Genomic DNA, 57,671 nt, shown 5'->3' on the forward strand with positions numbered 1-57,671 from the left:
TAAGAGTGGTATGGGCAAGATGATAATGATCGTTGTAATTGGGGTTGTTGTCCTTCTTGGCGGAATAGGGTTTATGATGTTTAAAATGAAAGGGAATTCTGCGGCAAAGGTCGAGAAACCTCCAACGATGGAAATGCCGCTCGGAGATTTTGTTGTAAATCTTGCCGATACATCTCAGGTCAGGTATCTAAAAACTACTGTAATCCTTGAAGTAGAAGGAGCAAAGGCGAGTGGTGGTGGACATGGTGAATCAAGTGAACCTGATGCCCGCATCAGAGATGCCGCAATAGAAGTGCTCAGCAGTAAGACATTCGCGCAATTATCTCAGCCTGACGGCAAAGACAAGCTCAAAAAAGACATAATTAAAGCTGTTAATGAACGCCTCGAAGAAGGCAAGGCAGTGGAAGTGTATTTTAATGAATTCGCAATGCAGTAGAGCGCATTGCATTGGAGGTTAAGATATGGCAGACGAAGTGATTTCTCAAGCTGAAATTGAGGCTCTGATAAATGGAGCAGGTCAGGCAGCAGAAGCAGCATCAAGCAATGATGAACCTACAGCAGCAGCGGAGGCATCGGCTGAAAATGAAAATGCCGCATCTACTCCTGCTGAAGCGGAACCTGTGATAACTGTCAGTTCGGCCCCAGAGCCGGAAGTGCGTGCGGCAGCATTTACGCCGGTGGCCTCGGTATCGGGACCCGAACCGCGCAACGGCGTAGAGTTGATTATGGACGTGCGGTTGAATGTTGCTGTCGAACTGGGCAGATCCACACTCTCGGTTCGTGAAATTCTGGCATTGGGTCCAGGCAGAGTTGTTGAACTGGACAAGCACGCAGGTGAGCCTGTTGAAGTTGTCATCAACAACAAAACGGTTGCTCGTGGAGAAGTTGTTGTCATAGATGAGAACTTCGGTGTCAGGATAACCGAAATTGTCGGTACGAATGAAAGGCATGTCAATGCTAAGGCTGCATAAAATAGCTGGCATAGTAATTGCTGTAATAATGCTGCTTGCAGCAGGAATGCCTTCATTGGCTTCCGAGTCCGATATTCACAGATCGTCTCAGACGACGTCAGTGAATGCAAGTAGTGGTGAGCAGGACTTTCTTGCGTCGCTCGAAAAATCGGAACAGAAGCCTGCGGATGAAAAAGAAGCTCCGGTCTATGTGACGGCGTTGAGTTTCATCTTCAAGCTGGCATTGGTTCTTGCTCTTGCATATGGGACAGTGGTTGTCTTGAAGAAGTTTACCAACTTCAAGACTGCCGTAGGTGCGAATCAGGGTCGGATCAGAGTCATTGAGAACTCTGCTCTCGGAGCAAATAAGTCGCTTTATCTTGTAGCCGTAGGCACAAAGAGACTGCTTGTTGCATCGACTGCCAACCAGATCAGTCTGGTTGCGGAACTTGACCCCGAAGAGGTTGCCGATACTGAGGCGAATCTCCCCGGTGGTGACGAGCCTAAAGGTGGATTCAAGGATCAGCTTTCGATGTTTCTCGGCAACAAGACCGATACTACTGATAGCGCCAGGACTGTGGCTCAGATGCTCAGGGAATCGAACGTATTTTTGCAAGACAAAGTTAGGGAAGTAGGACGCTTCCGAAGGGCTTTTAGGGATGTTTGAGTCTCACCGAATTGGAAATTGGAGATTGGCTTTTTGGTTTGTTGTGGTAGGTATATTGCTGACAGGCCTGCCATGCTTTGCTCAAAGTGGAACTCCGGTGCCGAAGATAGACATTGGAGTGGGAAGTGCAAAGAGTCCCGAAGAGGTCTCAAGCAGTCTGCAGATTCTCTTTATATTGACAATTTTGTCCCTCGCACCCGCGCTGCTTATCATGCTGACATCATTTACGCGGATCATAATCGTGCTATCATTCACACGCAGCGCAATCGGTTCATCTCAGGTTCCACCAAACACTGTCCTTGTTGGTCTCGCTTTGTTTCTGACATTCTTTACGATGGCTCCCGTGTGGCAGCAGGTAAACTCAACTGCGCTCCAGCCATATATGAATCACAAGATAACATTCGATCAGGCTACGGGTAAAGCCACAGGTCCAATCAAGGATTTTATGTTGAAGCAGACCCGTCCAAAAGACATTGCGCTGTTTATTAACCTTTCCAAGTCACCAAGACCGCATACCAAAGACGATCTGCAGATGCATGTCCTGATACCGGCATTTCTTATCAGTGAACTCAAGACTGCATTCACAATAGGTTTTGTGATTTTTATCCCGTTCCTGGTGATCGACATGGTCGTATCAGTTACGTTGATGTCGATGGGTATGATGATGCTGCCGCCTGTAATGATATCTCTGCCGTTTAAGATATTGCTGTTTGTGCTGGTGGATGGATGGCACCTGATTGTTCGCTCACTGGCGCTGAGTTTTCACTGATGTGAGTATACTCAAAAAGAATAGTTATACCAATAGCCCGGAACAGCTTCCGGGCTATTTGCTTGTCTGATACAAAACTCCTGGCCTGAAAATTGCTATAACCACGCCTGGTGCAATAAGCAACGCACGACTCTTAACTCATAATGGAGTAAGCAAATGACTGATGCAGGAGTTCTCGATCTTGCGCAGCGCGCGGTTATGATAGCTCTTATGGTATGTGCCCCGGCCTTGGGGCTCGGAATGGTTGTCGGTCTGGTGGTGAGCGTGTTTCAGGCAGCCACTCAAATTCAAGAGATGACACTTACATTTGTGCCGAAGATATTGGCTGTCATGACAGCGCTTGTAATTTTCGGTCCATGGATGCTCAGGAGTATGGTGACTTTTACCACAAAGCTGTTTGTAAGCCTGCCCAATTTGGTGCATTGATGTGTGTGGGTCTGGCAACTTTTTGACTCGATTATGGATATCCTCGGATTCGGTATAGCTCAGATATTGACATTTCTGCTTGTGCTTGCGCGAGTGGGCGGCATATTCACTTCGGCGCCGATATTCGGAAACACGAATGTTGCGCCTATGGTGCGTATCAGCGTCGCGCTGGCTCTCACGTTCGTATTCCTTCCGATGGCACAGCCCTGGAGTGGCTCGTTTGATCTGTTGCCTTTCTTTTTTGCAATTATAAAGGAAGCCATGATCGGTGTGTTGATGGGCTTTCTGGCCTCGTTAATGTTTGCAGCGATCCAAATGGCCGGAGCTTATATCGACCTCTCTATGGGTTTGGGTTACGCCCAGGTGTTTGACCCGATGACAAAAAATCAAAACGCAGTGATAGGCCAGCTTCAAAACCTTGCAGCTACACTCGTATTCCTTGCAGTAAACGGACACCATGTGATGATCAGAGGCCTGGCTGACAGTTTTGCTATCCTGCCTTTGGGTCAGATGGGAATATCACCCGAGACAGGCGCAGGCATGCTGGAGATATTCGGGACAATATTTATTGCTGCTTTGAGAATAGCTGCCCCTGTGGTTGGGGCAATCTTCCTCACTGACGTAGCGCTGGGTATTCTTGCCCGAACTGTTCCACAGCTCAATGTTTTTATCGTGGGATTCCCGGCAAAGCTCACTGTCGGTCTTGTTGTTACAATAGCTGTTCTGCCGGTTGCGGTGGGTGTCATGGTCGGTTTGTTTAGTGGAATGCATAACGACATCATTGCTCTACTCAGGCATCTGAGGGTTTAGCGCATGGCACTTGAGGACAGAACCGAGTCGGCAACCCCGCGCAGACGCAAAGAAGCTCGTGAGGAAGGGCGAGTTACGCGCAGCGTAGAGCTAAATTCCGCTCTGGTCCTGCTTACATCACTCATAATTTTACGGACAACTGGTCCCATGGTCGTTGGTCGACTTCGCGGTCTGGCGATAGAGTCTTTCACTAATTTTCCAACGCATGACCTTGTGATCGGCGATGTTAGTTCCAAGGTGGTACGGTTATTGCTGGGGGTAGGTCCGGCGATTGCTCCACTCATATTGGGGGTGGCTGTCATCGGATTTGTGGCGAATGTCCTGCAAGTCGGACTATCACTCTCTGGCAAAGCGCTGCAGTTCAAGCCTGACAGGCTGAACCCCCTTTCCGGTTTGACGCGTATGTTTTCGATGCAGGCTGGAGTGGAGTTGGCAAAGTCTGTAGCCAAAATCGCAATCATAGGATACATTGTCTACTCGTTCATTCGAGATAAGTATACCGAGATATCGAGTTTAGCTGGTGCGTCGTACTTTACTACTTGCTCAGCAATTGGTCAACTGGTATGGCAGGTGCTGCTTCGAGCTGCAATTGCGCTTTTTATAATAGCCGCGCTCGACTATATGTATCAGCGCTATCAGTTTGAAAAAAGCATAAAGATGACCAAGCAGGAAGTCAAGGAAGACATGAAGCGATCTGAAGGCGACCCGCTGATAAAGAGCAAGATCCGCCAGAAACAGCGCCAGATGTCTCAGAGAAGAATGATGCGCGAGGTGCCTAAGGCGGATGTGGTTGTTACCAACCCAACGCACTTTGCAGTTGCGCTGAAATACGATTCAGAGAAGAGCAGCGCGCCGATTGTAGTCGCGAAAGGACAAGACCTTATTGCCAGGCGTATAAAGGAAATCGCTCAAGAGAGCAATGTTCCGATTGTGGAGAATGTCCAGTTAGCCAGGGCGCTGTATGCATCGGTGGAGATCGGCGATGAGATTCCGACCGCACTTTACCAGGCGGTAGCTGAAGTTCTGGCATATGTATACAAACTCAGCATAAAGCTGAGAAGATAGTTATAAAGTCAAAAAGTCTGAAAGCTGAGGCACTTTGGACTGAACTATTAGGGTGAATAATGGCTGTAGCAGTTCCACAACAACAGGATAAGTCTGCATCACCACTTGGTGCGCTGACACGTCACAGCGATGTCGCAATCGCGGCTGTGGCAGTTATGATCGTCGGAATGATGATCCTGCCGCTGCCGCACTGGCTCTTGGACCTGCTGCTTTGTGCAAACATTGCACTTGCACTGTCTATACTGCTGGTCTCGATGTATACCTCCGAGCCGCTTCAGTTCAGCTCATTTCCATCACTGCTTCTGATGACGACCCTATTCAGATTGTCGCTGAATGTATCTGCAACCAAACTGATTCTTTTGCATGCCGATGCCGGGGCTGTCATATCGGCATTTGGTTCAGTCGTGGTCGGAGGCAATTATGTAGTCGGTATAGTCGTTTTCATAATTCTGGTCATAATCCAGTTCGTGGTCATTACAAACGGTGCAGGCCGCGTAGCTGAAGTTGCAGCCAGGTTTACGTTGGATGCTATGCCAGGCAAACAGATGGCCATTGATGCAGACCTTAACGCCGGTATAATTGATGAGAAAGAGGCACAACAGCGGCGCAAAAATGTTGGACGTGAAGCCGACTTCTATGGGGCCATGGATGGTGCCACCAAGTTCGTGCGCGGTGACGCAATCGCAGCCATCATCATGATTATTGTCAACATACTGGGTGGGTTTGTCGTTGGTATAGCTCAGCGTGGGATGGACATCATGCAGGCTCTGCAGACTTATACGCTACTTACTATTGGTGAGGGTCTGGTAACTCAAATTCCTGCGCTGCTTATCTCTACTGCAACAGGCTTGATGGTGACCAAGAACGGCTCTGAAAAGAGCTTGGGCTTTGAACTTATGAGCCAGATTTTTTCCAGACCGAAGGCTATTGCGATCACTGCATGCGTTTTTGGCGTGCTTGTTGTTGTGCCGGGAATGCCAAAAATCCCACTGCTGTTTGCTGCCGCACTTGTCGGATTGGTAGCATATTTCCTGTCTCAAAATGATAAGAAGTCTGCTGCCGAAGCCGCTAAAGCCAAGGCTTTGAAAGCTGCGACTCCTGCACCTACCACACCAGAGTCTATGACTGATCTGATAGGTGTCGATCCTCTGGCACTGGAGGTCGGTTATGGATTGATACCGCTTGCCGATCCCAAGCAGGGTGGTGAACTGCTGGATCGCATCACGATGATTCGTAAACAGTCGGTCATTGATATGGGCGTTTTGGTTCCGGCCATACGGGTGCGCGATAATGTCCAACTTGGTGCCAATGAATATGTGTTGAAATTACGCGGCACTGAAATCGCACGTGGAGAGGTATTCCTCAATCAATATCTTGCAATGAACCCCGGTGGAGCCACTGAAAAGCTCAACGGGATTGAGACAGTGGAGCCGGCATTCAGTCTTCCGGCTACCTGGATATCGGAATCGCAGAAGATGTTTGCTGAGGTGGCGGGATATACTGTTGTCGACCCGACGACTGTGTTGGTCACTCATCTTACGGAACTTGTCCGCAAACACGCGGCTCAACTGCTTACCAGGCAGGAGACTCAGCAGCTTCTTGATGCTGCTAAGGAAGAAGCACCGACTGTGGTCAGCGAGCTTATTCCCGATGTTATGGGCATCGGTGACATTCAAAAAGTATTGCAGAACCTGCTTGCCGAGAGAGTGTCGATACGTGATATTGTCGCTGTGCTCGAAGCTCTGGCTGATTTTGCAGGGGCTACTAAAGATACGGATATTCTGACGGAATACACACGCCAGCGTCTTGCGCTTGCAATATGCAGGCAGCATCAGGGTCCTGACGGCAAGATCACCGTATTCGGGCTGCACCCGAGTGTGGAGCAGATAATCACTGACAATATTCGCCAGACAGAACTTGGAGCGCGGTTGATTCTCGATCCGGGGCTGGTACAGGAATTGCTATCAGCAATACGTGTTCAGGTAGAGAACCTGACTGAGCGGGGATTTGCTCCCATAGTGCTGTGCTCACCAAGGACAAGGATGCACGTGCATGGACTGGTCGAGCAGTCATTCTCCAATCTTACGGTTCTCTCATACGCGGAAATTGCGCCTGAGATCAATGTTGACTCTATAGGAATGGTGAAGCTTAAAAATGCGAATTAAGACTTTTGAAGCTCCGACTATGCAGGAAGCACTTGTGCTGGCCAAGATGGAACTGGGCGACGACGCTGTTGTGCTCAACTCCAAGCATGTGAAAGCCGGTGGTTTGCTTGGTCTGGGCGGCCATGGAAAAGTGGAGCTTATGGCAGCCATTGAAGATACAACTGAGAGCAGAGAGCAGAGAGCAGAGAGCAAAGAGTGGAATGCTGAAAATGGAATGTCTAAAGCGGTCCCACAGACGATTCCAACTGCGGCGCCTTTGGCTGCAAAGCTCTATGGCTCAACAGCAGTTGCAACTGATGGCGGATCGGATATCAGCCAGCTTCGCAGTGAACTGAAAGAACTCAGTGCAGTTGTGGAAAGGCTTTTGGCTGGGCAGACTATCCAAAGCCCATCGACAGGCTGTAATGATTCTCTGTTGGTCAGATGCGGAGTGGATGAGGAAATTGCGCGGGGAGTGCTTTCCGATCTGCTTCCTATAGAAGACCCGACACAGCTTGCATCTATGCTTGCAGCCAAAATGCAGGGGTTTGCGACACCGATCGAGCTTGATAAACGCCAGGTGATCGCGGTAGTCGGCCCAACTGGTGTGGGGAAAACCACCACACTGGCGAAACTTGCCGCAAAGTTCTCACTGGAGCAGGGCAAGAAAGTCGCGCTGGTTACGGCGGATACATACAGGATCGGCGCTGTGGAGCAGCTCAGGACGTATGCCCGGATTATGGGTGTGCCGCTCGAAATAGCTCTCTCACCGGAAGAAGTGGCTGCAGGCATTGCCAAGCACCAGGACAAAGATGTCGTGCTGATCGATACTGTAGGACGCAGCCAACGCAGTGACGAGCATATTCAAGAGCTTAAGGCATTTGTGGATGCAGCATCGCCGACTGAGACACATCTGGTGATAGCAGCATCGCTGGCTCCTGAGATACAGCGGGAAGCGATAGAGAAGTTCAAGGTCCTTTCGCCGACCAGACTCATAATCACTAAGTTGGATGAATCGCCCGGCAGAGGATGTGTGGTCAATTTGCCTCTGCGGACTGGGCTTGGTGTTTCATGCCTCACGGCGGGGCAGAATGTCCCACAGGACATAGATTTTGCCGATGCGGGCAAGATGGCCCGAGTAGTTTTGGAGGTTGTTTGATGCTTGATCAGGCTGAGGCTTTAAGGGAGCTTGTTCGAGACAGGGTTATGTGCTGTGGGTCAAGTTTGCGACCCCCGAAGCTCTACACAATCGCCGTGACAAGCGGCAAGGGTGGGGTAGGCAAGACCAGTGTTGCTGTAAATCTTGCGCTGCTGCTAGCCCGTTCAGGACGGCGAGTGCGGCTGGTTGATGCCGACTTCGGTTTGTCCAATGCGGAAGTGCTGCTGGGTATAGCGCCCAAATATACACTCAACGATGTCCTTCGAGGCAAAGTGGACGCGTCCGATGCATGGTGTGATGGGCCTGAGGGTCTAAAACTGCTTTCGTCAGGTTCAGGTCTTGAGGATATGGCAAATCTGGATGGCCAAGCTGGTGTCAGTCTTATCGATCTGGTTCTGCGGACGGCAGCCGATGGTGAGATTGTCATAATCGATACTTCACCCGGGATCAGCGACTCGGTTTCTTCCATCCTGGCTTTTGCCGATGAGGTGATGGTAATAACCACGCCGGAGCCGACATCTATCACTGATTCGTATGCCGCAATGAAAGTGCTGGTCTCAAGGCTTCCGGATTCTCAGATCACGCTTGTTGCCAACTGCTGTTCATCTCCTGCGCAGGCCGGCGCGGTAGCGGACGGATTGAAGACTGTTTGCGAGCGTTTTCTCGGCAGGAGTTTCCAGAGATATGAATATTTGCCCAGCGATGGCACGGTTGGGTGGGCAATACGCACGCAAAAACCTCTAGTCTTGTCATCGCCTCAGTGTGCGGTCGGACCGTGGCTGCGGAAGATGGCGATCAAGCTGGATGACAGGATTCACAGACACGAATTTATATCATCTCCTATAGAAATGGAACTGGTAGGAGCGTAGTATGATCCAGTCCGTGTGGAAATTGATAAGTCTGCTGATAGGGCTGGTTGTTTTTCTGAGTGTCGGCATGGTGTTATGGATGGCCGGTGAGGACTTGCTATGGATAGTGATGAAGTCCATAGGTGCATTCTTTGTCTGCTGGATAATTTTGGGCCAGTTGGGCGGCATGCTGGTGGCTGTGTTAAAAAACTCTGCTCAGGAAGAGAAGAGCGAGTCAAAAGAAGTAATCAGAGAGGTTGATTGACCATGGTTCAACGAGAGAGACTGTGGCGCGAGTACAAACAAAATGGAAGTGAGCAGGCAAGGGACGGCCTCATCACCGAGTATGCCTACCTGGCGAAATATGCAGTCGACCGTCTCAATCTGTCTCCCTCAGGCGCGCTCAGCTATGAAGACCTGATCGGTCATGCAGTGGTTGGGCTCATAGATGCCATAGAAAAGTTTGACCCGGACCGGAATGTCAAATTTGAGACCTATGCGCTGACCCGGATTAGGGGTGAAGTGATTGATGTTATCAGGAGTCTGGATTGGACCCCCCGGTCCGTGCGCAAGAACGAGACGATACTGCGTGACGCATATGCACGTCTCGAAATGCAGTTACAGCGTCCACCAACCGATACTGAAGTCGCTCAGCATCTCGAGATTGAAGTTGTCGAGCTTGAGAAGATGCTTGCTGATGTCGGGCAATCCGCTCTGCTTTCGCTCGATGAGATGATTGCCAGCGGCGGCGACATCCTTGCCCGAGGCGATGACGAATATGACGACCCGGCATCATGTGCTGAGCGTGCTGAGCAAAAAAGGTTACTCATCAGGTCGGTCGATGAGCTTCCAGAACGTGAAAAGCAGGTTGTCGCTCTCTATTACTACAAAAATTTGACCCAAAAAGAAATTGCGGCAGTCCTTGGAGTTACCGAATCGCGCGTATGTCAGATACATACCAAAGCTGTTCTCAGGCTCTCTGGTAAGCTCTCAAGAACATCAGCATGCTTTGCAATGGCAGCTTAGTCAAGGCTGGATCAAAAGAGGGGTTTGATGGTGCCGGATGGAAGTCCAATCGGCACCATCTATATTTAGCTAGAAGCTCAATAGGTTCTGGTTTGCACTGAATCCGCCTCCACTCATACTGGCTTTTATCGAACCTTTGGATACCAGTTGACTGTCAACTTCCAACTCAGCGCTCATAGATGCAGGCCCAAGACTGGCCTTACTCTCAGCCTTGCTGGTGTAGCTTTCTTTATATGTTCCATTTTCAAAGTCCCACTGACTTGTTTGTTTTATGATGTCTACTTTGCTCTCCAGTTTGGCTCCCATTCCGAACACTTTGATGCCGACTTCAGCCTTGGCTGAGATTCCTGTTGATGTTTCGAGCTTACTGTTTATCATATCGACCTTTAGTGTCCCGGTTGGTCCAAAGGCCCAAGCTGTAAACTCGATTGTGCCAGGGGTGATTTTGAGCCCAAGGAATTCACCTGCGACCTCGAATTCCAAATGTTCACCAATCCAGCTTACCCAGTCTTCCTTTGGTTTGTCGAAATCACGCAGATAGCCGGGTTTCTTCTCTTTGGCTTCCATTTCCGCTTGCCGAATCGCAGCTTGCAGTGCTGCTTCTTCTTCCTCAGTCGGTCCAAGATAGGTGAATGTCCCACCTATTGCGGCGCTGCCGGTTGTCCGGATAGCATAGGTCATAAAGAAGTCCTTGACCCTGTAATATTCCCGTTCCATAACTTTCGGCTCATGCATATTCTTCACGTAGAGCATGCTTGCTTTCCAGTAATTATCCATGGCCGGCTTCATCTTCTGGGCATAACAGGGCATATATAGATTGACCCACTGCTTGTAGTAATTAAGGCCGATCTCATTGACTTTCTTCTTGTGGCGAAGCATCTCTCTGCGACAGGGTATGTCTTTGTCACCGTGTGGGTGCGAGGGTTGGTTGTGTTCTTCTTGAAGCTTGTCCCATATTTGCTGATGGTATTTGGCTTCTTCCTCTATTTTCTTGTTGTAGACTTGAAGAATATCTGCCTCTTTTGCAGAATAGTCCTGCATCAGGCGGAAGATATACTGTTCATGCGAGTTTGAGACTTTTACGTAGTTAGCGTAGTTCATCTGTGCATAAGGCGCACCGCTGTCAAAACCGGGGAGAGTATCCATCTTAACCGGCTGATTGCTTAGTTTTACTCCCTGCTGGCTTGCAGCACTTTTTAGTGCCGCCTCAGCTTTACTAATGTCGGCTTTGCTCAGGCCGGGAACATTTTTCATATATTCCAGAGCCTGGCGCGCACTTTCCATTGAGTCTGCCATTTCTTTCTTTGCGCCTTTGAGAGCTTTCGCTTCCCTTTGCTGCTCACTCTCGACTCCAGTTATGCCATATTTATCTTTAACCCTGGTCTTTTCATATTCTACATATCGCTCATTAACTGCCTGAACCCAGGCTCCCACAATCGGCAGGTTTTCAGTATAGGTTTGATTTGTGCTGGTATTGATCTGAGGAAGCCGAGGCATAACCATACGTTCGCTGTCTATCAATTTGCCATACTTATCTCTGATCTGCCGGGCTACATCAGGAAATGCGTCTTCAATTAAATCTGCTGTGGTGAAGGGCACGCACTCAGCCAGGACATTGGTCTTGGTCTCCATTTGTGCGGTGGAATCTTCGGTTTCAACCGTATGCTCCTCGACAACCTCGTCCTTGGGTTTGGCAGCTTTTCTTACCACACCCACAAACTCAGCAGCTTTCTTCATACACTCCACCATCTTTGTGGTGTTTTTCTTTTTGTACCAGTAGTATGCCAAAGTATGGTATGCACTTCGATTGTCCGGTTCCAGCCTTACAATGCGGTCGAGCAGCGTTTTTGCCCGGTCATCCTTATCCGTATCAAGGCAGGCATTTGCCAGGTTAAGCATAGCAAGTGTGCTTTCTGGCGAAAGGTGCAGAGTGTATTCCAGCGCCGTTACTGCATCTGTGTATTTACTGTATGTGTGGAGAGCAGAGCCGAAGAGATTGGTTGTACGCGAATTGTCCGGAGCATATTTCACGAGATAAGCAGATGCCGTGGTTATGGCGTCGACTGAGTTCAAGCCTGCCAGTTGTATGGTCAACTGGCTTACGAAATCATCGATGGTCTCAGCTTGTTTGGATGGTATAGTCTTTAGTGATTCCAGGCGGAACTTCATCTGAGAAATTGTCTGTCTGTTCTCGATCTCAAGCTTTGGTTCGAGGAACTCGATATATTTGTCCGCAAGCGCGAGTATATCTTGTCTTGTGACCTGTCTCTCCGTTTTTGGCTTTATAGTTGTGGATTTCTTGCCTGCAGCCACTGAGGACAAAGCAGCAGTACAAAATAAAAACGTGAATACAAACGCAGCAAACCTTCTCATCAATATAGCTACCTCCCAAAACGTGTTTCAGAGGTATGTTCTACATCTATTGATGAGATTACTTCTTTGATCAAAATATATAACGGGGATTGAGCTACGGTGTTGACTCTGTGATATCGCTGCTGGACCGCGTGCGTATGGCTGCCGATAACGTAGCTGGATTGCTCTCGTCTATAAAGCAGATGCCTGTTACACAGATATACTTGCCTGCATATTGGTCCATGCTCGTTCCATAGACACGAATGCCCTGGTTACCATCTGCATCTGTTCGAGACGAGCCATCATTGATTGTTACCCAGAGTCCATCCGGACCGATGACACGGACCTGGCCAAATGTCCTTACGAGCAGGCCGACATTATTGAGTCCAGTGCAATCGGCACACCCCCTCATGTATCCAATATCACCACCACCGACTGCTTTGTTATTTAATGCCAGCGGCTTGGGTGGATCAGGGGTACCTGTGTGATGACTCCAGTAACAGTCGCCAATAGTGAGGTTAAAATCATTTAGATCGCGTTTGCCGCACAACGTCACCGTTTTGCCTAAAGTGGGGAAAGTGCCATCATATGGGTTGACTCTTACTGCCGCGGTTCGGTTGCTGTTTTGAACATAGAAACAATCGCCAAACACCGCTGATACCACACCGTCTACCTTACAGTAGATATCAGTCGGCGATTCACGCAATTCGGTGATGTTGTTGAGCGACTCGACATCGGGGACAAGCGTCCACTGATACTGCTGCGACGGCAGAGAATAGCTCTTGATTTGAGGTGTGTCGTCGATTACGTCAAGAGTGAGAGTGGAACTCGGACTGGCAAGAGCACCAGGGTGAATAATCATATAAGTTCCCATGCCTATCTGCACATTGTCCAGTTTCCAGGTTTTGGTTAAATATTGCCATCCATTGCCGAGTGCTTCGAATGTTGTGGGCGAGGGCATAGTAAAAGTTCCTTCACCTGGCGAAATAGCATCAATCAGAGGGGCGATGGTATGAGCCTTCATCACGTGTGCTTCTTGGCATACAGGACAAAATTCTACACCCATTGTCCTCATGCCGCAGTTCATCATAGGTCTGTAGATACCAAGCGAATATGTGAATGCTCCCTCGAACAGGCCAACACTCTTGCTATATATGTCAGCTAATGGCGTTGGGACGGGCGTGTTCGGATCGATCCACGCCTTCCATTTTATTGAAGATGGGTTCGTAATTGTCGTCACATTAGGATTGGAAGGCTCCGGGCCTATGTAAGATGTAGGGTTGCCTTCATACTCTTCTTCAAGGTTTGCGAATGTGTGCCCGAGTTCGTGTATTATGATGTCGGTCATCGCTGCATTATTTGATGTTACGGCTGCATTGTGTCCCGAACCGCCATATAACGAATCGTTTACAATGACAATCGCTACATCGTATTTCGGAATGGAGCCGGACAGGACAGATGTTACTGTGTTGAAATTAACAGTCAGGCATTCCTGGATGCCATTAGTGCCGTAGGTCGCATCAAAAACAGTATTGACATATTGATTCAGCCATGGCTTGTCAGCACCACTCTGGCTCGATATCATAGGAATTACGTAGATATTGATGGAGTTGGCATACGTGTTCCAAGGGGGTGTAGTCAATATCTTGTTGGCTACGGCTATTGCATCGGTTGAAAATTGAGTCTGATCGTTTATTGTATATCCATCGCCCGTGATTGCGATCACAATTCGCATGCTGTCGGAGCCTGTATCCCAATACTTGCCAAATGACGCATAAATTGCATTGTTGCTACAGATGATGAGCGCAAGAACGGCGAATGACACATTGAACTTTTTTCGCCATGAATTGATCTTCTGAATGCAGTTAGCAGCTTTGCTCACAACTTCTCTCCCTTGATGTGTGATCGCAAGATGACGCTATGTTTACATGCCAGAGTTATACCATGCTCATTACTTTAAGTCAATGGCTATTTGGCTGGGTTTAGGAAGTGTCTACATAGATGTGCAAAGGTGTCCATACCTATTGTGGTAGTGTGTTGAGGTATCTATTTATGTGTCTAGCATTATCACATCGACTGCATCACCGCGCTTTAGTGTATCAACTTCTGAGTGGATGGTCATTATCGAATTTGCAAAATCGCACATTTGCTTATTGTTGGAAGGGAGCGGGCGTGTTTCATAGCGTCCCCTTTTATATGTTGTGATGGATCGAATGTAATGTGTATGGCCGGGGTTTAGGCGAAGTGGCTTTCCAAGTGTTGCGCTGACAGTTTTTCTGTCAATCTCGATGCGACCAAGCGATTTCAAGAGTGCAGGTCTAATTAGTGCTTCAAACGATTCCAGTATGTTTGCGCTGGAGATTACAAAAACAGGACGTCCTTCTACCATTCCAAATGCCGTGGCCAGTCCAGGCGAAATGTGAACGCCTGTAAACCGAACATCGCCCAGGTTTGCAGTGGCGTTTACAGCAATTTCGTGTTTATCCTTCTCGCTGAGCGATACGATTATTATTTCTGAGTCCAGACTCTCTGATATAGCCTTTTCAATGCCGATTCTCCCGTCTTTGACGTGAATCAGTCGTCCCAATTCGCAGCCTGCTTCCATAATCATACCGACGATCTCGTAGCGAGCCTTGTTTCTTATCTTGCCCGGCTCCAAATTTTCGATAATCTCTACAACATCTGCGCCTGTGGTTATGATTGCGACTCGCGGTTTTCGCCTGACGCATATACCAGGCCTTCCAATATGTGCCAATAGCGACATTTCATTTGGTCCGACGACAGTTCCTTTTGGAATCAGAATTGCGTTTTGTTGATCGGGCGATGTGGTTGATTGGATGTTGCAATCGGGTTTGACTTCAGCCAGTATTAACACCTCAGGTCCGCCATCCGGTCTGTATGCCTGCTCTAATGGCACAACCGTGTCAGCGCCCATGGGCATGCAGTCGCCATGATGCACGACAATAGCTGTGCCCGACTTCAATTCTTTTCTCTGAGACGCTGATTCTGTTAAGATACCAAGGCTGCATGGGTGCTTCTTGCTTGCGCCTACAGTATCAGATGAGTTTACTGCGTATCCATCGATCAAAACGATATCGCGCATATTCGGGCTCGCATCATCAATTATTGACTCTGCCATCGTTCTGCCGAATGTATTTATAATACCAGCTTGCTCGGTCCCTGTTTCGTTGATTGATTCGAGCACACAACTGCGAGCGCACTCAAGCTCGAATACGTTGCCGTGCGTTATCTCTGATCCGATCACTCTATTGCCTCAGATGCGGCTTTGTTTCCTGCGCTAGTCTTGTCCAATGCTTTCCTCTACATCGACCACGGCGTCTTCGTCAAGGTCAAGAACCAGTTCCTCGATTGCTTCCTTAACGTCACCTTCCGTGACCCGTTCCCCAGACTCAGGAGACCAGTCGATCGTTACAATAAATTTCTGCCCAATTATCTCTTCCACAAGTGATCCTCCTTATCCACTTGTTTAGGATTAGCGATGCAAGTTGTACCGCATACTGATAATTCTCCAATGTGTATGCAATTAACCTTCACGAATTTTGTTTTTTAACAAAACTATCAGTTAACTCGCCTCTCTGATTCGATTTCCAGCACCTTTCCAAATGCTTTCCGATCGGCGCCAGTCATTGGGCGGACTTTGGCGTATTTAATGGTATCATTCTTCTTAATTGAAGTAATTACATCCATTCCCCGTATCACTCTACCGAATACTGCATAATCATAATCGAGATGCGGCATAGGCTCGATGAGTATATAAAAGACGCTGACGGCGCTGTTAACAGGCTTTTTTCGAGCCATTCCAACTGCTCCTTTGGTATTGGTCAGCCCGTCGGCCAGCTCTCTTGGGATAGTATTTATCGGTTTTTTTGTTTTTGCCAGTGCTGTCTGAATCAACAAATTGGGCACAACTCGCTCGAATTTGACACCGTTATAAGAGCCTTCTTTGGCAAGATCGGCGATTCTCTTAGTTGATTTCGGACAGTCTTTCTCGAATAACACGAAGTCGATCTCGCCTTTGGTCGTGTGCAGTTCCACCACGCGACCAGGCGTCATGGTTGCTTTTTTTTGCGGCACTTGCGGAGGTGGCTTAACAGCTTCTTCAATCGTTGGTTTGATTTGTGTGTTGGCAAGCCAGTTGTATGAAACAACCATTGCTGCCAGCAGAACTACTACAATAAGCCATTTTTTCATTGCGCTGAAACTACCTCTTTGTTTTTATTATAGATTATAACATCACTGGCTATATTCACGCCCGGTTGACTATACGCGCCGCTGTGCGAGAGTGTGCCCATATTTGGCGGATCAGCAATAATTAATGCAAATAGGCAATGATGAACTCTCATTTCAGTCTAGATTACTGTATGCAATATGGTTTATGAACCTCATGATGTGGAGGGATAAGGACATGAAATGCGTAAAATTGATGATAATCTGTCTGGCGTTGTGCATTGCATTGACCTCACAGGTGATATGTGAACCAAGCGTCCAAAAAGTGAGCAGCAAGTCTCAGATAGACTGGACAGACCTGTTATATACCGCAACTGGTGAGGGTGTTATTCCGTCAAGTAAGGAAGAGCCAAGCAGTGCCAGAGCCTATCTCAAAGCAAAAGGCTATGCCAGAATGCAGGCGATCACAAACTTGCTGACCGCCATTGAGGGCACGACCATAAGTTTCGAGGCAACAGGCAAAGATTACATGGAAGAAGCGATTATCCGGCAGAGGGTTGAGGGGTACGTCAGAAACGTCGAGGTGATCGATGAACGCAAGGAGCAAATCGGGAGCGACACATTGGTGATTGTTACTGTTCGCGCACCGATGTATGGACAGTATGCTCCGGGTTCGGTTCTTTTGAGCCAGGCTCTGAACGAGGAAGCTAAGCCAGATGATGTAAAAGTGTCTCTTACCGCCGATATCAGGCCGGAGGATGCTGATGCTCCAACTTCCGTGAGGCCGTCGGTTGATGGTGAGCCTTATACATGTGTGATTTTCAACACGGTTGGTTATAAACTCGACAGATGTATGAGTCCGAAGATCCGCAGGATAGATGGTTCGGAGGTGTGGGGAACTATCAGAGTGGACCAGAATTTTGTTCTGGAACATGGAATTGCGTCATATGTGACCTCGATGGCGGAGGCTTTGAAGAATTCGCGATGCGGAGCAAATCCATTGATTATAAGGGCTATCGGTAAAGCCGGCGGACGGTTCAATTCAGACCTGGTTATATCGGATGCTGATGCTCAAGCGCTTCTGGCTGAAAATGCAAAATGCGGATTTCTGGACAAACTCAACGTAATTATTGTTGAAGACGGCAGGCTATGATATTCGTCATATGACGAAACCTCGCATTCGTACGAGTTTGAAATTGCACATAAGCAAGGAACAACAGGTTTGTAATATACCTGACTGACTTGCGAGGGTAAGATGTGCAGCTTGTTTATGAGAGAGGTGGGGGCAATGGCTAAATTTGGATTGTGCGTGTTGTGCTTTATCTTGAGCGTATCATCGACTATCCCGGTGTGGGCGGAGGGTGAGCAGGATGGAGTTGCGGCAAGCAACACAGCCGATAATCCAAGTATTGATTTAGCGAAACCTTCCGAGCCGGGGAAGCCTTATACTTCGTTGATTATCGATGCCTGTGGTTTGAACCTCAAGAGATGCATGAGCCCCAAGATAAAACAGACGGACGGAAAGGAAGTATGGGGCACTGTCAAGGTAGATATAGACTTCATTGAGGAACATGGACTGGTTGCCTACGCAAAGTCTATGGAAGACGCAAAGAAAAATGACCGGTGTGGATCAAATCCGATGATAGTAAAAGCGCTGCGTATCGACGGCAGAGCTTATTCCGACCCGGTAATCGCGGACGGTGATGCGAAGCTGCTTATTGAAGAAAATTCAAAAGGCAAGTTTTTGGACAAGTTTGATGTGATATTTCTTTTGTGCGATAAAACGGACTGATATTCAGGTTGATCAATAATAAATGCCTGGGAAATTCTCTCGCCCAGGCTGAGAATCTCCTGGCAAAACGCAAGTTGGATATGCGTCTTGCCAGGAGATTTTGTTTTACGTGGCGCTTTTCTTTGCCTGTTTGGCATCTCGTTCAATTGTTTTGAGCAGTCTAACATTTGCTTTGCGGTAAAAGTCGTGATCACAATATTTAAGTGCCATTTTTGCATGGTACACTGCACGATCATAGTTGTGCATCCTATACCCATACATAATCGCAGCAATCTGGTGCAAACTCCATTCCTTTGGGTTGTAATATATCCCTTCGCGAAGATATTTGATTGCTTCGCGGTTGTCTTTACGTCCGTCCGCATAAAGATATGTCCCAACTGCATAGGCTTCAGGAAAGTGTGGGTCGAGTTTGGTAATCAGCCTTACTAGACCCAGAAGCTCATCATCCTTCGTCCAGTCTTTGCCATGCATAATATATTCATGATGATACTGTTCTGCCTTGATCCATAACAGATTGGCAAATACCGTGCGAAACTCTCCCGCGAGCATATATACGGAGGAAGTGTCTGAGTCCATGTCCGTTTTCGGCCTGCACGAGACACAATCGTTTTCAATTATGCACATCCCTGAGAAAAGCATCACCATCAATCCGGCTATAATCAACTTATGCTTCATCGGTCTGCCTTTCTCTTTTGCATCAGTTTGCCTGCTGCGATTATTGCAAGAGTCAAAACAGCCATCATCCCAAGCTGGAAATGGATCTCACCGATATATGCGTGCGACTGCCAGTGATGCCCCAATTCTTCAGGACCGCCGTGTGCCATTACTCGAATAGGCATAAGAGAGATAATGCAAATAAACAGGGATTTCAGATGCTTCATTGGTTATATCTCCTTGCGGGAGAAGTTGAGTGTGCCGAGCGCCAGCACAAATGCCGCATAGCACACACCATATATGGCGACCTGCAGCAGATATGTCGTCGGGATCGAGTCATTGTGCACGAGCGCTGCCTTCAGATTGAAGCACTCAAGGTTCGGCAGTATATGATAGACTCCCGAATAGCATATTCTTACAAGTGTGCTGCCCGTACGCTCGATCATGCCTCCGAAATAGCCTATCTTGACTGATCCGCATACATAAATCAGGAAGCTTACCAGTGATGTGACGGCGGGGCTGGCGACTGTCGACAGAGACGTCGCTATTGCGGCTATGATTGCAACTTCCAGCAATGCGAATCCTGTTGCCATTGGCAGAAAAGTGTCAATACTGTGCTGGTATGAATAGATCAGCACGGCAAATACCATAGCCATTACGACTACTCCCATGGCCACCGTCAAAAACGTGCCGAGGAACTTGCCTGCCACATACTGCGCACGGCTGATCGGACGGGCTGCTATGGGCTGAAGTGTGCGCTGTTCAACGTCGTTTGGTATGCCTGTCGAGCCGAGCGCAATAGCCAATGCGGCGCCGCCGAAGAGTATGCAGCTCATGCACAGGTCTTTTAGTATTTTGAGCTTGGTCCCCTCAGTGAAGATCGACAGAAGTGTCGACCCTGCGATGACAGTGAGCATCAGTAGGCAGAGCACATGAAATATTTGCTTACGGCTGTTTTCCAGCAGTGTCATCTTTGCAATAATCCAGATTCTTCTCATTTTCCTATCCTCATGCGGCCAGCCGCAAAAATGCTTCTTCGAGTGATTCTCTCTGTGTCTCAATCCTGCTGACCGAAATATTCCGACCCTCAAGGATGTGCATAACATTGTATAAGTCTGTTGGGTCAATCTTTATCAGTGCATAGTCCCTGCTGCGCTCGACAGATGCGCCAATAAACTTGAGCCTGTCGCGCATCTCTTCATCCAGTGGCTCGGTCTGGACGATCACATGCGAATTGGAGCTTCGGACGCTGTCAGGAGCGCCGAGCGCCACCAGCTTGCCTTGCTTCATGACTGCAACTATATCGCACACATTTTCTATTTCGCTCAGCAAATGAGAGCTTAGGAAGATGGTCTTGCCCTCGTTTCTGAGTTCGATCAATAGATCACGGACATAGCGCCGGCCTATAGGGTCCAGCCCGGACGTAGGTTCATCGAGTATCAGGAGTTTTGGGTCACCGACAATAGCCTGCGCCAGTCCGACTCTCTGTGTGAGTCCTTTTGAGAGCTTCGAGATAGGGATTTCGGCGTATTCGGCGATGCCTGCGCGTTCGAGACATGTCATTGCGCGCTTCTTCGAACTATGACGATCCACTCCGGCCAGCCCGGCGTGCATGCTCAGCACCTCGATAGGCTTTAGGAACTTGTGAAAATATGGCTGTTCAGGCAGATAGCCTATTAGATTGCGTGTTGCCGGATAGTTGGTAGATCTGCCGAAGATACTTACACTTCCCCGTGTCGGCCTGACAAAATCGAGGATCATCTTTATGGTCGTCGTTTTGCCTGCACCGTTGGGTCCGAGAAATCCAAAGATTGCTCCTTCGGGAACTTCGATTTCCAGTGAATCGACTGCTGTTTTCGCGCGGTTTTTATTGCCGAGGCTGTAGATTTTGGTTAGGTCTTGTGCTCTTATCGGCTGCATTGTATATGTTGTCCTTGCATACGGAGATATTGTTTCCGTATTAAATTATCGGATGGGCATGCCGACATCCTCAGAAGGGATTGGTTAATCAAGTGTCGAATGCGCACGTTGATGATCGACTTCGGAGGAAGATATATATGGTGACGATTGAGAAGACTACATATCCCGGCTATGGCGGCTGTTATAGACTGTCAAATGGGAGTGTTGAACTGTTTGCAAGCATCGACGTTGGTCCGCGCATCGCGTGCTATCGCTTTATCGGCTGTGAGAACATTCTTGCTGAGCTTGGTCCAGACAAGAAAGTCGATTCGGAATTGGGCATATGGTATTCGCGGGGAGGCAGCAGACTCTGGCATGCTCCTGAGGTGATGCCGAGAAGTTATAGCCCTGACAACGACCCTGTCGAGTGCGAGATGGTAGGCAGCGACAGTGTGCGGCTGGTTCAGCCGGTGGAGCCTGAGACTAAGATTCAAAAGGAGATATTGATCAAACTTAATCAGGACGGTTCCGGTGTGACAATCACATCAAAACTGACTAACAGAGGGCTTTGGCCGGTGGAGCTCGCTCCGTGGAACCCGTCTGTGATGCGGGGTGGGGGCTTCTCATTCTTTCCTCAGGAACCGTTCATTTCTCATGATGACTATCTGCTGCCTTCCAGGCCGATGGTTTTGTGGCACTTTACCGACATGACCGACCCAAGATGGACGTTCGGAAAAAAATATGTGCGCCTGCAGTCTGATGATAGATATCCTGAGCCTCAGAAGATCGGTGCTGCTGTGAAATTAGGGTGGGCAGGTTATTATATTGAAGACACTCTGTTTGTAAAGCGGTTTCCATACTTCGAGGACGTTGAATATCCAGATTATGGCTGCAATTTTGAGACATACTGCGCGGGAAGTTTTCTCGAGGTGGAGACACTTGCGCCTCTGGCAGTGATCGGACAGGATGAGTCGGTCACACACGTCGAGAAATGGTATCTCTTCAAGGGTGTCGAGACGGGAGACAGCGAGGAGTCGTTCGACAAGGCCATAATGCCATATATCGAGCAGACAGTGGAATAGATTTATCAGCCCTGCGCTTGATCTATGCGATTTACGGTCAGTAAATTGCACGATTGTATGTGGTTTTACTGGTGTGAAACACTATAGTGGTATGCAAGCGACCAGCCGTGATTTACTTAGTCGCAGGGCTGGCTATAAAACTTAGCTATTGCGGCGTCTCTTACCAGTTTGACCGGTACGCCATGCTTGGCTGCTGCCGCTTTGCAGTCTTCGTATTCGGGCTGACTGTTTATGATTTCGCCGTTCTTGTGCGCGACTTTGATCGTGATCTGTCCGTACTTTGTGTCAACAGTGACGGTTATGCGTGGAAGGCACATACGTGATTGCCTGTCTATCCTGATGCCGATTGTGGATGTTTCTTCAAAGATGATATTACCCATAGCAGAAATCTTCTCAGGGTCACAGATGACAGACAAGAGAGTCGCCGGGCGGTTCTTCTTCATCTGGATGGGCGTTAGGTAGACATCCAGCGCTCCCGCTGCAAAAAGCCTTTCCATGACAACTTCATAGACCTGCGGCTCCATGTCGTCTATATTCGATTCGAGTATGGCGACCTCCGGGTGTTTGCAGCACTTATGCCCGGGTTCTTCCTGTTCTCCGATCATCACTCTCAGAACATTTGGGATTCCGAAGTCCTTTTTGCCGGATCCATAGCCGGTGGACTGCAATGTCATTGCGGGCATAGGACCAAATCCTTCCGCAAGTTCGGCCAATATGGCGGCGCCGGTCGGTGTCACGATTTCTCCTTCGATCCCAAGCTCACGCCAGGGAACGTCTTTCAGAATTTCTGCAGTAGCGGGGGCGGGCAGAGGAAATGTGCCATGGGCGATCTTTACCATGCCATGAAAAGTCGGGATTGGGCCGGCAAAAACCTTGTCTATTTCGAGCAGAGCCAGGCATATGCATGTGCCGACTATGTCTATAATCGAGTCTATCGCACCGACTTCATGAAAATGAATTTCTTCGATGCTTTTGCCATGAATTTTCGCCTCAGCCTCACCCAGCCTTTTGAAGATTGCGATTGATTTGGCTTTGACGCTGTCGCTCAGGCTGCTCTGTTCTATATGCTGTTTGATATCTGTGAAACTGCGGCCATGATGGCCATGATCGTGATGGACTCGGACTTCTATATCTGTTGCAGAAATGCCACTGCGCACAACTTTGCTTAATATTAGCTCATAATCTTTAATATCAAGTTTTGCCAGTTCGAGCTTGAGCTTCTCAAAGTCAGCGCCCGCATCCACCAGCGCCCCAAGAGTCATATCGCCGCTGATGCCGGCAAAACAGTCAAAATATGCTGTGCGCATTCTTACGTGCTTCTCCTCTTATTGCCCTTTGTTGATCATGTGTGCCAGATATCCTGCGCCGAAGCCGTTGTCTATATTCACCACGCTTACTCCGACCGCGCAGGAGTTGAGCATGGAAAGCAGAGCAGCCAGACCGCCGAAGCTGGCGCCGTAACCTATGCTTGTCGGCACTGCTATGACCGGTCTGCTGACCATTCCACCGACAACGCTTGCCAGAGCGCCTTCCATCCCGGCCACTGCTATTATCACATTTGCGCCGAGCAGTGTCTCTTTCTGATCGAGCAGTCTGTGCAGACCTGCTACACCCACATCATATGACTTCTCCACACGGCTGCCGAGCACCCTTGCGGTGACTGCCGCCTCTTCTGCCACGGGTATGTCCGCGGTCCCGCCGCAGACGACCATTACATATTTATCATCCTGCGCAAGCTCCTTATCAGACCGAACCGGCTTACCGACTGTGATAATCCTTGCCGGTTTGTTATAGGCTGCATTTGGAATATGGTTCTTGACTGCATCATATACTTCAGTGCTTGCACGTGTGCCCAATATGCACTTGTTGCCCTTGCACAGATGTTTCATTATCTCTATCACCTGCTCGTTCGTCTTACCCTGGCAGTAAACAACCTCTGGAAACCCACTGCGCAGGCTGCGGTGGTTGTCGAGTTTGGCAAATCCTATGTCTTCGTACGGCAGTGAGCGCAGACGCTGCATCGCTGCGCCTACTTCCAGGCGTCCATCCTTCACCATCTCCAGCAGTTGTTCGAGAAGTTCTGTATTCATCTAGAAACCGATTACCTCGTTCATGCTCCCCGTATGATAACCCACAAGATCGAGTGCGACATATTTATATCCCAGGCTTTTGAACTCGCGCACCACACATTCTCGAACATGGTGGCCTATCATCTTCTCCATCTCGAGCGGCATCAGCTCTATGCGCGCCGTGTCGCCGTGGTCTCGGACACGAAACTGGCCGAACCCGAGTTCATTCAAAATGTCTTCCGCGTGCTCTATGCGTGCCAGGAGTTCAGTCGTCAGACGCGAACCATAGGGAACGCGGGACGCAAGACATGCGTAGGACGGCTTGTTCCAGGTGCTTAGCCCTATATCACGCGATATTGCACGGATGTGTTCCTTCGTAATACCCAGTTCCTTAAATGGACTGCGCACACCAAGCTCGCAGTTGGCTTTCGATCCGGGTCTGAAGTCGGATTCGTCGTCAATGTTCGAGCCGTCGAGCACATATTTGATACCCTGTTCGTTTGCCATCTCGGTCAATCTGGAAAAGAGAGCTTTTTTGCAGTGATAACAACGCTCGGGTGTGTTTTCCGGCACTTTGTCCAGCGACAATATATCCACACCCAGCCTGACCAGGTTGAAACCATACATGTCAGCCAGACTGATTGCATCATCTATTTCGGACGATGGGACAAGGCATGATTCGATCAGCACACAGATTGCTTTATCACCGAGCGCATCGGTTGCTGCCTTTGCGAGCAGAGTGCTGTCTACTCCACCTGAGTATCCTATAAGCACACTCCCCATATCTGTAAGGAGGTTTTTGAGTCTTTCATAATCTGCCACAGGTTTAACTATAGCGGAAGTGGCCGTGAGTGTCAAAAAGACAGAATGGTTTTTTGACAAGAACAATTTTTGCTGCATATATCAGACAGAACGGTATACTATGACACCAGGTTTATGGGGTAACTCCATGGGTAAAACAAACTCGTTAAGATATGACAATAAGCTTTTTAAGTAAATCAGGACGTCGAACTTGTAATAACGAGACATTTTGCTGATCGTTTTTTCAATGGCGTATTGGCTTATTCCCCATATTTGGAGTACACTATATAGTGACTAATCACTTCGATGATATGTCGGTGAGTGATATAGAATTTTGCAGTGAGGTTTTAGTGTGTCAAGAGCAATAGAGAACTGGTTGTTTATCGGTTTGTTGCTGGTTGTCCTTATCTTTGCGGGACGACCTGCTTCATTTATGGACAGAGAGCCTGTGGACTTTGCGTTCGATCTTGCGGGCTTGGTTATATCAATGCTGGGACTGCTGCTTAGAGTAGTGTCACGAGATTGGAAGATTGTGCATGGTGATGGCTGCCTGGTTACGGATGGACCATATTCGGTCGTGCGGCATCCCATGTATGTGGGCAGCTTTCTTGCCGGTCTGGGGCTGTGTGTGATACTTGGAAGCGTGCCATTTACCATCATCTATTCAATATTCTTTATAGTGATTCATGTGCGCATTGCACGACGTGAAGACAAATATATGGACGGTGTCTGGCCGGAAGAGCATAAGGAATATACTGCGAAGGTGCCGGGGTGTGTGCCTTCATTTGCCGGCCTGATTAAGATTATTACGTCATACAGAGGGTGGATATCTTCTATTCCCGGCGCATTCAACCGAGAGCGCAGTGCTTTGTGCGGAATTCTCGTGGGTGCATGCATTTCAGAATCTGCATCGGATATTTTGACGTTTGGCTGGGCCGTTGTCCACCTTGAAGTGATGATATGGACCGGCGTTGCGGCTGTGCTTTTTGCGACGTGGTTGTTACTATACTTCCGACAAAAAACCGCTAAGGCACACTAATTTGCATGCCCTCGACCATGCGTGAGCTTGAAAGATGCCTGCACGGGTGATAACATGTGATTGAGCGAGTCGGGTGATCGCCCCAAGCATTGCTTGGAGAGGAAAGTCCGGGCTCCACAGGGCAAGGTGGTTGCCAGCGGCAACTGTTCCGCATGTCGGGATAAGGAAAGTGCCACAGAAAAGAAAACCCCGGTTTCCGGGAGAGCTGAAACGGTGGTGTAAGAGACCACCAGCTCCGTCGTGAGGCGGAGGCTTGGTAAACCCCACCTGGAGCAAGGCCGAATAGGGGAGGGCTGACGCTGCCCGCTGACCTCCCGGGTGTCGCCGCTTAAGCCGTGCAGCAATGCGCGCGCGTAGATAGATGATCACACTAGACAGAACCCGGCTTACAGACTCGCTCATAGCACTCATTTGTGCTTGACAATCCGCTCTCGGAAGTAGTATATTGAAAGTCCTGAACCAAGCGTCGGGGAGTAGCGCAGCTTGGTAGCGCACCTGAATGGGGTTCAGGGGGTCGCAGGTTCGAATCCTGTCTCCCCGACCACTAACCTTTTCTATGCGAGCCCTGTCGGGATTTCGGCAGGGTTTTCGCGCATATGATGTGGCTAGACACCGGAGGGCAACGATTGGATCGAAAAAAGGACAGGCCTGCTGTTCATATTAGGCGTGTTCCGCTGGTTAATGCAAATTACGACACTTACAAGCCCAACGGCTTCGTTGAGCAGAATACATTCCTCACAATGCCCCAAGAATATGCCGAGGTCCCAACGTTTGAGAATTCAAAGTGTCTACTGCCTGAGCCGATTTGGAAAGGTCACGAATCTGCTATCGATTGTTATTGGAAAACTTGGCAACTGGCATTCAAGAATATACACAAGTTGGATCCGGAAAGTGGCTTTGTCGCGAACTACATAGACACTGCATTCAATGACTGCATATTCATGTGGGATACATGTTTTATATTGATGTTTGCCCGCTATGGAAGCAGAGCATTCAGCTTTTTAAGAACCCTGGATAATTTCTACAGCAAGCAGCACAAAGACGGATTCATATGCCGTGAAATCGGCAAGCATCTCGGTGACGACAGGTTTCAGCGATTCGACCCGACCTCCACCGGTCCTGAGTTGATGCCTTGGACCGAATGGGAATACTATCTGAACTTGGGAGACAAAGACAGGCTTGCTCGTGTATTTCCTGTGCTCGTTGCATTTCATCAGTGGATGCGGGACTACCGGACTTGGCCGGATGGAGCTTATTGGGCGTCAGGATGGGCAAGCGGCATGGACAATCAGCCAAGAATGGGTCACAATCTACCCGGATACGTTGAGACATTCTATCATGATCACATGGTTTGGCTTGATGCTTGCTTGCAAGGAGTATTGTCGGCGAGTATTCTCGTTCAAATGGCCGGGGAACTCGGCAGAGAGAATGATGTTCCTGATATGTTGCAAGAAATTGATAATCTGACCAGGGTCATCAACACAAAACTGTGGGACAAACAAACCAGTTTCTACTACGATCTTCATAAAGATGGCACGCTGAGCGACTGCAAGAGTATTGCAGCATATTGGGCGCTATTGGCCGGAGTAGTTCCTCCCAGATGTCTCAAGCCATTCCTCGCTCATCTGGAAAATTCGAAAGAGTTTATGAGAGCGCACAGGGTTCCCGCATTATCTGCGGATGATCCCCAGTATGATCCAAACGGTGGCTACTGGAAAGGCAGCGTTTGGCCTCCGACAAACTACATGGTATTGCGTGGGCTGACCCGTGTCGGTCAGGACAATCTGGCGTATGAGATTGGCCGCAACCATCACAATGCTATTGTGAAGACATTTGAAGATACCGGGACCGTCTTTGAAAATTACGCTCCCGATTACATTGCCGAAGGTAATGTGGCTGCTCGAGATTTTGTCGGATGGGGTGGGCTTCCGCCTATCGCTGTATTTCTTGAGTATGTGATCGGGCTTCAAGCAAACATTCCGAATAATCGAATAATGTGGAATGTAAACTTGCTCGAGGAGCATGGCGTGAAGAATTATCCGTTTGGAGCTATGGGGACACTCGATTTACTGTGCGAGGCGCGCATGTCAGCTACCCAAGAGCCAGATATTATCGCAAAGTCCAGTGTTCCTCTTGAACTTGAAATATGCTGGAGCGACGGTCACCAGACCATTAAGGTAGAGCCGACCTAGATTTGCAGTTTCATAATAGATGCGATGACAATAGTTCTGGGGGCGGTTCGTGATTTCAACTTTTATCCGACCTTAAAGGAGAGGCTGCCGATTGGCATCCTCTCCTTCGTATATTACTACTTTGCTTTCGCTTCCAGTGACTTTATTGTCTTCTCAATCATTTTAGCCATTGGGCTGTTGGAACCCAGCGGATTTGTGTCCATATCAGGCCTTGCCCCCATGTTCGGCGGAGGACCAGCAGGCTGCGAGCCATCGGACGGCGGTGCGCCACCTGGTGGAGGCTGTTCACCTTTTTGTCCTTCAGGTCGTTTCATCTCTTTGCGCGGCAGTTCGCTGATAGTCTTCTTTTGAGCCGAAGTAAGTATTGAGTTCAGCTTTGATGCCGCAGTCTTTGCCTGCGCGGCATCCAGAGTTTTTTTGGATCGCAGAGGGTTTATGACTGCAAGGATCGCTTTCGCCTGTGAGGCAGTGATGGAATCTTTCTTGCTTTCTTCGAGCCGCCCGATATCCATTACCACACGCACCAGTTCGAATGATGGGCGCATTGTACGCCCGTCCTTTTGGCCGGGTACCATAGGCGGTGTTCCTGCCTGCTTGGGTTGAATAGATGTCGGAGGTTTCTTTGCAGTCGTCACACCGGCAGTCTGCTTTGCTGTGCCTTTTTGTGTGTCCTCTTCAACGCTTACAGCAGCAGACGGTTTCTGTGCGGTTTCAGTTGAGTTGGGTTTCTCCGTATTAGGCATATTGCCGGGTTGCGTGCCAGGAGGTGCCATATGAGCAGGAGGCTCGCCGTTTCCAGGAGGACCAAACTGTCCGCCTTGTCCGGGTCCTCTATCGGTTGGTACAAACACATATTGTGGCTTCGGAGAGAGCAGGGTCACGGCTCCATACACAATGATAGCCGCTGCTATCAGTACCAGGATAATCGTAGTCTGTTTTTTCATATTAGTGCCTCCGATCCTTATTCGTATCGCAGTGCTTCAATCGGGCGCAGCCGTGCTGCCTGCTGTGCCGGATAATAGCCGAAGAATATTCCGACAAATGCCGCAAATCCGAACGATAGCAATATGGAAGTCAGAGAGACCTGCGCATGCCACTCCGAAACGCAGCTGACCACAAATGACCCTAACAGACCGACCAGAACGCCGACAGTGCCGCCGCACAGTGAGAGCACCAGCGCCTCGACCAGGAACTGTGTTTTGATGTCGCGCTGCCTGGCGCCAAGCGCTTTGCGAATGCCAATTTCACGTGTGCGCTCGGTGACGGATACCAGCATGATGTTCATAATGCCAATCCCACCGACTATCAGCGACACACTTGCGATTCCTGCCAGCAGCAGTGTGAAGACTTTACTGGTTTCCTGTGCCATTTCGATTATGTCGGCCTGGTTTCGGATCATAAATGTGTCTTCATCATCTGCGGCTATGTTGTGACGTTTGCGGATAACTGCATCGACCTGAGATGACGCCTGATCGCTGACGTCCGATGATGCAGCCTGCACATTGATTGCACGCACATATTCGGTCCCCATCAGCCTGCGCATACATGTCGTCGCGGGGACAACAAGCCGGTCGTCGGGGTCTGAAAAACTGCCTGCCGAGCCTTTTTCTTTCATAAGACCCACTATCTGGAACTGAATACCGTTGATGCGGACATTTTGCCCGACCGGTGATACTTCGCCGAACAGATTCTCGGCAGTTGTTGGTCCGATGACTGCAACTTTGCGATATGCTCTCACTTCGTCGTCGGTGAACATTCTTCCCGTCTGGACCTGATAGTTCCTGATGGACAGATAATCCGGCGTGGTGCCGAGAATTGTCGTGTTGGTGTTCTGATTTTTATACTTTACCTGCGCATTTGTCTGTGCTTCGGGAGCAGCAGCCTTCACGGCGGAACACTCATCACTTATGGCCTGGACATCATCCAGAGTCATAAATTCATTGCTGCCAAAACCGCCCTTTGCTGGTCCCTTACTGGTTCGTCCTGTGAAAACTGTAAGCACGTTGGTGCCCATAGATTGTATGCGTTCCATCGTCTGGTTTTGTGCGCCTTTGGCCAGCGCCAGCATTGTGATGACAGCCGCAACACCTATAATAACACCCAACATGGTGAGGACAGCACGCATTTTATTTGCCGACAGACCTTCAAGCGCGACGGCTACGCTTTCCCATAGACTCATGATTCTTCCTCCACCGGTAAAGACGCCAATACTTCCCGAGCAACGATTCGCTTGGCAACCGGCGTATCTTCGACCAAATGCCCATCCTTGAATCTGATAATCCGTTCTGAATGCTGCGCTATATCGTTCTCATGCGTGACCATGACAATTGTTTTGCCCTCAGCGTGCAGTTCCTGCAGGATGACCATGATCTCTTCGCTTGTGCGAGTGTCGAGGTTGCCGGTGGGTTCGTCACCAAAGATAATCAGCGGGTTATTGACTAGCGCACGCGCAATTGCCACACGCTGCTGCTGACCGCCGGACATCTCATTGGGCTTGCTGTTGACGCGGTCGCCAAGTCCTACTCGCTCTAGAGCAGCTTGTGCTTTGCTTTCCATATCAAGATGAGAGTCGTCAGGGTTATACATCAACGGCAGCATTACCTGGCGCAGGGCTGAACGGCGCGGAATAAGGTTATATGACTGGAATACAAACCCGATCTTGCGATTGCGCACATCTGCCAGTTCGTCATCATCCATCCCCGCAACCTCCTCACCGGCAAGTCTGTAGGAGCCTTCGGTGGGCTGATCAAGGCAGCCGAGAATGTTCATAAGAGTCGATTTACCTGAGCCTGACGGTCCCATTATTGCGACGAACTCGCCTTCGCGGACATTTAGGTTGATATTCCGAAGCGCATGTACCGACTGTGTGCCCATGTCATAAATTTTGTGGAGATTCTCCACGTAAATCATTACACTACCTCCTCGAAGTCATGGGTTGTTGTCAACTCATAACCCATAACTCGATCATTACATCGGCATTCCGCCGGGCGGCCTGGGCATATTCTGCTGGCTGGAATTTCCATCTGTCGCGGCTGTGTCTGATACCACGACTTGCTCACCTTCTTTAAGGCCGCTTATGACTTCAGTTGACTCATCACCAGAGAGGCCTGTCTTGATCTTTCTGGGAGTGGGAGCGCCGTCCTTAATTACCATTACAATCGATTGACTGTTTGACCCCTTCAGTGCACCATTGGGAATAACCAAAACGTCTTCTTTGCTGGCTGTTATGAAGTCGCATGTTGTGTTCATTCCGGGCTTTAGCCGGCTGTCAGTTGAACTTATCTCTACAGTAACCGGTATGGTTGTTACATTGTTTGTCGTGGTGGTCTGCGGAGCGATTTTTGTGACTGTGCCCTTGAAAACTTCGTCTGGGTAGGCATCGACCGTGATATTGACACTTTGGTGTAGGTTGATTTGTGATATGTCGGTTTCATCTATATCGACAGTCGCGTTCATTTTGCTTACATCGGCTACTTCAAACAGGGTGACGCCGCTGCCGGATGCAATAGCGGAAGACTTTGCACCCGTAACGATGGAACCGATTTCTACATATTTGGTCACAACTACACCCGAGCACGGCGCTGTGATGGTCGTATAGTTGACATTCTTCTGCGCCTGCTCAAGTGAGGCCTCAGCGCTCTTTACATCGGCCTCTGCTTGCGTAATGTCCGCAGCCTTTACGGCTTCGGTGTGATATGTCGCACGCACCTCTTCAAGGGAGGCTACGGCTTTATTGTATGCTGCCTGCGCATCTGCAAGTGCTTCTTTCTTCAGTGATACCTGCATGCTGTTGGCTTTCGCGGTAGCCAGTGCGGCTTTTGCAGCGGCCACTTTTGCTTCGCTGCTGAGCAGATCTTCATTTGTCTCATCCTGGACCGTATCCCACTTGCTTTGTGCGTCATCCAATTGTGCTTTGGCCGCATCATAGTCTTTCTGAGCCGATTCCAGGCTGGACTTCGAGACAAATCCCTTGTCATGGAGCGCTTTTTGACGTTCCAGCTCTTTTCTGGTCTGATACTCGGCCGATTTTGCCTGGTTAAGGCTGGCCTTGGCAGAAGCTAATGTCTGGGGTACGGTTGCCTTCTTTGCCTGTCTATAGGACGCCTCGGCTGACGCGAGTGAGCTTTGTGCCTCGTTTATGGCTTCTTGAGTGAGTTTGGGCTGTACATTCGCCTGCTTCTGTGCCTGTACGAGCTGTGCTTTTGCGCTCTTTACCGCCTCCTGGGCTGCACGGAGCTGAGCGGGATACTGGCTGTGCTGCATGTCTCGATTGTTTCTGGCCTGGAGCACCTTTGCGCGGGCACTGGCAAGATTAGCGTTTGATTGCTCAAGAGTGCTCTTTGTGTCAGTTGGGTCGATCTTTGCGACAACCTGGCCTGCCGTTACACGGTCGCCTTCGTCGACTCCCAGCCATATGATCTGACCTCCGACATTGGACTTGACTTCAACAGTGCTCAGCGCCTCCAGTGTGCCTGTGCCGGAGACTGATGTGGTGATTGTCGAACGTTTCACCGTCGCGGTCTTCAGGACGATCTTGTTTCCTGCAGCCCTGTGTCGGGCGAATGTGATGACAGCAACAACTATCAGGACGATTGCGCCTATGACAATCAGCTTTGAATTTTTACGGTTTTTCCCACTCATAGTATACCTCCTTGCTTGCCTGTCATATACTCAAGTTGTGAAATTGCGAGCAGATAATCGTATTTAGCCTGGACGTAGTCGCTCTGAGCCGATACATGCTGCGACTCGGCGTTGAGCACGTCCAGTGTTATTCCCAGTCCGAGTGTATATCGGTCCTGTTGCGCCTTAAGGTTCTTGCTTGCGGACTCAAGGCTTGCCTCGCTGGCCGTCAGACGCTCCTTTGCACTGGTCAGATTTAGATACGCTTCCTCGACTTGTGTGCAGACATCTCTGTCCAATTGGTTCGCATCCTCAATGGCGCTTTCCTGACTTAGTCTGGCCGCTTTATATGCCGCCCGACTGGCTCCACCGTCGAAAAGATTGAATGTGATGCCGCCGACCATCTGACTCCCGCTCGATCGATATCCGCCGGAGACACTCTTTTGATAACCGGCGCTGATTGTAGGGATCGGATAAAGAGATATCCGTTTGGCGGTTGCCGTGGCTTTTGTCGAGCCGATCTGTGCCTGCGCCTGAGTAATGTCCGGCCGGTTATTTTTGGCGTAGGTCACGTAATTGTCCAGTGGCTGGACCGTGGTTTCCGGTATGCTCTCTACTTCCGCAACATCGAAGCCGGAACTGGAACGAATGCCCATGCTTGTCTGCAGATCGAGAATCGACGTTCGCACAGTATTTTGAGCAGACAACAGGCTCACTTTTGCGGAAGCCAACTCAGCTTCGACTGGATATCTGTCGACATCCGCTTTTGCGCCCTGTTCGATCTGTGCCGTAACCTGCGCAAGCAGCTCATTATAATACTTTACGTTTGAGTCCTGAACATCCGACAAGTGCTTGGAACGCAGGGCTTCATAATAGGCTTCAGTCACGCTATATGTCACTGTCTGGATCGTTCTTTTGTATGCCGAATCAGCGCCGACGACGTTGTAGCGGTATGCCTTCACATTGGCTTCACGCACGCCGCCATCAAATACATTGAGATTCGCGGAGAGCGCAGTTCCAGTCGTATACTGGCTGAGGACTCCCTGGTCGCCGGTGGTGAATGCATTGTTATCAAGCGATATCTGAGGCAGATAATTGCTTTTTGTCTGGGACAGATTGTTTTTTGCTATGGCCACGTCATTCTTGGCGACGATTATGTCCAATTGGCTTTTGAGCGCAATGTTGATGCAGTCTTGCAAGCTCAATGGCTTTGACACAGCGGCTTCTTGGGCGTATGCACCTGTGCATACAAGTAACAAACACGTGCATACTACCGCTGGAGCAAAGAGCAGCCTGGTCAAACTGGTTTTAAAATGTACAGTCATTTTTATTCTACCCCTGTTCACATAGGGCATAGCCATTCAGATTACAGATTACCATATGCCCCATATATTATATTACGGACGAGTTCTGAAAATATGATGAATACGTCAAAAAATTCATTTTGCAATTTCAGCCACCGTATTGCTGATCTTTAAGTTTTGTTGGCGCTTGTCGATAAGTGATTTGAGAGTAGGCCAAAATCAAATACATTGAAAGGAATGAAATCGATGAGTATTACAGGAATCGACAGCAGCTCAGACTCAATTTATGAGCTGTATAAGCTCTATTCCACACAGGCAGTAAGCTCGACATCCACGGATGACAGCGACAGCTCATCTACCGGCATCAGCGCTATAGGCAGCAGCGTTGACTCTGTGGATTTTTCACAGACGGGAGAGCTTTTCAGTCAGCTTCAGCAGTTGCAGGAGTCGGACCCCGATAAGTTTAAGGAAGTCTGCTCCAGTATCGCGGATAAGTTGACTGAAGCCTCACAGAACGATGACGGCAGCACGGACAGCATGCTCTCTGATCTGGCGAGCAAGTTTGAAGAGGCTTCCGAAACCGGAGACTTGTCTTCACTGCAGCCTCCACCACCACCTCCGCCCGCTCAATTCACAGGCTCGATGCAGGATGTCAGCGATCTTTATTCGCAGAATGAATCCACAACCACGACTCAATCGAGCAAGGCGAGCACTATCAATGATATAATCGCCAGTGCCCTGAGCGAGGCAGGAATATCGGTTTCGGAGTAAGCTTGCAAACACGTCTGAGTCCGGAGGACGGGACAGAACCGATATATCTGCCGGGTTCGTAGTCGATAAGGCCGACTACGGAACCCGACAGAAAGGTGAATTATATTTCATCAATTTCCCTCCCGCAGTTATGTTACGAGCCGATTCTGAAAAAGTTATGAAAAGCAGCCGCTGTTTGAATTTTAGTTCCCAACCCCTAACCTCTATTCCCTATCCCCTAATTTGGTTCTTGTGATGAACTCGTCAGTGGTGATATACTGACGGTGATATGAAAATTCTGCTGGTCGAAGATGAAGCGCCGATACGAGAGGTGGTCAAACGCGGTCTGGAAGAGAGCGGCATGTATCATGTGGATACTGCTGAAGACGGCACAACCGGTCTGGATTTGGCGTGGGACGAAGATTATGCGCTTATCATACTGGACATCATGCTGCCAGGCATCGACGGCTGGACCATATGCGAACGGCTCAGAAACAAGCGGATAAGTACTCCCATTCTTATGCTTACAGCCCGCGACGGTGTGCGTGACCGTGTGCGCGGGTTAGAGATCGGAGCGGATGATTATCTGCCGAAGCCTTTCGATTTTGAGGAACTGCTGGCGCGTGTGCGTGCACTTATAAGGCGCGATAAGCTCTCGAAGGGCAGAGTCATTCGCATAGGTCATCTTGAAATGGACACTACCGCGCACAGGGTGTTCTGCGACGGCAAGGAAGTCAATCTGACATCACGAGAATATTCGCTGCTGGAAGCGCTGGCATCCAATGAAGGCAGGGTACTCAGCAGAGAGGCAATTCAGTATCGTATTTGGAACAATGAGGACAGCATGTCCAATACAGTCGATGTCTACATACGCATGCTCCGCAGAAAAATTGATGCGGACAGGCCCGTAAAACTCATTCATACGGTCCATGGTCTTGGATATATGCTTAAGCGCCCGAATATGGAGCAGTCATGAAGTTTAGCTCGGTAAGATTCAGGCTTACATTGTGGAATATCGGAGTGCTGGCGCTGGTATTGTTCGGGTTTCTTGCAGTGATGCACTTTTCGGTGCGCTCCTATCTGCTGTCCGAGACTGATCACAGGCTTTCCGGTATGGCGAAGCGGCACCTTGACATAATTAACAAAAAGGCGCCGAGTAACTTGCCGCCGCCACCAAAAGATGATTCAGCTTCTGAAAAAAAACACTTCCGGCCAATGGTCCATCAGTTTGACCTTAAGGGCAAACAGGTGTTTGTTGCCGGTGAAAAGCAGGAGATAAAAGAGCCGCCTTGGGATGAAAAAGCATTCAAAAAAGCCATGGCGGGTGAGCGAGTCTTCACGACAATTGCGGCTGATGACACGATATTACGTGTAATCTCTCTTCCTATAAGAAAAAAGGGAACCATCACGGGTGTCATCCAGGTCGCAGTATCTTTTGCAGAGGTCCAGGTCATGCTCGAAAGCCTGACTATGACTCTGACGGTCCTTGTGCCGATTGCGCTGCTGGTCGCGGGAATAGGAGGACTTTTCCTGACCAGTCGTGCCCTAAAACCTATAAGGCAGATGGTCGATACAGCCGAAGCAATCAGCGACAGTGATCTGTCACAGCGGCTGCCTGTGATCGGCGCGGATGAGTTTGCTCACCTGGCCGCCACGATAAATGGCATGCTCGCCAGGCTCGACAAGGCATTCAAACAACTAAAGGATGCTTTCGATCGGGAGAGACGCTTCACCTCCGATGCATCTCACGAGCTCCGCACGCCACTGACCGCTATAAAAGCAAATACTTCACTGGCGCTGCTTGCCGACAGGACGCCGGAGCAGTATCGTGAGACTATCAGTAAGATAGATCAGTCTGCGGATGCTATGAGTAGTCTGGTTCAGGATCTTCTGCTGCTGGCTCGCTCGGATGCCGGACAGTTGGCTCGTGAATTTCAACCTGTCGACCCTCATGATCTCTTCGATAATGTTCTGGCCGTTGTCCGTCGAACTGAAAATGATGCGAAGGTGACGGTGGATGTGGCGGATTCGACCGGCCTGATACTCGGCGATATGGAGCACCTCAACCGTCTGGTTATCAATCTGCTTGAAAATGCTCTGCGCCATACTCCGTCCGATGGTGAAGTAACCCTGAGTGCACAAAGGCGGGATGGTATGGTGGAGTTGGCCGTGGCGGACACCGGGTGCGGGATTGCGCCTGAGCATCTATCGCATCTGGGCGAGAGGTTTTATCGTGTGGATGCTGCTCGCACAAAAAAGAGCGGTGGTGCAGGTTTGGGGTTGGCTATATGTCGCAGCATTGTGGAGGCTCACAACGGTTCCATGGCAATAGGCAGTTCACCTGGGCAGGGCACACGTGTTACCGTCACTCTTTCCCCAGCCAAAAAATAAAAAACTTCAGCTTTTTTTCGTTTGCTTGTTTAAGCTCTGGCGGGCGAGGGTATAAACGCCTTGACTCGCCCAAGTCATCCTGCCGGGGGCCTCGGTGCTTAAACGCCGAGGCCCCCGGAAACGTACGGCTATAGTTCCAGTTTGCCGAAACGTCCCTCGGTTGGATTCAGCTCTTCGCGAATATTCGCGTAGGCTCTGTTTATGGAATCGAGAATGGCAGCCGCTTTTTTTTCTTCTTCAGAGCCTGACGGAAATCTCTTCGGGTCGGCACGCAGTGCAAGCCTTTTCCATGCAGCTTCCACTTCATCGAGTGATGAACCCGGTTTGATACCTAAGGTCTTGTAATCGGCAATCAGGTGCGCTTGTCGTGGTGGAATGGCCGTTTGAGTCTGGACCGTGATCGACAGCAGTGAACCGTTGGTCTTGTGCTGCTCTGCGGTTCGGCGAAGCTCCTCCTCGGCTGCGATTTGATTGATACGCTCCTGAGAAGTCGTCAGATAGCCGCGCATTATGAGTGATATTCGCCTGAAAATTCCCAATTTAACGCTCTCACATAATGAGAAATAATGCTTAATGCGAATTAGCTTGAGTGTAAATTATACACTTTTCAGTCGGCGAAGGCCGACTTCGTGCTGTTGTAACTGCGGTTTCAACCGCACGGCGAATAAATTCGCAGCTACAACTACACAAAGTCCAGGTATATTCGGAACAGCCGCGATTTCTCTCCACAGTATAACTATATTTGTAATTGAGCGAACTATATCCAAGAAACTCAATAGCTTTCGGCATCATCGTGCTTGAAGACATCAATCTATCAGCTTCCCATAACCTTGAACCAGTCCTGAAAGAAGCCGTCAAGCTTCAGTCTTCCATACTATTCTTGAAAACTCTATCGTTTCCCTCTAATACAAATCCGTGTAATAGGCTGCGAGTGGCCAGATGAGCAAGATACACAGCCCAATAGTGGCAGCGAAAACATCAATGACAATTCAGCAAACAGCATTTTCAATATACAACATTGTGAAAATATTAGAAATATATATTTGGTTGCATTCTATATCAAAAAGATATTTACGGGAAGCGAAGGAACATTGTTTACCGAATAAGCTTCATGTTAAACAAGCTCTGCAAAAACAGCCATTGCTTTTGAATTCCAAATAATACTCACACAATCATCATTGGATGTTCTGCTGATAAGTTATCCGGAGTGATTGTTCGTGTCAATTATATATCGCCGAGCCTTGCATGCACAATATATGACTATAAATTACTCGTATGATCACAACAATATCTTTGACGCCACCACAACTGTTGTGGTTTACTGGCATATAGTTCAAGTAATCTGGTCGTAAAGCCGCCACTATCAAATATATGCTTGTTTCTTATTGATTTTTTAGATGAAAACAATTTGTATGTTGAAAGGAGTTTTCTAAATGATCAGGTTGTTTAAAAGCGCACTCCTGTTCTTCTGCATCTATTTAATATCAGCCACATCTCCGATATTGGCTGACACTAAATCTGATTTTCTCTCATCTAACCCAAACATAAGTGGTTGGACTGTTGGCTATCTAGATAACGACCAAACTTTCGCTGCATACAACACGACATTTGATGATGGTTATGGTATCGCCGGTTGGGCTATGAACAATTCTCCAGGTCCAAAGGGAGATGTGACAATCAACTATACAGATCAACCTATTGATAGATACGGCATCCATTGGGAGCCGGGCGAAATACTTGTGCACTCTCCCCTTAGCAGCGGCGGAGTGGCTATTAAGTGGAATGCGACTGATTCGGCAGCGGCTTCGGTGGATGCAAGCTTTGTCGAACACATTTCAGGAGCCAGTCCAAATATTGAGCTGTGGAGTGATGATACCAAGATATACGAATGGGTAATCGCCGGCACTGCAACTCAAAATACTATCTCATCCACTTCGAGTGTGAGCGGCATAGGTGATGTGCTGGAAAAATCATGGTCTTTGACACCGAATTACGCCAGCGAGATAACACTTGTAGTTTTACCCTCAAAGGGTAATATTGCTTCTTACCATCTTGGAGTCTTCCTGAAAGTCAATTTGAAGTCTGCGGATGTGGTTTCCAGTGCCTCGGTTAATTATGGCTGTCGTCTTCCTGTGGTTCAGGCAAAGACCTCTAATCTGCAGATGGCGTCCGAGGCTGGTTCCAATACGGAGGTGGCGACAAAATGAAACGATTACTCATTCTTATAACCACTTGTCTTATTTTACTAGCCAGTCCGTGTTTTGCGACAACTTGTTATGTCACTGCGGATGGCGCAGGGAGCGGCGATTGGAGCAGCCCATACAGCAGCATTCAGGCCGCTATAGACGCAGCCACATCCGGTGATGAGGTTTGGGTCAGAGGCTATAGCGATGGTGTTACCGTATATCCAGAGAATCTGACTTTGAAAAGTGGAGTATCTATCAGGGGCGGTTATACGGGCAACGGCAGTGAACGAAGTGAAAGCTATGTCACTACCGTCTTTCCATCAAGGGGAACAGTAATCTCTGCAAGTAATATACCCGCCAGCCCGACTACTCTTGTTGAATACCTTACCATTAAGACTGCAAGTTCCAACAAGGCATATGCCGGCGGAATCAATTGTGAGAGCGCTTCCCCAACATTCCAGCACTGCCATATCTGTTACTGTCTTGGCTCGGGAGTTGGCGGTATATGTGCTGATATTTATTCATCACCAACAATCGAGGACTGCGAAATAGACCACAATTCTACGATTGATGCTTTATGCGTGGTGGCATTATACTCCGGCATCTGTCGAAGAAACGAGATTCATGACAATTCTGATTACGCTTCAATGATGGGTGCAATATATGTGGGTCCTTATGGAAGCGGAGTTACGATCTCGGATAATCATATTTATTCCAACTCGGCAATCTCGGCAGGCGGTGGGATTTATATCGATAGCACCTCAGTCACATTAACAGGCAACATCATTGAGAATAACTCGGCATACTATGGCAACGGCTTATATTGGAATAAAGGTGCTAATTCCGGCAGCATGTATAACAATGTCATCAAGGGCAACAGCGCCGGAGCTTCAGCGATATATATAAATACAACCGCTTGTACCGGCTTTGTCAACAACACAATCGTTGGTAATACAGGCGATGGCAATTTCAAGCCTGTCGAGATAACCGGCGGCACTCTTGATCTTTATAACAATATAATAGCCAATAACTCCAACTATGGGGTTTATACATCCGGGCAGATAGACTATTCATACTACAATTGTCTGTATAACAACGGCACAAACTTCAATGTCACACCCAGTTACAGCGCAGGGGTGGTTACATCTAGTCCTACATTTGATACGGATGGGTATCATATAACTTCAGATTCCAATTGCTTGAATGCCGGCTACAGTTCCGCTCCGGGACTTCCAACCACGGATTTGGATGGAGACACACGTATTTTATACAGTGCGGTGGACATCGGAGCAGATGAGTATGTTGATGAACTTCCACCATCCCCCGGCACAGCATCAAGTCCAACTTTCAGCAATGGTGCAACTGCGATTCAAGTCGACTATACAGGCGCATCCGATGATGCGAGTGGGCTCAAAGAAGTAGTTCTTTGGTATCGTGAGGGAGTTCATGGTGCGTGGACAGACTCCGGGTTTACTCAAACCGGTGCATCAGGTTCATTCAGCTTCTCGCCTACTAAGCAGACTACGTATTACTTTGACCTTGTTGCTGAAGACAATGCCGGCAACATGTCCAGTGCTGCGGCAGGAGATGGAGACTGCCAAACGATCTGCCAGACTGATCTGTCTTCGAATGCGTCTGGACATGCATTTATTCACAATGAATATCTTTACCCTGGAGGGCCTAAAGTCCGCGTCAGTGCATATGACGATCAAGGCAGCGAATATCGCCAAACGACCATAACATATGGTTCTGAAGGCGAGGTTGTTTCTCAATCAGGCAGCGCCGAATCTGCCGGTTACACATATGACGCGGCGTATAGAGTCAAGACCATAAGTGATGGCAATAACCAGACAACCAGCTACACGTATGACCTGAATGGCAATATAACACTTGTCGAACTGCCTGGAGGCGATACGATCCAGTATACGGAGTATGATCCAATCGGCAATGTATTGGAGCGAATCGATCCCAACAGCGTGACGACCAATTACGTCTACGATGACCCAGAGAGTTTGCTGACGGATATAGAATATCCCGACAGCTCATCTTTGAATGTCCACTACGACTACGATTCTGTATACGGTCGACTCACCAGCGCGCAAGACGGGACCGGAACGACTACATTCGACTATGACGATCTCGATCTGGTAACAAGTGCCACCACTACATACACCAATTTGCCAGCCCGGACTATCGAGTATGATTTCTGGCCGGACGGCAGTCTGGACACTATGACAACGCCTGCAGGCGACTTCACATACACATACGATGCAGCCGGTCGGCCAACGGGCCTTACTAATCCGTTCAGCGAATCCTTTTCTTGGGACTATTATAGTAACGATTGGCTGCAGACACAGACTTCGCCGGTCTCGGAATCGTCATATGAATATAACCCGCGTGGTTTCCTTACGAGCCTTACAAACAGCAAGACAGACCAGACCCTGCTTTCGGAGTTTACCGGCACATCGGGTATGGTCTACGATGCAGTCGGCAATCTGCAGTCGGTGTCGGTGAATATACCCGGTTCGACAGTTCTGAGCGGGACTACTGACTACACATACGATATCAAGAACCAGCTTACTCAGGAGCTTTCGACACGCAACAGCGGCTACACATATAACTTCGTCTATGACGATGCCGGTAACCCAACGACTTTCAAGGGCAGCAGCCGCACATTTAATTCAAGAAACCAGAACACTGCATTTACCTACGATGCCAATGGCAACCCGACAAGCTATAACAGTAATACGCTTGTCTATGACCCGGAGAACCGACTTACTCAGTATGGCAGCGCAATGAACGCCGGATATACAGCCGATGGGCTGCGAGCATGGAAGCAATCCGGCACAACTGTAACTTATTCCCTCTATGCAGGCGGCGTCCCGGTTTGCGAAATGGACGATACCGGCTCTGTGATGGCAATAAACACTTTCGGGCCGACCGGCCTGCTGGCAAGAAGAGACGGTTCCACGAGCACGTTTTATACTTATGACCCGCTGGGAAGTGCAGTCCAGACCCTGGACTCAAGTGGGACAGCGACCTCCACCCAACTATATGACGCTTATGGAAACCTGCTTGCCGGGATCGCCACAACGCCATTCGGCTATGGCGCTCAGTACGGCTACTATACAGATTCCGAGACTGGTTTGCAGCTTCTCTCTCACCGTTATTATGATCCGGCCGAGGGTAGGTTCCTTACTCGTGACCCGATAGGCTATGAGGGAGGAATGAACCTCTACGGATATGTGGAAAACAATCCTGTCAATGCGATTGATCCGAGTGGGTTGTGTGGTGAAACAAGCTTAGGAAAAGAGTTTTTAAAACAACTAAATCCATTTGATCCGAATTCTGCATTTTCCAGGCAAGCTTATTCGATAGGCGATTTTTATCGCGGGCGCTGGAAAAGCGCAGCCGATAACTCCGGTTGGGCACAGATGCAGGAATCTAATGCATCTTCTGGCGAGTTCAAAGCATATGTTGGAACTCAGGTTGTGGCAGGAGTTGCTATCATAAGTGCAATTGCATTGAACGCTGCCGGAACTGCTGCATCTTCAGAAGTTAGTGAACTCGAACTCCAAACCCATCATATTGTAGAGCAACGCAATATAGGGCGATTTGGCAAGGAGCTTATTGATAATCCAGATAATCTTGTCGATATAGAGAAGTCTCTTCATCAGCAGATAAGCAATTTCTATTCGTCGAAGAAACCTTTTCTAACTGGCTCCGACACATTAACCGTTAGGCAATGGATGAACACTATGAATTATGAGCAACAGCTAGAATGGGGCAAAACCATAATTCAGAATATAGCAACTGGGAGATGGTGACAATGGTTGAGGATGATGTATCAAAATTAGTTGATGAATTTGCTGAAGCGATTATCAAGCAAAATCAAGCGATACACTCTGGAACAACAAAGGAAGTTAAACATTATGGCAATAAAATAGGTCCGACTGCGCGGAAGCTGCTACAAAAAGGGGAAGAGGCAAAACGACAGTTTGCTACTTTATTTAGTCATCCGGATCGAGAAGTTAGAGCAAACGCTGCTTTTTATCTCATAAACTCAATGCCTGAAGAAGCATTAGCAGTTTACAAGGAATTGGCACAGGGTGACGATCTTGTAGCACTAGGTGCACAGATGCGTGTCAAAGAATGGGAAGAACGCCAAACATAGCATCAATAAAGCAACTGGGTCTGATAGAAACACAAATATTATGACCCAGCCGAAGGCCGCTTCATCACTCGTGACCCGATAGGCTATGAGGGAGGGATGAACCTCTACGGATATGTGGAAAATAACCCAGTTAATGCGATTGATCCCAATGGGTTCTGCGGGGAAGGTGGTGTCTTGGGCGGACCACCGATGTGGTATGACAAGTTAGCTGATGCAACCGACAAATATCTTCCTGACAGTCCTATACTAGATGCGCTGATTCCAGGTTATTCATCCTTGCGCGGTACGTTTAAGTTTCCTAAGAAGATTGGGCATTGTGGCGAGGGAGCAGGCACATTCGTAGGACGTCCTAGTGTTCGGAATGCACCAGGTTTAGTGGATGATGTAGTTACCGTTGTCACAGTGATTACCGCTGGCGTAGCTGCTGCAGCTCCTTTTGGGGCGGCGGAAGCAACAACTATACCTATCAAAGGCTACACAGGTCATGGTATTGAGCAAGCTATATCGCGAGATGCACATGGTGTTTCAACGAAAGCAATACTCGATGCAGTAAGAAATCCAAGAAAAACAGTTTCACAACCAACACGTGGAACCACTCTTTATGTGGGCAGAGATGCAGTAGTTTCACTTAATCAAGAGGGCAAGGTGGTTACCACATGGGCTAAGAATAGTAATGGGTGGAGGTATAAATAAAGCGATGGATAAACAATCCGCGGTATCACAAGAACAGTTGACACTACTACACGAGGTTATATCGAAATGTAGTCCTGAGTCACTAGCAATACTAGATCATATCGGAGAGTCACCGCTTACCAGTGAACAACGAGAAGAGCTTCGTGAGATCATTTGGATGGAATTCTGTAACACAGGGCTTCGAGAAGATAGCGAGCCAAATGAGAGAGGATTGGTTCTCGAAGGACTCATTGATATGTTGGGCCACTTGTAACTCATAGCCGTTGGATATCTTACTGGATCGATAACTGATTCGGCAGGTTCCTGACTCGTGACCCGATAGGATATGAGGGAGGGATGAACCTCTACGGATATGTGGAGAATAATCCTGTTAATGCGATTGATCCCAGTGGGTTCTGCAGGAGCAAGCTGTGGTGGGAAAAGCTTGAAGACGGCGATTATGTCGGCACCCAGCGGGGAGAATATGCTGCTGAATGGTATGCGGCGCAATATGACAAAACTCACAATCCGCTGTATATCGCCGGTGGTCTATTTTCATCACTCTGGACACCGAAAACGTGGAAAGAAACTGCCCTAACGGTTTCGACCGCTAGTGTTGGTAGTAGTGCAAGTGGCGGAAATCTATAGCACAGGTTACACTCAACAGAGCGGAAGGCCTGGCATTCGAAAATGGCGCTCTTGCCGGGCGAGGAATAGCAGCCAACACTGAGATGGTTGCGGGCAGAACGCTGAGTGGAGCTGTACGAAACACTGTGTTTGATTCTATGGAGGGTGGACTTACAGAGGTAAAGAATGTAGTCTATCAATCATATACTAAGCAGTTGCAGGCGCAAGTAAGCTATGCTGAAGCAACCGGCCAGAGCTATGAGTTTGATTGTAAACACAAGCACAAAGGTGTCCAGACCCTTGCAGGGAGCCATTAAAAACATAGGTGGAACCATAACAAAATTTGATACTGCAACAGGCACGTTTGTACCTTACTGATAGGAGATACTAATGGTCAGAGAAATTGAAATGGATATACTTACACCGAGACGCCTTATGTCCAAAGAAGATGGGCGAGAGGTGCTCGATCTTCTATGCAAAACTTCACCCAATCTCATTCCTGAGAAATGGGGAACGTATGAACCTATTCGCACTCCTTTTGATCCGGCGGATTATGGACCGGCATTAAGTGATTGGGGCAATGTGTTCTTATGGAAGCGCAGACAGCCAAAAACAGAAGGAAGTGTGTGGTCTGCATGGTCTGTACGAAAGAAGACCGGTAGTATTATGGTGACAGTCGATGCCGCGAAAGCTGACGTTGCCGGGTTGATACGGTTACTTGAGATGTCCGCTCCAGGACTCACTCCCCATTTTGCATATATCCATATGCTTACTGAGCAAGACATTGACATTGGCAGATTGAACGATACAGTCGGCTGCTTGGACCCGGAGCGCCAGCGTTATGGACTATGCGTTACCGGCTATCAACTGGAAAAGTACATACCAGAGCTATACTGGGTGACAGTATTCGGCAAGCCCTATGTGGAACTCTTTGGTCTGGACAGACTACTTTGCGCTCCGGCGCCTGTTGTCCGTGAGATTGGCGGCGGATGTGTCTATATTCAGCTCAGCGACAGCATATATGACCTGGAAAATGACTACCAATCCGTCAACAACACAAGACTTGCTGTAAAGAAGCATCTGGACTCCAATGCATTCTTTGATCCTGATGCGCCTAAAGATCACGTGTATAATGTGCCGGCTCTGGAGCTTGAGCCGCTGCCGGATTCGGCGAGATGATTGGTGATTTGAAAACAATAAGGAGCACTCTTGAGATGAAAGCGAAATATATAGTCATAGAATTAGCTGCTGTTGGAATATTGCTTTGCCTGGCAGTAGTTCCTGTGCAGAGTTGGACTTATGATTCCGGCGGCGGTATACTACAAGTGGATAAATGTACTGCAGGTTGTCATGATTGTATGAGCTGCGATTGTCCTCCAATCACAACAACGCAATCAGGTCCAGGCCCAGTATACGGTGTTGTTTACTCAGGCACAAGCGGCTGTTACGCCTACTTACATCTTGCCAGAACATGTTGGAGTAAATGGATATGGAACGGTGGAGGAATCCCTGCAACTACTTGGATAAATGAATTTGCATCGTATGCCATCTACAGTCCATACGGGAACAGCTTCACTTACAATTTTTGCTCGTGCATTGGTGTGCCCGCTCCTGGAACTACCAGACGTGATAGGTATTATAAGGTTGACTCCTCTTCCGGAGTTATTGAGATATCGGGTTGGGTGGATGGCAAGGGAGAATGCTCAGGGTATAAATATGGTGTTCATGTAGGCACTACATGGGCATTTTCTATTTTAAGTAATTACACAGGCCCTATCGCAGACCGCAAAACAATAGCTTCTCCTGGACGCCGTGGTGCTCCGACATATCCGGCAAGGCCGAGCTTTTCGCCCGTTCATGGAGGCTGCCAGGAAGGTGATGATCCTGTAGATCTTGCTACAGGAGAGCATGTCTATATTCCGTGTGCGGATATAAGTGTCTACAATCCGTATGGACCTGGAATAGTCTACCAGAGAAACTTCCTGAGCAAGGTGGCCAAGGAGGGATATGCTTCTGCCGGTCAGTCTGTTGGCTGGGTGGATACATATGATGTAAGTATGACTTCAAGTGATGCGCAGACCTGGAGCGATCTAACACTGAGATACCCGAACAGCGCCGAGGAGGATATGACTCCTGTGCTTGACAATGACGAGCCGACCGGCGAATTTACTGAACCCACTGGTTCCGAGTTCATTGTTACCGGCGTGCCGTCAGGTACGACAGGTCAGTGGCAGTCAATATCAATAACTTTCAAGGATCAGACTGTTTGGACATTCACACCAAAGGCAGCAGACAGCTATGTGCTCACCCGGATATCGAATAGAATGGGCCGCTATATTACAATAAACAGGGACTCGAACAATAACTATCAGGTAACCAGTATTGTCGATGACAGTACACCGGCCAATTCTTTGCTGAGCTTTGTTTATACGAATGGCTACCTGACATCCGTTACTGACGCATATAACAGAAAAGTAATTTACTCATATGGAAGCAGCGCGGGAACAACATGTCTGCTTTCGACTTCTCAGATCGGCAATGTATCCGACAGCGCTATACCCGCTCGATGGACTTATGGATATACCGCATATGTGGACCCGGCAAATCCGATGGGGCCAGCACAGCCTCACGTAACTTCCGTCAGTTTTCCCAGCCCTACAGGTTCGGGTATGAGTACAGAGACTTTTAATTACAACTCTGATGCACAGGTGGAGTCGATTGTCGATGACAATGGCAACCAAACGGAATTTTCTTACAAATATACTGATGGCACCATTGTTAGCATAAAGAATTTGCAAGATGTCGTTGAGTCTCAGTGGATTGCCAACTTCGATCCTGCCAATGGCAATATTGACACAGGTATTACTGACGCGACAGGATACGATATAGCGTATCTGTATGAGGATTCTACTAACCCAACAAAGATTACAAAAATTGTTGATCAGAAAAGACAGGAAACATCACTTGCCTACGACCAATACGGCAATATCACGAGCACCACGACTCCAAGAGATACTACGACTACCTACACTTACGATTACAACAATTTCGCCCTCGGCAGACTGACGAGTATTCAGGAAGGAACCAAACCGGCAACGACATTTACATACTATGAACCGAGCGGATTGGTGAATACAGTTGTTGGTCCCAAGCCAGGCACAACCGGCGGCAGTGAGACTGTGAGCACTTCGTTTACTTATGACAGCCTGGGAAACGTACTTACGAAAGTGGCACCTGGAAACAATGCCACTCAGACGATCACTACAACATACAACTACACAACAGACGGCATCTACACTCAATCTGCCAAGATCGGGCAGCCGGTAACCATTACAGATCAGTTGGGACATATTACCCACATTCGATATGATTCGCGAGGAAACGTGACCGAAAGCACTGACGCCATAGGTAACACAACCAGCTTTATGTATAATATTGCCGATCAACTGTCTGATATCATTCATCCGGTGATACCTTGATTCGAAACATAAGTTGAGTTTGCATAATGAAGCGAAAACAAGTAGGAAATATACATATCCCACGGCTCCAATCAGAACCGCCAAGCATTCAGCAACATCACTCGCAGGGGCATTCGGTTCTACCCGGCTGCTTACAGATTCAGGTGGCAGTGTTATTGATCGGTATTCTTATGATGCTTATGGCTCACTGATTACGCATGATGAGTTTACAGGGCATATCGACCAGCCGTATCAGTACGTCGGTGAACTTGGGTATTATACGCATTACCAGGAGCCTGAGTTTGGGCTGTTACAGCTTGGGGTTAGATTTTATGATGTGGAGACAGGGCGGTTTGTAAGTAGAGACCCGGCTAAAGAAGGGTTCAGTTACTACAGCTATAATGCTGGGTCCCCACTAGTTCTTGCAGACCCGAAAGGCCAAACTTGCACTCCAGTCAATAGTTGGGGTTCCCAGCATAAGCCTTGTCACCAAGAACAACCAGATTGGTTCTGTTTTCAAGCATCTGGCTTACCACGTATGCGTTACTGCTGCCGTGGTAGGCACGCCATAATGGTTTGAGAAGTACCTAGTAGTCCTCTTTGTGGGCATATTATAAAACCAAGCGGGTCTATCCAATAATTGGATAGACCCGCAAAGTATGGCAGCTGATTTTTTCAACTAGTAGCAACTGATGATATGCTCGCCAGCCGACGATATAGTAAATGTTAGGTGTCCGCTGGTCCATGTAAACGAAAGAGAATTACCGTCCATTGTAGCCGTAGTCGGCTGGTTGGGACAATATATTGTCACGCTACAGCTTCCACCCGCATAGATCTTTGTTGTGTTTGGGTCATTTGCTGATGGTGTATGCTCCATCCTGGCTTGAAGCGATACGGATGCGGACGCACTCAATAACGAAGTGCCATTATCGACCACGGACGTCGTCTCCCTTGCAAAATATGAAGGAGAATCACCACCCAGGTAACGTCTCCCGGCCATTGTCCCTGTAACACTCCAGCCTCGCGAGCTGGTACAACTACCATTTACAGGCCACAAAACCGATAGGACTGATTGACTGGAAGAATTACGTATTACAACACCTTCCGCCTGACTATCCCCGCCATCATTTGTGTCATTCCACCTTTTCAGCGTCCAGCCAGTCGTCTGGTCATCAAAACGAAGACCGATCAAAGAACTGGCACTGTTTGCCGTCCTGCTGCGAGTCAGCATCCCACCATACTGGTATGGAGTTTTATCATTTACATTCGAATCACCATTCGGTTTGCTCGTTGGAACATAGTAGGATGCATCAATTGCACCGGACCAATTCGTATCATATGACAGCTCGTCTACATACAACTCATGTGCCGCTGTAGCCGTAGTATAGGTCTGAGTATCAACATCTTTGCGCGGGTCGGTACTCCAACCTCCACTCTCAGTAGCCCAAGGATTTGTCGTTCGGTATACATCTTGGTTATATGTGTAAGTCGTATGGTAACCGTCATATGGATTTGAAGTATTATCCCACATGGTGCCGTATTGATCAGGCACGCTCACCAATGAGTGAAGCAGGAGTTGGAACTCAGGACTATACTCTGATTCGGCACTCATTACATCGCGTATCATGAAAAAGTCACCCAACCCTACGCACTCTCTCGTCCATGCGCCTAGATGACTGGCAGTCGAATCATAACTTGGAGCCGGATTGCAGACAACGTCAAAATAAGCACCCGGATTTCCACTTTCTCCATTAGCCAAAACATGCGTAATGCTTCCCCAATACGCCGGGCCAGGCTGAGGCTCATTTTCAACACCAAACCACTCGTATCCTTCGCCATATTGTCCGACAGGTGCTTCACCACCATAATCGAGAAGCAACACGTTTTCGTCATCTGTCATTTTCTTATACGTGAAACCGTAATCGACAATATACGGCACACCATCTCGATGCAAAATGAAAGTGCCGGCATCAGGATGAGCATGGCTTATAAACGTCCGGCCACACTTGAGTGAGAAGTATGTTGCAGTATTATCCCACGAAGAACGCCATGTAAAAATACCGCCACTATAGTCGACGCCACTGTGCAAATTGCTGTCGTGGCTGTAATTCCAGTTGGGCAATGTGCTCAAATCTACTGCAGAAACAGTAGCGTCATACCACAAATAGCGTAAAGGTGTTGTGTAAGTTGTCGGCTGAACCAAAGTAGTGGCGAGCCACTGTGCAATCGGATCATCTAGAACGCGGGCCAAAAGTGACATACTTCCTTTGGGGAGTATCCATGCATAGGGAGTGCTGTCACCAAACATTGCAAACCCCGAGCAATTATCACTTCCTCCCGGCAATACAGAGTACAACAACCAACGGCTCGTATTGCTAAACCATGGATCATCTGCAAAACCATTGCCTTCTCCTGCAATACGACGCATTTCTACCCAACGATTCAGGTATTCCAGACCGTAGCAGCCATACCCAACTCCTTCAGGGTGGCTGCCATCTTCGCTGATTACCGAGATGATTCTGTCCCATGCCGCTTCGCATTTGTCATCCCACTCAGTTCTGGTGGTCTCATCCATCTCATCTTCAAGCGCGTACGCCACACTAGCAAGACCCGAATGAACAATCCATATGTGATTGCACAAACTGAATTCTGCACCATATTGATCGAACTGTCGCCAAAAGTCATTAAGGGCACGTTCAGAATATTGCAACAGGCAGCGCCTTACTTCTTGGCGTTCTGTCGAGGTCAGATCATCATAAAACCAATCATAAGTTATTGCAAGAGACTGCAGGAAAATCATTCCACATAGGTCACTGTTGTTGTTCGCCCACAGTTCGCCATCATCATACCAGTTTTTATAGCGGAGCATTGTCCAGAAATACTCCCACATTTTTGTCTTGTATGTAGTTAGATCTGGATTAACCTTAACTGCTAAAGCCAACGCAAGTAATCTATCACCGTAACTGCGTATATCTGCGCCGCTTGCAGGTATCTCCACAGGATCGTTGCCGCAATAATTCACAATCTGATTGCAGCTGGATATAAGATTGTTCCACATTGCTTCATGGGTCGTGGTTCGCCGAGCTTGTATGTTGGACAGATCAGATGAAGAGAAAAGAACATGTGGATGTGCATGTCCCTCCAGGACCTCTATCTCTTTTGATGCCACCAGCGTCTGACCATCATATACTTCCAAGGTCCAGGTTCCCCAGTCTTCGACTGATTGAACATCATAGGATGCCTCATACCGCCCGTCATCTGTCGCGACAAGATTGATCGAAAGATCAGACAGGCTAGGGCGATTCCATATAGCTGTGATATTCATACTGGTTGGTGCACATATATCAATAGGAATACAATCGCCAGGTACAAATACAGTATCTGCTTTAGGCTGTATAATCGTAACACTCGTGGCTGAATCACCCACAGTCCAGCCTGGGTTCATTGATTCAAACAGTTCGACAATATCGTCTCGATCACCGAAAACCCACAAGTATCTATATGTGTTATCATCCTCAACATTGAAAGGAGCCGAGTTGAAAATCTCTATACCACTGTTGTCTCGTGTGCGCAGGTCTCCGGGCTTGAACATATACCATCCTGCAGCCTTACTTGTATCGCTGGAATTGTAGTCGACTATCCAGTTCACGTTTGTATTGTATCTAAGTGCGATAGGGTCACTGCTATACTCATCTGATACCATGTAATCGAAGCCACATTCGCCGGTATTGAAGTATAGTATTTTAGGACCCCAGTTTGTGCTGGTTAGTTCGACATCGTCTGAAACAGTCATTACGAATTCACACCATGGCTGTCCTTTGATGAGCCTATAAGTCTCTTCCGCAGAATGCGACGGGAAACCAGTTGGACTGCTTGGTGTTACATTCGTAAAGGAAAATGATAGAGAGACCTGATTATCAGAGCTGTCAGATTGCCATGTTGGAACCACTAGGTCCTCAGCATTAACACTATTAGCAACCAATTCTCCACTTGTTGCCGTGTAGCTGTTGTAGAAGCCTTCCACAGGCGACCAGTAGTCTGACAATCGCTCAATTAGTGAGTATCCGGGTCTTCGACCATGCTTCAGCTCTCCAATAAAACCACTATACATCTCCCAACGAGAACGCTCGAGCCCTAGAACATCCGACTCAAGCCTGAAATAGTCATCGCCGGTTGGTAATTCACGATCACGCTCGTCATATAATCCCCAATTGGGATTGCCCCAAGTATATGCTGTAGCGGTATTAGTCGCATTGTAGTACACAAGAAAACGCCTCTGAGAACCTGATGCAGTCGTACCGCTTGCTATAAAATGTACCTCGGCTACCTTGCCCGATGGCTGCGCCCAAATATCAGCACAACTTACTGACACTGCCGTACCTAAAGTTATTTCGTCTACTGCAACCGAAGTTGTATTCACATACATGCCATCAGGCGCAGATATGCGTACAAAAAGAGGCACATTATCACGCGAAAAGTCGCATGAATTAAGCGTCACTTCTCGACGGTAATCAAAACCACTATTGCTGGGGTTCCATGGAGTTATCGAATCCCGAACCAGTGCCGCATCATCAATATATGCCGACTCACCGGAAGCCGTATTCACCACTTTGATGAAAACAGTTGCAGCATTTGTCAGAGCATTAGTGGTAACGGAAATTTGTGTCCAATCGGTGCTTGAAGAGGCAGCACTCCATACAGTGCTGGTCGATGCAGGATCGGTGCAACCGTACGGGTTAATGCCAACGTAAGTGCTGACATCACCACTGCTACTTTTTACCCAGACAGATGCAGTATAGTTTTGTCCTGTCGTGAGATTGTTGATCGCTTGATAAACCCCAGCACAACAGATCGACCCGACACATTGGCTATAATTTGCCGAAACATAGTTCGTGTTGTCACTACTAAACGTCGGCGTGCCGGATACCGTGAAAGTATTCCAGTGATCCGCCAATCCATTACTGAAGTTTTCCTCGAAATTGCCGTTTTGCAAGCCGGCGGCAGCAATTATGCCATCACTGGTCCCTACACTGCTTACCAGCCCCTGACCATTGGTCGCCTTCACCGATACGTAATACGTCGGACCAACCACAAGCGATAGTCCGGTGTGAGTGACTTGCGTAGCAGTTGCCGGGCTTGGAGCAGTCCAGCCAGCAATGTCTGTTCCGCCTACAGTTGTTCCGATTGCATACTGATACTCGGTTATACCAGACTCGGAATCTGTGGATACCCAACTGGCATGTATTTGGCTCAAGCACGCAGTCATCTGACCGTCATCTGTCACGACAGGTGTGCTGGGTGCCGTGGTATCGGCATACTCATCGGCTCCTATGTCGACCTTGTCTCCGCCGGATACCATATCCACCAGCCTCAGTTCGCCGTCAATATCGACCCAACCTGTTTCGACTTCATCGTCTTCACCCGCATCAATGCAGGAAGAGTTTGAGGTGATGTGATAATCATCATTTTCCTCATCAACGAAGAGCGGATTTGAGGAGATGTTTCCGTCGTTCCCGGTTGGGTCTGTGATTCCGTAGTAGTTGGCAGTTGTGTTGCCATATACGCAGTTGTGACTGATTGTTGGAGTAGTGTCTGGATCATTATAGTACAAGCCGTATTCGTTGAGTGCAATAATGTTGTTGCATATGGTTGCTGGAAATGATGTCTCGGCAATATCGTAACATTCAATTCCATTGCCACATCCGACTATTGTGTTGTTTGTAATTACCGAACCCTGATCCCACTCAAGAAAGACGCCACGCCACTCTGCCCCAACAATCAAATTGTCAAAAGCCCTTATGCTAGACCATTCACAGTATAGTGTGTCGTAGCCTCCTATGAAAGTGTTGTTTGAAACGATGGCCGAGGAAAAACAGAAGTAGATATGTACACACCAGTATTGTGACTGCCATGGATTTGAGAATGTGTTATTGGCTATTGTTGGTGAACTCTCATAAGCCCAAAGTTCGAAGTTCTGAATCTTGAATCCGTCCAGAATCGGGTCGGGCGACGTATAATAATCGCAGTATATGCCACTCCCGTCTATGATCGTCTCGTTAGTCTCCCAATCTCTATCTGAAAAGGAGGTGTCATTTTCATCGAATCCACCGTACAAGCCTATCCCAGATTTCAAGTCTATGTCTTCTTCATTGTCGTATGTTCCGGCGGCCACCCATATCTGGTCGCCACTGGAAGCGGCTGTGACCGCTGCCTGGATGGTCGCTTTTGCGAGAGCCCAGGTGGAACCGTCGTAGTTGTCATTGCCGTCTGTCTTTACACGGATTACTGCCGCCTGTGCGGGCAGCGCCCAAATCATCAGAAAACAAATTGCCAGTACTACCAGATTACGAGACTTGCCTTGCATGAATTGCCTCCTTAGTAGCTGATCATGACTGTGATGCTCACACGGGCGCGGTATTCCCGACTGCATTACCACCTCCATTTGTGCGCAGCAAGCATCATTATACATAGTCTTATTGAAAACTAGCTCATGAATAAGATATTGTCAACGATATAATGATGAATTGTTTAACTGCTGGGGGACATAATGTGCGCAAGACGTGAATGATATTTTGACAATTGCAGAGAATAACCACGTGAGGCTATCGTCAGGAGCGCTTTGCTACCACAAGGCTCCGCCAGGAGAAATCAGAGGCTATAGAGGTTCTACTGACGCCTAGCATTTCTGCCACATTATCTTGTCTCAAACCGAGGTCAAGACGGCGCTTCTTTATCATTTCTCCAAACGTCTTCACTTTTGTAGGATAACCCTCTAGAACAGGTTTTTGAGCGCGAAGCACTATATTGCAAAATGGCAACGCAACCACCCCTACGGGGACTAAAACTGCAACTTGATTCGCATAATGCGTGAAAAATAATCAATATAAAGTACTACTTCTAAAATTGAAGGCTTTCATTTATGGACTGTTCGAGCGTGTCAACGGCGGTGTGCAGCCCGACAAGTTCGACTTTCAGGTCTTCATTCGCCGAGACCCACTCTTTGATGTCGGTGGACTTGATTCGCACGAGCCTGGCTCTCAGCCCAGCGAATGAACATTCGATGCTCTCTAGTTGACCCATAATCCGCACTCCTGCCTGCTCTATCGCTCGATAGTCGTCGAGTTCACGACGTTTTGCGCCCAGTGCTATTTCGATTTCGGAATGCCGTGCATGATCGGTCTCGGATTCGAGACGGTGTTGCAGGTCAGTAATGCGCGATTCTATACTGGTCGGGTCAGTCTTATTTAGGAAACGTTGAAGCTCGCGTTTTTGCTGGGCAAGAGAGAGTGCCCGGTCGACTATGTCTTCTGTCTGAACGAGAGTGTCCGCAAGACCTGCGGCGGTCTCATCGATAGGCGAGCTTGCTATGTCATCGGCGATTTCATTCTGGAGCCTGACTATCGTTTTCATACGCACACGGCTCTCGATATCAAGCTCCTCGATCCTGAACACACGGCTCTCTGCCTCATGGGCATGTCGCCTGTTGGTGTCTTCTCGGATTGCGGCTCGGATAAAATCGCTGTCCTGGAGCTTGGATAGTACAAAGAAGAACACTCCGGTTATCGAAAGTCCAAAAATAAACAGACCCGGCAAATTGTGCATCATGAGCGCAAAGAGCGCGCCCACACTCAATAAGATGACCGATAACGGCATCTTCAGCGCCCGCTTGATTACCAAAGAAAGATTATGCCGATGAGAAAAAGGCATTTACTCCTGCTTTTGTTCCGGCTGCTCCTCTTGCGAAGGTGTCTGCTCGGATGTTTCGGCTGGAGCTGTCCCCAGCTTTGACTCAAGCTCGGCCAGTTGGCGCTCGACATCACTCTCAGTAACCTGACCAGCTTGGACTGTCTGCTGAGCCTCGACTTCGGCTTTTGGAGCTGCCATTTTCTGTTCGAGTTCTTCGAGCGCTTTCTCGGCCTGGGCATCGATTGCATCATCCTGCAGACCTGCAATCTTGGCCTGAATGCTGGCCTGGGCTAGTTCGGCTCGCGCTGCGGCTTCGGACTGCGCCGTGCGAATCTTTTCACCCGCGCGTTCCCATGCGGAGGACTCTGCCTCGAATGTCAGGCCGTTGAGAGCCTTGTCGATCTCGATCTGTATCTGAGCCTGTTTCCACTGAGCCTTTTTTGCGAGTGCCTCGGCTGTGCGCTGGCGGACTGTCTCTTCCTGTCTGCGGATCGCGACTTTTATCGCCTCCGACGCCTCGACAGCCTGGTCATAACTCGTGCGTGTGGATACGATTGTCTCCTCGAACGTCATCTTCTCTCGAAGAACGCGCCGTGCCAGATCGCGATCGCCACGCTTGACGGCCATCTCTGCCTGCGCTTCAAGCTGGGCGACACGCTTTTCCTGTTCATCCAAAAGCGTCTTGAGATTGTTTTTCTGGGTGATTGCAGTGACGGCACGCTGGCGGTTGGCCGCGAGGTTTTCACGCATCTCACGAGCCGCTTCCTGAAGCAGAATCTCCGGGTTCTCCAACTCGTCCAGCTTTCCCAGGAATAAGGCCTTGAGGTAGCGCCACAGTCTTGTGAACATAAGCATCCTCCCTGCGCATCGACGCGCATGTGTAGTAGAATCATTCCCACTAATTCAAAGATTCGATATCGAACGCAATATCCCTGCTTACATGCTATAATACAAAAAGATACTATTTATAAATGAGAGAGACGAAACTATGATGAATAGACGCAAGACTGCTGCTATTATAATTACCTTGTGCCTTTTGTCGATCGGGATTCCGGGCTGGGCATGGCTGTTTGATGGTGGATCGTATGTGGGAAATGGTCCATCTCTGAATGACGGCACTACGCTGTATTGGGCTGCCGCGCCGTTTGTGCTCGATTCGGACTCGTATGCAAATAACTTCGGTACGGCTCTCTCTCGCAGTGTGCAGGATACAAGTTTTACAGTATATCTGACGCCGTCTCTTGTTGATATTTCAACATCCGCGCTGGCACAATGGACAATATTTCCGACCGGTCCCGTGATGCAGTATTACTATGTTCAACCCGAGAACCCTATATTGTTGACCGGCGGCACACCGTATTTTTTGGTTGTGATGCCGAGTGATGCCGACAGTTACGGCGGGATATCTTATTCATACTCGGGTTATTACGGGTTTCTGTCGGGCGATCAGGGTGAAACATGGTATAAGCAGGCGCTGCCTTTCAGCTTACGTGTGGATGGGACCTTGGTGCCTGAGCCGGGTGGATTAAGCATACTCGTAATTGGCGTAATAGTAATATTATTACGACTTGGCTCGGCAGGAGGGACGCCCTCCCGACTCACAACTCACAACTCGTAACCCATTAACTCATAACTCTATTAGAAGTCTTCGCCCACACTCGTATCGAGGACCTGACCGAATGCTCCTGCGCCGAAATTCTGCGTGAGCGGGAATGCTTTGATTCGCAGGTTGAGCCTGATGCCCTTATCTGTGTAGAAGCCGGTCTGGTTTACATATGCCAGCGACAGCTCCCAACAGTGCAGGTCGCGGGTTATCATGATGTTTTGATAGTCGAAGTCCTGGCTGATGCCGTTATAGCCCAGTGAAGCCT

The 57,671-nt window shown here is 48.6% G+C and carries 51 protein-coding genes, 1 tRNA gene, 1 other RNA gene and 1 pseudogene (2 of these 54 running past the window's edge); 32 read left to right on the plus strand and 22 right to left on the minus strand.

Annotation, left to right across the window (positions count from 1 at the left end; all coding sequences use genetic code 11):
• The 12 genes from LLG46_13255 to LLG46_13310 all read left to right on the plus strand — a co-directional run.
• On the plus strand, positions 1-436 hold the 3' portion of the coding sequence (locus tag LLG46_13255; GenBank protein ID MCE5324264.1) for a flagellar basal body-associated FliL family protein. The gene continues 5 nt to the left of window position 1, outside the view; the window shows 436 of its 441 coding nt (coding positions 6-441); the start codon falls outside the window, past its left edge; it ends in the stop codon at positions 434-436.
• Between the two features lie 25 nt (positions 437-461).
• Entirely contained in the window at positions 462-971 is a 510-nt protein-coding gene (fliN, locus tag LLG46_13260) for a flagellar motor switch protein FliN (protein MCE5324265.1), read from the plus strand.
• Entirely contained in the window at positions 955-1,617 is a 663-nt protein-coding gene (gene fliO, locus LLG46_13265; protein ID MCE5324266.1) for a flagellar biosynthetic protein FliO, read from the plus strand. The genes fliN and fliO overlap by 17 nt, the downstream gene beginning before the upstream one ends.
• Before the next feature lie 25 nt (positions 1,618-1,642).
• Positions 1,643-2,386, plus strand: coding sequence for a flagellar type III secretion system pore protein FliP (fliP, locus tag LLG46_13270; protein MCE5324267.1), 744 nt, complete (start codon positions 1,643-1,645; stop codon positions 2,384-2,386).
• A gap of 156 nt (positions 2,387-2,542) precedes the next feature.
• Positions 2,543-2,812 (plus strand): flagellar biosynthesis protein FliQ, encoded by a 270-nt coding sequence (gene fliQ, locus LLG46_13275; protein ID MCE5324268.1) that lies wholly within the window; start codon positions 2,543-2,545, stop codon positions 2,810-2,812.
• A 3-nt stretch (positions 2,813-2,815) separates the two neighbouring features.
• On the plus strand, positions 2,816-3,622 hold the full coding sequence (gene fliR, locus LLG46_13280; GenBank protein MCE5324269.1) for a flagellar type III secretion system protein FliR: 807 nt from the start codon (positions 2,816-2,818) through the stop codon (positions 3,620-3,622).
• A 3-nt stretch (positions 3,623-3,625) separates the two neighbouring features.
• The gene (gene flhB / locus LLG46_13285) at positions 3,626-4,687 is read left to right on the plus strand and encodes a flagellar biosynthesis protein FlhB (protein MCE5324270.1); all 1,062 of its coding nucleotides are present in this window, start codon (positions 3,626-3,628) and stop codon (positions 4,685-4,687) included.
• Positions 4,688-4,746: 59 nt separating this feature from the next.
• Complete coding sequence (flhA, locus tag LLG46_13290) at positions 4,747-6,852, plus strand: flagellar biosynthesis protein FlhA (GenBank protein MCE5324271.1); 2,106 nt, start codon at positions 4,747-4,749, stop codon at positions 6,850-6,852.
• Positions 6,842-7,990, plus strand: coding sequence for a flagellar biosynthesis protein FlhF (gene flhF / locus LLG46_13295; protein MCE5324272.1), 1,149 nt, complete (start codon positions 6,842-6,844; stop codon positions 7,988-7,990). Before flhA ends, flhF begins: the two co-directional genes overlap by 11 nt.
• Positions 7,990-8,859, plus strand: coding sequence for a MinD/ParA family protein (locus LLG46_13300; GenBank protein MCE5324273.1), 870 nt, complete (start codon positions 7,990-7,992; stop codon positions 8,857-8,859). The genes flhF and LLG46_13300 overlap by 1 nt, the downstream gene beginning before the upstream one ends.
• A 1-nt stretch (position 8,860) precedes the next feature.
• A complete protein-coding gene (locus LLG46_13305) occupies positions 8,861-9,103 on the plus strand; it encodes a hypothetical protein (protein ID MCE5324274.1) in 243 nt (80 codons plus the stop codon).
• 2 nt (positions 9,104-9,105) lie between these two features.
• Complete coding sequence (locus LLG46_13310; GenBank protein MCE5324275.1) at positions 9,106-9,864, plus strand: FliA/WhiG family RNA polymerase sigma factor; 759 nt, start codon at positions 9,106-9,108, stop codon at positions 9,862-9,864.
• Positions 9,865-9,933: 69 nt separating this feature from the next.
• Here LLG46_13310 and LLG46_13315 read toward each other — a convergent pair whose 3' ends face one another.
• The 5 genes from LLG46_13315 to LLG46_13335 all read right to left on the minus strand — a co-directional run bounded on the left by LLG46_13315 (position 9,934) and on the right by LLG46_13335 (position 16,428).
• Positions 9,934-12,237 (minus strand): tetratricopeptide repeat protein, encoded by a 2,304-nt coding sequence (locus tag LLG46_13315; GenBank protein ID MCE5324276.1) that lies wholly within the window; start codon positions 12,235-12,237, stop codon positions 9,934-9,936.
• A gap of 94 nt (positions 12,238-12,331) precedes the next feature.
• Positions 12,332-14,098 carry a M64 family metallopeptidase gene (locus LLG46_13320; GenBank protein ID MCE5324277.1) on the minus strand — a complete coding sequence of 589 codons (1,767 nt, stop codon included), beginning with the start codon at positions 14,096-14,098 and terminating at the stop codon, positions 12,332-12,334.
• A 168-nt stretch (positions 14,099-14,266) separates the two neighbouring features.
• Positions 14,267-15,481 (minus strand): hypothetical protein, encoded by a 1,215-nt coding sequence (locus LLG46_13325; GenBank protein ID MCE5324278.1) that lies wholly within the window; start codon positions 15,479-15,481, stop codon positions 14,267-14,269.
• Positions 15,482-15,514: 33 nt separating this feature from the next.
• Complete coding sequence (locus LLG46_13330) at positions 15,515-15,679, minus strand: hypothetical protein (protein MCE5324279.1); 165 nt, start codon at positions 15,677-15,679, stop codon at positions 15,515-15,517.
• Between the two features lie 116 nt (positions 15,680-15,795).
• Positions 15,796-16,428: a peptidylprolyl isomerase gene (locus LLG46_13335; GenBank protein ID MCE5324280.1), complete on the minus strand. Its 633-nt coding sequence runs from the start codon at positions 16,426-16,428 to the stop codon at positions 15,796-15,798.
• Between the two features lie 214 nt (positions 16,429-16,642).
• On the opposite strand from LLG46_13335, the gene LLG46_13340 reads away from it, so the two are divergent.
• Together LLG46_13340 and LLG46_13345 are read left to right on the plus strand one after the other, a co-directional pair.
• The gene (locus LLG46_13340; GenBank protein MCE5324281.1) at positions 16,643-17,557 is read left to right on the plus strand and encodes a hypothetical protein; all 915 of its coding nucleotides are present in this window, start codon (positions 16,643-16,645) and stop codon (positions 17,555-17,557) included.
• Positions 17,558-17,692: 135 nt separating this feature from the next.
• Positions 17,693-18,196 (plus strand): hypothetical protein, encoded by a 504-nt coding sequence (locus LLG46_13345; GenBank protein ID MCE5324282.1) that lies wholly within the window; start codon positions 17,693-17,695, stop codon positions 18,194-18,196.
• Between the two features lie 105 nt (positions 18,197-18,301).
• Here LLG46_13345 and LLG46_13350 read toward each other — a convergent pair whose 3' ends face one another.
• The 4 genes from LLG46_13350 to LLG46_13365 are packed head-to-tail and all read right to left on the minus strand — an operon-like array spanning position 18,302 to position 20,770.
• Positions 18,302-18,871, minus strand: a complete 570-nt coding sequence (locus LLG46_13350; GenBank protein ID MCE5324283.1) for a hypothetical protein — start codon at positions 18,869-18,871, stop codon at positions 18,302-18,304.
• A complete protein-coding gene (locus tag LLG46_13355) occupies positions 18,868-19,077 on the minus strand; it encodes a hypothetical protein (protein ID MCE5324284.1) in 210 nt (69 codons plus the stop codon). Before LLG46_13355 ends, LLG46_13350 begins: the two co-directional genes overlap by 4 nt.
• Positions 19,078-19,080: 3 nt before the next feature.
• On the minus strand, positions 19,081-19,848 hold the full coding sequence (locus LLG46_13360) for an ABC transporter permease subunit (GenBank protein MCE5324285.1): 768 nt from the start codon (positions 19,846-19,848) through the stop codon (positions 19,081-19,083).
• Between the two features lie 10 nt (positions 19,849-19,858).
• On the minus strand, positions 19,859-20,770 hold the full coding sequence (locus tag LLG46_13365; GenBank protein ID MCE5324286.1) for an ABC transporter ATP-binding protein: 912 nt from the start codon (positions 20,768-20,770) through the stop codon (positions 19,859-19,861).
• 137 nt (positions 20,771-20,907) lie between these two features.
• Here LLG46_13365 and LLG46_13370 point away from each other — a divergent pair, with 137 nt between their 5' ends.
• Positions 20,908-21,831: a hypothetical protein gene (locus tag LLG46_13370; protein ID MCE5324287.1), complete on the plus strand. Its 924-nt coding sequence runs from the start codon at positions 20,908-20,910 to the stop codon at positions 21,829-21,831.
• A gap of 116 nt (positions 21,832-21,947) precedes the next feature.
• On the opposite strand, the gene larC is transcribed toward LLG46_13370, so the two are convergent.
• Genes larC through larE form a run of 3 tightly spaced genes read right to left on the minus strand, consistent with a single transcriptional unit; the run spans position 21,948 to position 24,782 of the window.
• Positions 21,948-23,138, minus strand: a complete 1,191-nt coding sequence (larC, locus tag LLG46_13375) for a nickel pincer cofactor biosynthesis protein LarC (protein ID MCE5324288.1) — start codon at positions 23,136-23,138, stop codon at positions 21,948-21,950.
• 18 nt (positions 23,139-23,156) lie between these two features.
• Positions 23,157-23,921: a nickel pincer cofactor biosynthesis protein LarB gene (gene larB / locus LLG46_13380; GenBank protein MCE5324289.1), complete on the minus strand. Its 765-nt coding sequence runs from the start codon at positions 23,919-23,921 to the stop codon at positions 23,157-23,159.
• The gene (gene larE / locus LLG46_13385) at positions 23,922-24,782 is read right to left on the minus strand and encodes an ATP-dependent sacrificial sulfur transferase LarE (GenBank protein MCE5324290.1); all 861 of its coding nucleotides are present in this window, start codon (positions 24,780-24,782) and stop codon (positions 23,922-23,924) included.
• 271 nt (positions 24,783-25,053) lie between these two features.
• Between larE and LLG46_13390 the strand changes: the two genes are divergently transcribed.
• The 4 genes from LLG46_13390 (at position 25,054) to LLG46_13405 (ending at position 27,932) form a co-directional block, all read left to right on the plus strand.
• A complete protein-coding gene (locus tag LLG46_13390; GenBank protein MCE5324291.1) occupies positions 25,054-25,740 on the plus strand; it encodes an isoprenylcysteine carboxylmethyltransferase family protein in 687 nt (228 codons plus the stop codon).
• Between the two features lie 61 nt (positions 25,741-25,801).
• An RNA gene (gene rnpB / locus LLG46_13395) (RNase P RNA component class A) lies at positions 25,802-26,145 on the plus strand.
• Between the two features lie 62 nt (positions 26,146-26,207).
• Positions 26,208-26,284: transfer RNA gene (locus LLG46_13400), tRNA-Pro, on the plus strand.
• A gap of 82 nt (positions 26,285-26,366) precedes the next feature.
• Positions 26,367-27,932: a glycoside hydrolase gene (locus LLG46_13405; protein MCE5324292.1), complete on the plus strand. Its 1,566-nt coding sequence runs from the start codon at positions 26,367-26,369 to the stop codon at positions 27,930-27,932.
• A 116-nt stretch (positions 27,933-28,048) separates the two neighbouring features.
• Here the strand turns inward: LLG46_13405 and LLG46_13410 are convergent, their stop codons facing one another.
• Genes LLG46_13410 through LLG46_13430 form a run of 5 tightly spaced genes read right to left on the minus strand, consistent with a single transcriptional unit; the run spans position 28,049 to position 33,877 of the window.
• Positions 28,049-28,876: a hypothetical protein gene (locus LLG46_13410; GenBank protein MCE5324293.1), complete on the minus strand. Its 828-nt coding sequence runs from the start codon at positions 28,874-28,876 to the stop codon at positions 28,049-28,051.
• A 17-nt stretch (positions 28,877-28,893) separates the two neighbouring features.
• Positions 28,894-30,111 (minus strand): ABC transporter permease, encoded by a 1,218-nt coding sequence (locus LLG46_13415; protein MCE5324294.1) that lies wholly within the window; start codon positions 30,109-30,111, stop codon positions 28,894-28,896.
• Positions 30,108-30,842: an ABC transporter ATP-binding protein gene (locus LLG46_13420; protein ID MCE5324295.1), complete on the minus strand. Its 735-nt coding sequence runs from the start codon at positions 30,840-30,842 to the stop codon at positions 30,108-30,110. Before LLG46_13420 ends, LLG46_13415 begins: the two co-directional genes overlap by 4 nt.
• 57 nt (positions 30,843-30,899) lie before the next feature.
• Positions 30,900-32,573, minus strand: coding sequence for an efflux RND transporter periplasmic adaptor subunit (locus LLG46_13425; GenBank protein MCE5324296.1), 1,674 nt, complete (start codon positions 32,571-32,573; stop codon positions 30,900-30,902).
• A complete protein-coding gene (locus tag LLG46_13430) occupies positions 32,570-33,877 on the minus strand; it encodes a TolC family protein (protein ID MCE5324297.1) in 1,308 nt (435 codons plus the stop codon). The genes LLG46_13425 and LLG46_13430 overlap by 4 nt, the downstream gene beginning before the upstream one ends.
• Before the next feature lie 225 nt (positions 33,878-34,102).
• Between LLG46_13430 and LLG46_13435 the strand changes: the two genes are divergently transcribed.
• From LLG46_13435 to LLG46_13445, 3 genes are all read left to right on the plus strand, one after another.
• Positions 34,103-34,627, plus strand: a complete 525-nt coding sequence (locus LLG46_13435; protein ID MCE5324298.1) for a hypothetical protein — start codon at positions 34,103-34,105, stop codon at positions 34,625-34,627.
• A 268-nt stretch (positions 34,628-34,895) separates the two neighbouring features.
• On the plus strand, positions 34,896-35,582 hold the full coding sequence (locus LLG46_13440) for a response regulator transcription factor (protein ID MCE5324299.1): 687 nt from the start codon (positions 34,896-34,898) through the stop codon (positions 35,580-35,582).
• Positions 35,579-36,997 carry a HAMP domain-containing protein gene (locus tag LLG46_13445; protein ID MCE5324300.1) on the plus strand — a complete coding sequence of 473 codons (1,419 nt, stop codon included), beginning with the start codon at positions 35,579-35,581 and terminating at the stop codon, positions 36,995-36,997. Before LLG46_13440 ends, LLG46_13445 begins: the two co-directional genes overlap by 4 nt.
• A gap of 128 nt (positions 36,998-37,125) precedes the next feature.
• Here LLG46_13445 and LLG46_13450 read toward each other — a convergent pair whose 3' ends face one another.
• Complete coding sequence (locus LLG46_13450) at positions 37,126-37,536, minus strand: J domain-containing protein (protein MCE5324301.1); 411 nt, start codon at positions 37,534-37,536, stop codon at positions 37,126-37,128.
• 894 nt (positions 37,537-38,430) lie between these two features.
• Between LLG46_13450 and LLG46_13455 the strand changes: the two genes are divergently transcribed.
• The 9 genes and pseudogenes from LLG46_13455 (at position 38,431) to LLG46_13495 (ending at position 48,694) form a co-directional block, all read left to right on the plus strand.
• Entirely contained in the window at positions 38,431-39,204 is a 774-nt protein-coding gene (locus tag LLG46_13455; protein MCE5324302.1) for a hypothetical protein, read from the plus strand.
• Positions 39,201-43,010: a hypothetical protein gene (locus LLG46_13460; GenBank protein ID MCE5324303.1), complete on the plus strand. Its 3,810-nt coding sequence runs from the start codon at positions 39,201-39,203 to the stop codon at positions 43,008-43,010. Before LLG46_13455 ends, LLG46_13460 begins: the two co-directional genes overlap by 4 nt.
• 2 nt (positions 43,011-43,012) lie before the next feature.
• Complete coding sequence (locus LLG46_13465) at positions 43,013-43,357, plus strand: DUF2019 domain-containing protein (GenBank protein ID MCE5324304.1); 345 nt, start codon at positions 43,013-43,015, stop codon at positions 43,355-43,357.
• Positions 43,358-43,420: 63 nt separating this feature from the next.
• On the plus strand, positions 43,421-44,050 hold the full coding sequence (locus LLG46_13470) for a hypothetical protein (protein MCE5324305.1): 630 nt from the start codon (positions 43,421-43,423) through the stop codon (positions 44,048-44,050).
• 294 nt (positions 44,051-44,344) lie between these two features.
• A pseudogene (locus tag LLG46_13475) lies at positions 44,345-44,443 on the plus strand (hypothetical protein).
• Between the two features lie 371 nt (positions 44,444-44,814).
• Complete coding sequence (locus LLG46_13480; GenBank protein ID MCE5324306.1) at positions 44,815-44,973, plus strand: hypothetical protein; 159 nt, start codon at positions 44,815-44,817, stop codon at positions 44,971-44,973.
• Between the two features lie 73 nt (positions 44,974-45,046).
• Complete coding sequence (locus LLG46_13485; GenBank protein ID MCE5324307.1) at positions 45,047-45,835, plus strand: hypothetical protein; 789 nt, start codon at positions 45,047-45,049, stop codon at positions 45,833-45,835.
• A gap of 503 nt (positions 45,836-46,338) precedes the next feature.
• Positions 46,339-48,135, plus strand: a complete 1,797-nt coding sequence (locus tag LLG46_13490) for a hypothetical protein (GenBank protein MCE5324308.1) — start codon at positions 46,339-46,341, stop codon at positions 48,133-48,135.
• A 19-nt stretch (positions 48,136-48,154) separates the two neighbouring features.
• Complete coding sequence (locus LLG46_13495; GenBank protein ID MCE5324309.1) at positions 48,155-48,694, plus strand: hypothetical protein; 540 nt, start codon at positions 48,155-48,157, stop codon at positions 48,692-48,694.
• A 99-nt stretch (positions 48,695-48,793) separates the two neighbouring features.
• Here the strand turns inward: LLG46_13495 and LLG46_13500 are convergent, their stop codons facing one another.
• The 3 genes from LLG46_13500 to LLG46_13510 form a co-directional block, all read right to left on the minus strand.
• Entirely contained in the window at positions 48,794-54,478 is a 5,685-nt protein-coding gene (locus LLG46_13500; GenBank protein ID MCE5324310.1) for a DUF4962 domain-containing protein, read from the minus strand.
• A 533-nt stretch (positions 54,479-55,011) separates the two neighbouring features.
• Positions 55,012-55,821, minus strand: coding sequence for a hypothetical protein (locus LLG46_13505; protein MCE5324311.1), 810 nt, complete (start codon positions 55,819-55,821; stop codon positions 55,012-55,014).
• The gene (locus LLG46_13510) at positions 55,822-56,649 is read right to left on the minus strand and encodes a PspA/IM30 family protein (protein ID MCE5324312.1); all 828 of its coding nucleotides are present in this window, start codon (positions 56,647-56,649) and stop codon (positions 55,822-55,824) included. It lies immediately after the preceding gene.
• 139 nt (positions 56,650-56,788) lie between these two features.
• Between LLG46_13510 and LLG46_13515 the strand changes: the two genes are divergently transcribed.
• Positions 56,789-57,418 (plus strand): hypothetical protein, encoded by a 630-nt coding sequence (locus tag LLG46_13515; GenBank protein ID MCE5324313.1) that lies wholly within the window; start codon positions 56,789-56,791, stop codon positions 57,416-57,418.
• A 20-nt stretch (positions 57,419-57,438) separates the two neighbouring features.
• Here the strand turns inward: LLG46_13515 and LLG46_13520 are convergent, their stop codons facing one another.
• Positions 57,439-57,671, minus strand: the 3' end of a protein-coding gene (locus LLG46_13520; protein MCE5324314.1) for a hypothetical protein. 2,113 nt of this gene lie beyond the right edge of the window; only the last 233 of its 2,346 coding nucleotides appear in the window; its start codon lies off the right edge, out of view; the stop codon is at positions 57,439-57,441.

The organism is bacterium (genome assembly GCA_021371935.1).
Taxonomy (GTDB): Bacteria; Armatimonadota; UBA5829; order UBA5829; family UBA5829; genus UBA5829.

What these genes read in the sequence shown, in the direction of transcription:
- LLG46_13445 (MCE5324300.1), top strand. Translation starts at nt 35,579, where the DNA reads ATGAAGTTTAGCTCGGTAAGATTCAGGCTTACATTGTGGAATATCGGA.
- LLG46_13480 (MCE5324306.1), top strand. Translation starts at nt 44,815, where the DNA reads ATGGAGGGTGGACTTACAGAGGTAAAGAATGTAGTCTATCAATCATAT.
- LLG46_13420 (MCE5324295.1), bottom strand. Translation starts at nt 30,842, where the DNA reads ATGATTTACGTGGAGAATCTCCACAAAATTTATGACATGGGCACACAG.
- LLG46_13340 (MCE5324281.1), top strand. Translation starts at nt 16,643, where the DNA reads ATGAAATGCGTAAAATTGATGATAATCTGTCTGGCGTTGTGCATTGCA.
- larC (MCE5324288.1), bottom strand. Translation starts at nt 23,138, where the DNA reads ATGCGCACAGCATATTTTGACTGTTTTGCCGGCATCAGCGGCGATATG.
- flhB (MCE5324270.1), top strand. Translation starts at nt 3,626, where the DNA reads ATGGCACTTGAGGACAGAACCGAGTCGGCAACCCCGCGCAGACGCAAA.
- fliN (MCE5324265.1), top strand. Translation starts at nt 462, where the DNA reads ATGGCAGACGAAGTGATTTCTCAAGCTGAAATTGAGGCTCTGATAAAT.
- LLG46_13360 (MCE5324285.1), bottom strand. Translation starts at nt 19,848, where the DNA reads ATGAGAAGAATCTGGATTATTGCAAAGATGACACTGCTGGAAAACAGC.
- fliQ (MCE5324268.1), top strand. Translation starts at nt 2,543, where the DNA reads ATGACTGATGCAGGAGTTCTCGATCTTGCGCAGCGCGCGGTTATGATA.
- LLG46_13410 (MCE5324293.1), bottom strand. Translation starts at nt 28,876, where the DNA reads ATGAAAAAACAGACTACGATTATCCTGGTACTGATAGCAGCGGCTATC.
- flhA (MCE5324271.1), top strand. Translation starts at nt 4,747, where the DNA reads ATGGCTGTAGCAGTTCCACAACAACAGGATAAGTCTGCATCACCACTT.
- fliO (MCE5324266.1), top strand. Translation starts at nt 955, where the DNA reads ATGCTAAGGCTGCATAAAATAGCTGGCATAGTAATTGCTGTAATAATG.
- LLG46_13415 (MCE5324294.1), bottom strand. Translation starts at nt 30,111, where the DNA reads ATGAGTCTATGGGAAAGCGTAGCCGTCGCGCTTGAAGGTCTGTCGGCA.
- LLG46_13465 (MCE5324304.1), top strand. Translation starts at nt 43,013, where the DNA reads ATGGTTGAGGATGATGTATCAAAATTAGTTGATGAATTTGCTGAAGCG.
- LLG46_13485 (MCE5324307.1), top strand. Translation starts at nt 45,047, where the DNA reads ATGGTCAGAGAAATTGAAATGGATATACTTACACCGAGACGCCTTATG.
- LLG46_13350 (MCE5324283.1), bottom strand. Translation starts at nt 18,871, where the DNA reads ATGAAGCATAAGTTGATTATAGCCGGATTGATGGTGATGCTTTTCTCA.
- larB (MCE5324289.1), bottom strand. Translation starts at nt 23,921, where the DNA reads ATGAATACAGAACTTCTCGAACAACTGCTGGAGATGGTGAAGGATGGA.
- LLG46_13440 (MCE5324299.1), top strand. Translation starts at nt 34,896, where the DNA reads ATGAAAATTCTGCTGGTCGAAGATGAAGCGCCGATACGAGAGGTGGTC.
- LLG46_13365 (MCE5324286.1), bottom strand. Translation starts at nt 20,770, where the DNA reads ATGCAGCCGATAAGAGCACAAGACCTAACCAAAATCTACAGCCTCGGC.
- LLG46_13310 (MCE5324275.1), top strand. Translation starts at nt 9,106, where the DNA reads ATGGTTCAACGAGAGAGACTGTGGCGCGAGTACAAACAAAATGGAAGT.
- LLG46_13500 (MCE5324310.1), bottom strand. Translation starts at nt 54,478, where the DNA reads ATGCAAGGCAAGTCTCGTAATCTGGTAGTACTGGCAATTTGTTTTCTG.
- LLG46_13455 (MCE5324302.1), top strand. Translation starts at nt 38,431, where the DNA reads ATGATCAGGTTGTTTAAAAGCGCACTCCTGTTCTTCTGCATCTATTTA.
- flhF (MCE5324272.1), top strand. Translation starts at nt 6,842, where the DNA reads ATGCGAATTAAGACTTTTGAAGCTCCGACTATGCAGGAAGCACTTGTG.
- LLG46_13300 (MCE5324273.1), top strand. Translation starts at nt 7,990, where the DNA reads ATGCTTGATCAGGCTGAGGCTTTAAGGGAGCTTGTTCGAGACAGGGTT.
- LLG46_13505 (MCE5324311.1), bottom strand. Translation starts at nt 55,821, where the DNA reads ATGCCTTTTTCTCATCGGCATAATCTTTCTTTGGTAATCAAGCGGGCG.
- LLG46_13515 (MCE5324313.1), top strand. Translation starts at nt 56,789, where the DNA reads ATGATGAATAGACGCAAGACTGCTGCTATTATAATTACCTTGTGCCTT.
- LLG46_13355 (MCE5324284.1), bottom strand. Translation starts at nt 19,077, where the DNA reads ATGAAGCATCTGAAATCCCTGTTTATTTGCATTATCTCTCTTATGCCT.
- LLG46_13335 (MCE5324280.1), bottom strand. Translation starts at nt 16,428, where the DNA reads ATGAAAAAATGGCTTATTGTAGTAGTTCTGCTGGCAGCAATGGTTGTT.
- LLG46_13460 (MCE5324303.1), top strand. Translation starts at nt 39,201, where the DNA reads ATGAAACGATTACTCATTCTTATAACCACTTGTCTTATTTTACTAGCC.
- LLG46_13305 (MCE5324274.1), top strand. Translation starts at nt 8,861, where the DNA reads ATGATCCAGTCCGTGTGGAAATTGATAAGTCTGCTGATAGGGCTGGTT.
- LLG46_13430 (MCE5324297.1), bottom strand. Translation starts at nt 33,877, where the DNA reads ATGACTGTACATTTTAAAACCAGTTTGACCAGGCTGCTCTTTGCTCCA.
- LLG46_13315 (MCE5324276.1), bottom strand. Translation starts at nt 12,237, where the DNA reads ATGAGAAGGTTTGCTGCGTTTGTATTCACGTTTTTATTTTGTACTGCT.
- LLG46_13435 (MCE5324298.1), top strand. Translation starts at nt 34,103, where the DNA reads ATGAGTATTACAGGAATCGACAGCAGCTCAGACTCAATTTATGAGCTG.
- LLG46_13370 (MCE5324287.1), top strand. Translation starts at nt 20,908, where the DNA reads ATGGTGACGATTGAGAAGACTACATATCCCGGCTATGGCGGCTGTTAT.
- LLG46_13425 (MCE5324296.1), bottom strand. Translation starts at nt 32,573, where the DNA reads ATGAGTGGGAAAAACCGTAAAAATTCAAAGCTGATTGTCATAGGCGCA.
- LLG46_13510 (MCE5324312.1), bottom strand. Translation starts at nt 56,649, where the DNA reads ATGTTCACAAGACTGTGGCGCTACCTCAAGGCCTTATTCCTGGGAAAG.
- LLG46_13345 (MCE5324282.1), top strand. Translation starts at nt 17,693, where the DNA reads ATGGCTAAATTTGGATTGTGCGTGTTGTGCTTTATCTTGAGCGTATCA.